The organism is Mycobacterium sp. UM_Kg1 (genome assembly GCF_000972925.1).
Classification (GTDB): domain Bacteria; phylum Actinomycetota; class Actinomycetes; order Mycobacteriales; family Mycobacteriaceae; genus Mycobacterium; species Mycobacterium hiberniae.
The window spans coordinates 1-57,671 of record NZ_JRMK01000001.1; the positions used below are offsets into that span (position 1 = coordinate 1).

51 protein-coding genes, 1 tRNA gene and 1 pseudogene (1 of these 53 running past the window's edge) are annotated in these 57,671 nt (G+C 70.4%); 31 read left to right on the forward strand and 22 right to left on the reverse strand.

Features of this window, described 5'->3' with window-relative positions; all coding sequences use genetic code 11:
* A partial coding sequence (gene bagA / locus LI92_RS00005) for an ATPase BagA (RefSeq protein WP_192829944.1) occupies positions 1 to 765 on the reverse strand: 765 nt, incomplete at its 3' end.
* Between the two features lie 47 nt (positions 766 to 812).
* Here bagA and sp36 point away from each other — a divergent pair.
* The 3 genes from sp36 to LI92_RS00020 are packed head-to-tail and all read left to right on the forward strand — an operon-like array spanning position 813 to position 2,218.
* Positions 813 to 974 carry a Sp36 family protein gene (gene sp36 / locus LI92_RS00010; protein WP_105295166.1) on the forward strand — a complete coding sequence of 54 codons (162 nt, stop codon included), beginning with the start codon at positions 813 to 815 and terminating at the stop codon, positions 972 to 974.
* Positions 971 to 1,435 (forward strand): RidA family protein, encoded by a 465-nt coding sequence (locus tag LI92_RS00015; protein ID WP_046314758.1) that lies wholly within the window; start codon positions 971 to 973, stop codon positions 1,433 to 1,435. The genes sp36 and LI92_RS00015 overlap by 4 nt, the downstream gene beginning before the upstream one ends.
* A gap of 6 nt (positions 1,436 to 1,441) precedes the next feature.
* The gene (locus LI92_RS00020; protein WP_046314761.1) at positions 1,442 to 2,218 is read left to right on the forward strand and encodes an MBL fold metallo-hydrolase; all 777 of its coding nucleotides are present in this window, start codon (positions 1,442 to 1,444) and stop codon (positions 2,216 to 2,218) included.
* A gap of 83 nt (positions 2,219 to 2,301) precedes the next feature.
* On the opposite strand, the gene crp is transcribed toward LI92_RS00020, so the two are convergent.
* Together crp and LI92_RS23620 are read right to left on the reverse strand one after the other, a co-directional pair.
* Positions 2,302 to 2,976, reverse strand: a complete 675-nt coding sequence (gene crp, locus LI92_RS00025) for a cAMP-activated global transcriptional regulator CRP (RefSeq protein ID WP_013830875.1) — start codon at positions 2,974 to 2,976, stop codon at positions 2,302 to 2,304.
* Positions 2,977 to 3,078: 102 nt separating this feature from the next.
* Entirely contained in the window at positions 3,079 to 3,219 is a 141-nt protein-coding gene (locus tag LI92_RS23620; RefSeq protein WP_192829945.1) for a hypothetical protein, read from the reverse strand.
* Positions 3,220 to 3,351: 132 nt separating this feature from the next.
* Here LI92_RS23620 and nth point away from each other — a divergent pair, with 132 nt between their 5' ends.
* From nth to marP, 4 genes are read left to right on the forward strand one after another with little or no spacing between them, the layout of a single operon-like run.
* Positions 3,352 to 4,032 (forward strand): endonuclease III, encoded by a 681-nt coding sequence (gene nth, locus LI92_RS00030; RefSeq protein WP_192829946.1) that lies wholly within the window; start codon positions 3,352 to 3,354, stop codon positions 4,030 to 4,032.
* Between the two features lie 15 nt (positions 4,033 to 4,047).
* On the forward strand, positions 4,048 to 4,668 hold the full coding sequence (locus LI92_RS00035; RefSeq protein WP_046314765.1) for a TlpA family protein disulfide reductase: 621 nt from the start codon (positions 4,048 to 4,050) through the stop codon (positions 4,666 to 4,668).
* 37 nt (positions 4,669 to 4,705) lie between these two features.
* Entirely contained in the window at positions 4,706 to 5,470 is a 765-nt protein-coding gene (locus LI92_RS00040) for an NUDIX hydrolase (protein ID WP_046314767.1), read from the forward strand.
* Positions 5,467 to 6,660, forward strand: a complete 1,194-nt coding sequence (marP, locus tag LI92_RS00045) for an acid resistance serine protease MarP (protein ID WP_046314769.1) — start codon at positions 5,467 to 5,469, stop codon at positions 6,658 to 6,660. Before LI92_RS00040 ends, marP begins: the two co-directional genes overlap by 4 nt.
* Positions 6,661 to 6,679: 19 nt before the next feature.
* On the opposite strand, the gene LI92_RS00050 is transcribed toward marP, so the two are convergent.
* Together LI92_RS00050 and LI92_RS00055 are read right to left on the reverse strand one after the other, a co-directional pair.
* Complete coding sequence (locus LI92_RS00050) at positions 6,680 to 7,639, reverse strand: alpha/beta fold hydrolase (protein WP_046314771.1); 960 nt, start codon at positions 7,637 to 7,639, stop codon at positions 6,680 to 6,682.
* Positions 7,639 to 8,199, reverse strand: a complete 561-nt coding sequence (locus LI92_RS00055; protein ID WP_046314773.1) for a phage holin family protein — start codon at positions 8,197 to 8,199, stop codon at positions 7,639 to 7,641. Before LI92_RS00055 ends, LI92_RS00050 begins: the two co-directional genes overlap by 1 nt.
* 212 nt (positions 8,200 to 8,411) lie before the next feature.
* Here LI92_RS00055 and LI92_RS00060 point away from each other — a divergent pair, with 212 nt between their 5' ends.
* Positions 8,412 to 9,128: a chymotrypsin family serine protease gene (locus tag LI92_RS00060; RefSeq protein ID WP_082109454.1), complete on the forward strand. Its 717-nt coding sequence runs from the start codon at positions 8,412 to 8,414 to the stop codon at positions 9,126 to 9,128.
* Between the two features lie 9 nt (positions 9,129 to 9,137).
* Here LI92_RS00060 and acs read toward each other — a convergent pair whose 3' ends face one another.
* Positions 9,138 to 11,102 (reverse strand): acetate--CoA ligase, encoded by a 1,965-nt coding sequence (gene acs / locus LI92_RS00065; protein ID WP_046314775.1) that lies wholly within the window; start codon positions 11,100 to 11,102, stop codon positions 9,138 to 9,140.
* 40 nt (positions 11,103 to 11,142) lie between these two features.
* Between acs and LI92_RS00070 the strand changes: the two genes are divergently transcribed.
* Positions 11,143 to 11,889 (forward strand): hypothetical protein, encoded by a 747-nt coding sequence (locus LI92_RS00070; RefSeq protein ID WP_046314777.1) that lies wholly within the window; start codon positions 11,143 to 11,145, stop codon positions 11,887 to 11,889.
* 428 nt (positions 11,890 to 12,317) lie between these two features.
* On the opposite strand, the gene LI92_RS00075 is transcribed toward LI92_RS00070, so the two are convergent.
* Entirely contained in the window at positions 12,318 to 13,184 is an 867-nt protein-coding gene (locus tag LI92_RS00075; protein ID WP_046314779.1) for an HAD-IB family hydrolase, read from the reverse strand.
* Positions 13,185 to 13,602: 418 nt separating this feature from the next.
* Between LI92_RS00075 and ssd the strand changes: the two genes are divergently transcribed.
* The 7 genes from ssd (at position 13,603) to LI92_RS22855 (ending at position 18,194) form a co-directional block, all read left to right on the forward strand.
* A complete protein-coding gene (gene ssd, locus LI92_RS00080; RefSeq protein ID WP_286134740.1) occupies positions 13,603 to 14,697 on the forward strand; it encodes a septum site-determining protein Ssd in 1,095 nt (364 codons plus the stop codon).
* On the forward strand, positions 14,682 to 15,857 hold the full coding sequence (locus tag LI92_RS00085; RefSeq protein WP_046314781.1) for a TadA family conjugal transfer-associated ATPase: 1,176 nt from the start codon (positions 14,682 to 14,684) through the stop codon (positions 15,855 to 15,857). The genes ssd and LI92_RS00085 overlap by 16 nt, the downstream gene beginning before the upstream one ends.
* Positions 15,854 to 16,660 (forward strand): type II secretion system F family protein, encoded by an 807-nt coding sequence (locus LI92_RS00090; protein ID WP_046314784.1) that lies wholly within the window; start codon positions 15,854 to 15,856, stop codon positions 16,658 to 16,660. Before LI92_RS00085 ends, LI92_RS00090 begins: the two co-directional genes overlap by 4 nt.
* A complete protein-coding gene (locus LI92_RS00095; RefSeq protein ID WP_046314786.1) occupies positions 16,657 to 17,244 on the forward strand; it encodes a type II secretion system F family protein in 588 nt (195 codons plus the stop codon). The genes LI92_RS00090 and LI92_RS00095 overlap by 4 nt, the downstream gene beginning before the upstream one ends.
* A 100-nt stretch (positions 17,245 to 17,344) precedes the next feature.
* Entirely contained in the window at positions 17,345 to 17,512 is a 168-nt protein-coding gene (locus LI92_RS00100) for a DUF4244 domain-containing protein (protein WP_046314884.1), read from the forward strand.
* A gap of 6 nt (positions 17,513 to 17,518) precedes the next feature.
* The gene (locus tag LI92_RS22850; protein ID WP_046314788.1) at positions 17,519 to 17,866 is read left to right on the forward strand and encodes a TadE family type IV pilus minor pilin; all 348 of its coding nucleotides are present in this window, start codon (positions 17,519 to 17,521) and stop codon (positions 17,864 to 17,866) included.
* 16 nt (positions 17,867 to 17,882) lie between these two features.
* The gene (locus tag LI92_RS22855) at positions 17,883 to 18,194 is read left to right on the forward strand and encodes an Rv3654c family TadE-like protein (protein ID WP_192829947.1); all 312 of its coding nucleotides are present in this window, start codon (positions 17,883 to 17,885) and stop codon (positions 18,192 to 18,194) included.
* Positions 18,195 to 18,230: 36 nt separating this feature from the next.
* Here the strand turns inward: LI92_RS22855 and LI92_RS00115 are convergent, their stop codons facing one another.
* Positions 18,231 to 19,289, reverse strand: coding sequence for a PAS domain-containing protein (locus LI92_RS00115; protein ID WP_046314790.1), 1,059 nt, complete (start codon positions 19,287 to 19,289; stop codon positions 18,231 to 18,233).
* Positions 19,290 to 19,578: 289 nt separating this feature from the next.
* Positions 19,579 to 21,939, reverse strand: a complete 2,361-nt coding sequence (locus tag LI92_RS00120; protein ID WP_046314792.1) for a DEAD/DEAH box helicase — start codon at positions 21,937 to 21,939, stop codon at positions 19,579 to 19,581.
* A 312-nt stretch (positions 21,940 to 22,251) separates the two neighbouring features.
* On the opposite strand from LI92_RS00120, the gene LI92_RS00125 reads away from it, so the two are divergent.
* From LI92_RS00125 to topA, 3 genes are all read left to right on the forward strand, one after another.
* Positions 22,252 to 22,455, forward strand: coding sequence for a cold-shock protein (locus LI92_RS00125; RefSeq protein ID WP_003925183.1), 204 nt, complete (start codon positions 22,252 to 22,254; stop codon positions 22,453 to 22,455).
* Between the two features lie 135 nt (positions 22,456 to 22,590).
* Positions 22,591 to 23,202, forward strand: coding sequence for a hypothetical protein (locus LI92_RS00130; RefSeq protein WP_046314795.1), 612 nt, complete (start codon positions 22,591 to 22,593; stop codon positions 23,200 to 23,202).
* A 112-nt stretch (positions 23,203 to 23,314) separates the two neighbouring features.
* Entirely contained in the window at positions 23,315 to 26,122 is a 2,808-nt protein-coding gene (topA, locus tag LI92_RS00135; protein ID WP_046314796.1) for a type I DNA topoisomerase, read from the forward strand.
* A gap of 1 nt (position 26,123) precedes the next feature.
* Here topA and LI92_RS00140 read toward each other — a convergent pair whose 3' ends face one another.
* A complete protein-coding gene (locus tag LI92_RS00140; RefSeq protein ID WP_152665280.1) occupies positions 26,124 to 27,800 on the reverse strand; it encodes an adenylate/guanylate cyclase domain-containing protein in 1,677 nt (558 codons plus the stop codon).
* Between the two features lie 28 nt (positions 27,801 to 27,828).
* On the opposite strand from LI92_RS00140, the gene LI92_RS00145 reads away from it, so the two are divergent.
* From LI92_RS00145 to LI92_RS00155, 3 genes and pseudogenes are all read left to right on the forward strand, one after another.
* Positions 27,829 to 29,055, forward strand: a complete 1,227-nt coding sequence (locus LI92_RS00145) for a DNA polymerase III subunit delta' (protein WP_046314887.1) — start codon at positions 27,829 to 27,831, stop codon at positions 29,053 to 29,055.
* A gap of 29 nt (positions 29,056 to 29,084) precedes the next feature.
* Positions 29,085 to 29,160, forward strand: a tRNA-Thr gene (locus LI92_RS00150).
* 125 nt (positions 29,161 to 29,285) lie between these two features.
* Positions 29,286 to 30,065 (forward strand): annotated as a pseudogene (locus LI92_RS00155) (class I SAM-dependent methyltransferase); the annotation flags it as partial.
* Here the strand turns inward: LI92_RS00155 and epsC are convergent.
* Genes epsC through LI92_RS00175 form a run of 4 tightly spaced genes read right to left on the reverse strand, consistent with a single transcriptional unit; the run spans position 30,062 to position 34,214 of the window.
* Complete coding sequence (gene epsC / locus LI92_RS00160; RefSeq protein ID WP_046314888.1) at positions 30,062 to 30,649, reverse strand: serine O-acetyltransferase EpsC; 588 nt, start codon at positions 30,647 to 30,649, stop codon at positions 30,062 to 30,064. The pseudogene LI92_RS00155 and the gene epsC sit on opposite strands and share 4 nt — an antisense overlap.
* 8 nt (positions 30,650 to 30,657) lie before the next feature.
* Positions 30,658 to 31,593 carry a cysteine synthase A gene (gene cysK, locus LI92_RS00165; protein ID WP_046314800.1) on the reverse strand — a complete coding sequence of 312 codons (936 nt, stop codon included), beginning with the start codon at positions 31,591 to 31,593 and terminating at the stop codon, positions 30,658 to 30,660.
* Positions 31,594 to 31,627: 34 nt separating this feature from the next.
* Positions 31,628 to 33,304: a family 2A encapsulin nanocompartment cargo protein cysteine desulfurase gene (locus tag LI92_RS00170; protein ID WP_046314802.1), complete on the reverse strand. Its 1,677-nt coding sequence runs from the start codon at positions 33,302 to 33,304 to the stop codon at positions 31,628 to 31,630.
* A complete protein-coding gene (locus tag LI92_RS00175) occupies positions 33,291 to 34,214 on the reverse strand; it encodes a family 2A encapsulin nanocompartment shell protein (RefSeq protein ID WP_046314804.1) in 924 nt (307 codons plus the stop codon). Before LI92_RS00175 ends, LI92_RS00170 begins: the two co-directional genes overlap by 14 nt.
* A 287-nt stretch (positions 34,215 to 34,501) precedes the next feature.
* Here LI92_RS00175 and LI92_RS00180 point away from each other — a divergent pair, with 287 nt between their 5' ends.
* Positions 34,502 to 35,782: a TQXA domain-containing protein gene (locus LI92_RS00180; RefSeq protein WP_046314806.1), complete on the forward strand. Its 1,281-nt coding sequence runs from the start codon at positions 34,502 to 34,504 to the stop codon at positions 35,780 to 35,782.
* A gap of 28 nt (positions 35,783 to 35,810) precedes the next feature.
* On the opposite strand, the gene LI92_RS00185 is transcribed toward LI92_RS00180, so the two are convergent.
* Genes LI92_RS00185 through LI92_RS00195 form a run of 3 tightly spaced genes read right to left on the reverse strand, consistent with a single transcriptional unit; the run spans position 35,811 to position 43,002 of the window.
* On the reverse strand, positions 35,811 to 37,160 hold the full coding sequence (locus LI92_RS00185) for a M1 family metallopeptidase (protein ID WP_046314889.1): 1,350 nt from the start codon (positions 37,158 to 37,160) through the stop codon (positions 35,811 to 35,813).
* Entirely contained in the window at positions 37,157 to 41,077 is a 3,921-nt protein-coding gene (locus LI92_RS00190) for a Pls/PosA family non-ribosomal peptide synthetase (protein WP_502691376.1), read from the reverse strand. The genes LI92_RS00185 and LI92_RS00190 overlap by 4 nt, the downstream gene beginning before the upstream one ends.
* 56 nt (positions 41,078 to 41,133) lie before the next feature.
* A complete protein-coding gene (locus LI92_RS00195; RefSeq protein ID WP_286134745.1) occupies positions 41,134 to 43,002 on the reverse strand; it encodes a hypothetical protein in 1,869 nt (622 codons plus the stop codon).
* 32 nt (positions 43,003 to 43,034) lie between these two features.
* Here LI92_RS00195 and LI92_RS00200 point away from each other — a divergent pair, with 32 nt between their 5' ends.
* Positions 43,035 to 43,973, forward strand: a complete 939-nt coding sequence (locus tag LI92_RS00200) for an NAD-dependent epimerase/dehydratase family protein (protein WP_046314810.1) — start codon at positions 43,035 to 43,037, stop codon at positions 43,971 to 43,973.
* Positions 43,974 to 44,144: 171 nt separating this feature from the next.
* Complete coding sequence (locus tag LI92_RS00205; RefSeq protein ID WP_082109458.1) at positions 44,145 to 48,533, forward strand: cation-translocating P-type ATPase; 4,389 nt, start codon at positions 44,145 to 44,147, stop codon at positions 48,531 to 48,533.
* A gap of 10 nt (positions 48,534 to 48,543) precedes the next feature.
* Here LI92_RS00205 and LI92_RS23625 read toward each other — a convergent pair whose 3' ends face one another.
* The 4 genes from LI92_RS23625 to LI92_RS00220 all read right to left on the reverse strand — a co-directional run bounded on the left by LI92_RS23625 (position 48,544) and on the right by LI92_RS00220 (position 51,150).
* Positions 48,544 to 48,717 carry an Rv1535 domain-containing protein gene (locus LI92_RS23625; RefSeq protein WP_192829948.1) on the reverse strand — a complete coding sequence of 58 codons (174 nt, stop codon included), beginning with the start codon at positions 48,715 to 48,717 and terminating at the stop codon, positions 48,544 to 48,546.
* 72 nt (positions 48,718 to 48,789) lie between these two features.
* Entirely contained in the window at positions 48,790 to 49,179 is a 390-nt protein-coding gene (locus tag LI92_RS00210; RefSeq protein ID WP_046314812.1) for a DUF2304 domain-containing protein, read from the reverse strand.
* Between the two features lie 15 nt (positions 49,180 to 49,194).
* Positions 49,195 to 49,905 (reverse strand): polyprenyl-phospho-N-acetylgalactosaminyl synthase PpgS, encoded by a 711-nt coding sequence (gene ppgS / locus LI92_RS00215; RefSeq protein WP_046314814.1) that lies wholly within the window; start codon positions 49,903 to 49,905, stop codon positions 49,195 to 49,197.
* Positions 49,906 to 49,920: 15 nt separating this feature from the next.
* Complete coding sequence (locus LI92_RS00220) at positions 49,921 to 51,150, reverse strand: hypothetical protein (protein WP_046314892.1); 1,230 nt, start codon at positions 51,148 to 51,150, stop codon at positions 49,921 to 49,923.
* Between the two features lie 125 nt (positions 51,151 to 51,275).
* Here LI92_RS00220 and LI92_RS00225 point away from each other — a divergent pair, with 125 nt between their 5' ends.
* Positions 51,276 to 52,268 (forward strand): TerC/Alx family metal homeostasis membrane protein, encoded by a 993-nt coding sequence (locus tag LI92_RS00225; RefSeq protein WP_152665283.1) that lies wholly within the window; start codon positions 51,276 to 51,278, stop codon positions 52,266 to 52,268.
* A 43-nt stretch (positions 52,269 to 52,311) separates the two neighbouring features.
* On the opposite strand, the gene LI92_RS00230 is transcribed toward LI92_RS00225, so the two are convergent.
* A complete protein-coding gene (locus LI92_RS00230) occupies positions 52,312 to 52,800 on the reverse strand; it encodes an inorganic diphosphatase (protein ID WP_046314819.1) in 489 nt (162 codons plus the stop codon).
* Between the two features lie 80 nt (positions 52,801 to 52,880).
* Here LI92_RS00230 and dacB point away from each other — a divergent pair, with 80 nt between their 5' ends.
* The 5 genes from dacB to LI92_RS00255 form a co-directional block, all read left to right on the forward strand.
* Positions 52,881 to 54,257 (forward strand): D-alanyl-D-alanine carboxypeptidase/D-alanyl-D-alanine endopeptidase, encoded by a 1,377-nt coding sequence (gene dacB, locus LI92_RS00235; protein WP_046314822.1) that lies wholly within the window; start codon positions 52,881 to 52,883, stop codon positions 54,255 to 54,257.
* Entirely contained in the window at positions 54,248 to 55,294 is a 1,047-nt protein-coding gene (locus tag LI92_RS00240; protein WP_046314824.1) for an Rv3626c family coenzyme F420 biosynthesis-associated protein, read from the forward strand. Before dacB ends, LI92_RS00240 begins: the two co-directional genes overlap by 10 nt.
* The gene (tilS, locus tag LI92_RS00245; RefSeq protein WP_046314827.1) at positions 55,273 to 56,235 is read left to right on the forward strand and encodes a tRNA lysidine(34) synthetase TilS; all 963 of its coding nucleotides are present in this window, start codon (positions 55,273 to 55,275) and stop codon (positions 56,233 to 56,235) included. The genes LI92_RS00240 and tilS overlap by 22 nt, the downstream gene beginning before the upstream one ends.
* Positions 56,236 to 56,358: 123 nt before the next feature.
* Positions 56,359 to 56,886: a hypoxanthine phosphoribosyltransferase gene (gene hpt / locus LI92_RS00250; RefSeq protein ID WP_286134751.1), complete on the forward strand. Its 528-nt coding sequence runs from the start codon at positions 56,359 to 56,361 to the stop codon at positions 56,884 to 56,886.
* Positions 56,887 to 57,060: 174 nt separating this feature from the next.
* Positions 57,061 to 57,671: the beginning of a circularly permuted type 2 ATP-grasp protein gene (locus LI92_RS00255; protein WP_052740657.1), read on the forward strand. 1,045 nt of this gene lie beyond the right edge of the window; only the first 611 of its 1,656 coding nucleotides appear in the window; it begins with the start codon at positions 57,061 to 57,063; its stop codon lies off the right edge, out of view.

A 57,671-nucleotide genomic window follows, 5' to 3' on the forward strand; every position in this document is an offset into this window, starting at 1 on the left:
TGCCTTGGCCAGGTCGGCGGGTTGCAGGTGCGCGGGGATATCGCGGTTGACGATCACGCTGCCGATCGGCAGGTCCAGTTGCCGTAGCTCCTCAATGGCCTCGAGGGTCTCCTGCATCGGCAGGGCTTCCAGCAGCGTCACCAGATGAATCGCGGTCTCGTCGGAGTGCAGCAGCTTCACCACGCCCTCGGCCTGCGAGTGCACGGGGCCGCCCTTGGCCAGTTGCGACACCGCCTTGGTGACGTCGAGGAACCGCGAGATCCGGCCGGTCGGCGGCGCGTCCACCACGATGGCGTCATAGACCGGCTTGTTGTTCTTGTCGACCTGGATCACGTGGTACTTGATCTTGCCGGTGAGGATCACGTCACGCAGCCCGGGCGCGATGGTGGTCGCGAACTCGACGGCACCGACGCGCCGCATCGCCCGCCCGGCCAAACCCAGGTTGTAGAACAGGTCGAGGTATTCCAGGAACGCGGCCTCGATGTCCATCGCCAGGGCATCGACGTGCCCGCCGCCCTCGGCGGTCGCGATTTTGACCGGCTCAATGGGTAGCGGTGGCACGTCGAAGAGCTGCGCAATGCCTTGGCGCTCTTCCACTTCCACCAGCAAGACCCGGCGCCCGCCAGCCGCCAGCGACAACGCCAGCGCGGCTGCCACCGTGGACTTGCCGGTACCGCCCTTACCGGTCACGAAATGCAGCCGGGCCTTCGTCAATCGCGAAGGCCAGCCGAGAAGCGGCTCGCTGCGGGATGTCGCTGTCACCACTGCATGCTAACCAAGTGCTCGGGTGCCCTAGCGATAAGCTCGCTGCCATGAGTCAACGCACGGTCTGGGAGTACGCCACGGTCCCCTTGATCACGCATGCCACCAAGCAGATCCTCGACCAGTGGGGAGAAGACGGCTGGGAGTTGGTCTCGGTGCTGCCGGGGCCTTCCGGTGAGCAGCTCATCGCCTTCCTGAAGCGCCCGCGATGAGCTGGCGAGCCCGGCTGGACGAACTCGGAATCGTCTTGCCCCAGGTGGTCGCGCCGCTGGCGGACTACGTTCCGGCGGTGCGAACCGGCGACCTGGTCTACACCTCCGGCCAGCTGCCGATGCAGGACGGCGCCTTGCGCACCGGCAAGGTGGGCGCCGCAGTCAGCCCGCAGGACGGGCGGGCGCTGGCCCGGATCTGTGCTCTGAACGCACTGGCCGCCGTGGATGCCCTGGTCGGGCTCGACGCGGTGGCTCGCGTGGTCAAGGTGGTGGGATTCGTCGCGTCGGCGCCGGGTTTCAACGGGCAGCCCGCCGTGGTCAACGGGGCTTCTGAATTGTTGGGTGAGGTGTTCGGCGACGCCGGCCAACACGCCCGCTCCGCGGTCGGGGTCTCCGAACTGCCGCTGGATGCGCCGGTGGAGGTCGAGCTGATCGTCGAGCTGAAGGCCGCGGCGGAGTAGCCGACGGTGTCGGCCAGTCATCCTGCCTACGGCCGGCTGCGGCCCGTCACCGAGACCGCGTCGGTGCTGCTGGCCGACAATCCCGGGCTGATGACCCTGGACGGCACCAATACCTGGGTACTACGGGGGCCGGGAAGTGACGAGCTGGTGCTCGTCGACCCGGGGCCCGACGACGACGAGCACATCGGCCGCCTTGCCGAGCTCGGCCGGATCGCCCTGGTCCTGATCAGCCACCGCCACTTCGACCACACCGATGGGATCGACAAGCTGGTCGAGGCCGTCGGCGCCCCGGTGTACTCGGCGGGCAGCGGATTTCAGCGGAGGCTGGGCGGCGGGCTGACCGACGGTCAGGTGATCGACGCGGCCGGGCTGCGCATCACCGTTTTCGCCACGCCCGGACACACCGCGGACTCGCTGTCGTTCGTACTCGACGACGCCGTGCTGACCGCCGACACCGTACTGGGCCGGGGCACCACCGTCATCGACTCCGAAGACGGCGACCTGACGCGCTACCTGGACTCGCTGCGGCGGCTGCGCGGCCTGGGCGGGCGTACGGTGCTGCCGGGTCACGGTCCGGAGCTGCCGAACATCGAAGCGGTTGCCGAAGGCTACCTGCGGCACCGCGAACAGCGGCTCGACCAGGTGCGCGCCGTGTTGGCCGCGCTGGGCGACGACGCCACCGCCCGCCAAGTCGTCGAACATGTCTACACCGACGTCGACGAGGAGCTCTGGAGCGCCGCCGAATGGTCGGTGCAAGCCCAGCTGGACTACCTGCGGGGCTGACGCTCGCGTCGAAACCGACGTTTTGCAGCAAAAATGCGAGTGGCCATCTGCAAAACGTCGGTCTCGACGCGAGTGAGTGAGGCTTAGCGCGCGCGCCGCGCCAGACGCTCGGAGTCCGAGATCAGCACGCTCTTGCCCTCGAGCCGAATCCAGCCGCGGTGAGCGAAGTCAGCCAGCGCCTTGTTCACCGTCTCGCGGGAGGCTCCGACCAGCTGAGCGATCTCTTCCTGGGTCAGGTCGTGGGTGACCCGCAGGGCCCCGCCTTCCTGGGTGCCGAACCGCTGCGCGAGCTGCAGCAGCTGCTTGGCCACCCGGCCGGGCACGTCGGTGAAGATCAGGTCCGCCAGGTTGTTGTTGGTGCGCCGCAACCGGCGGGCCAGCACCCGCAGCAGCTGCTCGGCGATCTCGGGGCGATCAGAGATCCACGACCGCAAGGCGTCGCGGTCCATCGACACGGCGCGCACCTCGGTGATGGTGGTCGCGCTGGAGGTCCGGGGACCGGGGTCGAAGATCGACAACTCACCGAACATGTCCGAGGGGCCCATGATGGTCAGGAGGTTCTCCCGGCCATCGGGGGAGCGCCGACCGATTTTCACTTTTCCGGAGACAATGATGTACAGCCGGTCGCCGGGTTCTCCCTCGGCGAACACGGTGTGTCCGCGCGGAAAGTCCACGGGCTGAAGCTGCTTGGTCAGCGCGGCTACGGCGCTGGGCTCAACTCCCTGGAAGATTCCGGCCCTGGCCAGGATCTCGTCCACGATGCCCCTTAGATGTTTTGATGAAGGTTTAACCCATAATCGTCGGCCGCTGACCGGCCAGCCACCTGAGTCTAGAGCCAGGCGTCAAGAGACGTTACAACGCTACACACGATCGGCATGGGAATTCGGGGGAAACTGCGGATTGGCATCGTCCGGCTGGCTTAACCCGGTTTCGATGCGTTCCAGTCCGACTGCCGACAGCATCAGCAGCGTCGGGATGGCGGTGATCAGCAACCAGGACACAAGTCGCCAGTAAACCTGGGCAAGGTCTCGTTGGGGTCACAAATTAGTACCCTGTCGGAGGTGACAGTGGACAAAACGCCCCGTGCGGCACGGACGGAGACCCGGACGGGACTCGTCCGGCGCGCTCGCCGCATGAATCGGACTCTGGCTCAGGCGTTTCCGGACGCTCACTGCGAGCTGGACTTCACCACACCCCTGGAACTTGCCGTCGCCACGGTGCTCTCGGCCCAGTGCACCGACGTCCGGGTGAACCTGACGACGCCGGCGGTGTTCGCCCGTTACCCCACGGCGCTGGACTACGCCCAGGCCGACCGCACCGAGCTCGAAGAGCTGATCAGACCCACCGGCTTCTACCGCAACAAGGCCGCGGCGCTGATCAAGCTGGGCCAGGCGCTGGTGGAACGCTACGACGGGGAACTGCCCCGCACCATGGCAGAACTGGTGCAGCTGCCCGGCGTCGGCCGCAAGACCGCCAACGTGATCCTGGGCAACGCGTTCGGCGTCCCGGGCATAACCGTCGACACGCACTTCGGTCGCCTGGTGCGGCGCTGGGCCTGGACCAGCGAAGAAGACCCGGTCAAGGTCGAGCACGCGGTCGGTGAGCTGATCGAGCGCAAGGAATGGACCCTGCTCAGCCATCGGGTGATCTTTCACGGCCGGCGGGTCTGCCACGCCCGCAAACCGGCCTGCGGGGTGTGCGTAGTGGCCAAGGACTGCCCGTCCTTCGGGATCGGGCCCACCTCCCCGATGGAGGCGGCCGCGCTGGTCAAGGGCCCCGAGACCGAGCACCTGCTGGCGCTGGCCGGGCTGTAGCGAGTCGCCGCACCGATGACCAGATCGACCCGATGGACCGTCGCGATAGTCGCCGTGCTGGTTGCGCTGCTGGCCGGGTTGGTCGCCGAGCTACGCCGCGAGCCGGCTGCGGTGGCGCCCGGCGGCGGGGCGGTGGCCGGTGCCGGGCAGGATGTCGATGCTCTGCGCCGGCGTGCCGACCTGCCGCCCTGCCAGGCGGGTCCCGGCGGCCCCGGCCCGAGTGCCCTGCGCGGTGTCGTCCTCGAGTGCGCCGCCGACGGGGCGCCGGTAGACGTTGCTGCGATGGTGGCCGACCGGCCGGTGGTGCTCAACCTCTGGGCGTACTGGTGCCGGCCGTGCCGCGACGAGTTGCGGGCCTTCGCCGAATACCAGCGCCGAGCCGGCGCGGGCGTGACGGTGGTGACGGTGCATCAAGACGACAACGAAGCCGCGGGCCTGGCGCTGCTGGCCGAACTGGGCGTACGGCTGCCCACCCTCCAAGACGGCCGGCGCCGACTTGCTGCGGCGTTGCAGGTCCCCAACGTGATGCCCGCGACCGTGGTTCTCGCCGCGGACGGTAGCGTTGCCCGCATCCTGCCGCAGCCCTTCGCCACCGCCGAGGAGATCGCCGCCGCCGTCGGGAACAGCGGCCGCTGATGTGGGACGGTCAGGTTCCGGCACAGAGGGAGGCGCGGTGAGCGCTGGCGAATCCCGGGCGTGGGCCCCGTCGCGTGCCCCGTCTTGGCTGCGGCCGCTGGTCGACAATGTGGACAAGGTGCCCACGGCGTATCTGCGGCGGGTGCCGGCCGACGTTCGGGCCATGATCGCCGCGGCCGACGCCAAGGCACGCGTCACCGGCGCGCGGCGAGACGCCGCGGTCCTGGTGCTGTTCTCCGGGCCGCCTGGCGGCCCGCCGGAGGCGATATCGGAATCGGCTGACCTGCTGGTCACGGTGCGGGCCTCGGCGCTGCGCCATCACGCGGGGCAGGCCGCCTTCCCGGGCGGAGCGGTCGATCCCGGCGACGACGGGCCGGTTGCCACCGCGCTGCGGGAGGCCAACGAGGAGACCGGGATCGACCCGGCCCGGATCCATCCGCTGGTGGCATTGGAGAAGATTTTCATCGCGCCGTCGGGATTCCAGGTGGTGCCGGTGCTGGCGTACTCCGAGGATCCCGGGCCGGTAACCGTGGTGGACCCGGGCGAGACCGCAATCGTGGCGCGCGTTCCAGTCCGGGCATTCATCAACCCCGAGAACCGGTTGATGGTTTACCGTGATGCGCGCAGCCGGCGTTGGGCCATGCCGGCGTTCCGGCTCAACCAGATGCTGGTCTGGGGATTCACCGCCCAGGTGATCTCGGCGATGCTGGACGTGGCCGGCTGGGCGCAGCCCTGGGACACCACTGAGGTGCTGGGGCTCGACGAGGCCATGGCGCAGGTTGGAGGAGAAGGCGGAATATGACGTCGTCGCAGTGGCTGGACATCGCCGTGCTGGCGATCGCCTTCGTTGCCGCAGTGTCGGGCTGGCGTTCGGGTGCGCTGGGCTCCCTGCTGTCCTTCGTCGGCGTCGCGCTGGGTGCTATGGCCGGGGTGCTGCTGGCGCCGCACCTGATCGAGAGCGTTTCCGGCCCCCGCCTGAAGCTGTTCGCCGCGCTGTTCCTGATCCTGGCCATGGTCGTCGTCGGTGAGGTCGCGGGGGTGGTCCTGGGCCGAGCGGTGCGGGGAGCGATCCGCAGTCCCGGCGTCCGGACCACGGATTCGGTCGTCGGGGTGGTCTTGCAGCTGGGGGTGGTGCTGATCGCGGCCTGGCTGCTGGCCACCCCGCTGACGGCGTCGGATCAGCCGGCCCTGGCCGCCGCCGTCAACGACTCACGGGTGCTGCGTCAGGTCGACGACATCGCGCCGCAATGGCTCAAGAACGTCCCGCGGCGGCTGTCGGCCGTGCTCGACGATTCCGGGCTGCCCGCCGTACTGGAGCCCTTCAGCCGTACGCCGATCGCGGCGGTGGATGCGCCGGACCCGGCGCTGGCCGCCAGCCCGGTGGTGGAATCCACTGCGCCGAGCGTGCTGAGAATCCGGGGCGTCGCGCCGGACTGCCAGAAGGTTCTGGAGGGCACCGGATTCGTGATCGCGCCCACCCGGGTGATGACGAACGCGCACGTGGTAGCCGGGTCGGACAGTGTCACCGTGGAGAGCGGATCCAAATCGTATGAGGCCACGGTGATCTCCTTCGACCCCAGGGAAGACATCTCCATCCTGGCCGTGCCCGATCTGCCGTTGCCGCCGTTGACGTTCGCCTCCTCGCCTGCCGATGCCGACACCGACGCGCTGGTGCTGGGCTACCCCGGCGGCGGCGTCTTCGAGGCCACCCCGGCCCGAATTCGCGACGTCATCAACCTCGAGGGCCCCGACATCTACCGCAGCACGACGGTCCCCCGCCGGGTTTACACCATCAGAGGCACTGTGCTGCAAGGAAACTCCGGCGGCCCCATGATCGACATGGACGGCCGGGTGCTCGGCGTGGTGTTCGGCGCGGCAGTCGACGACCCGGACACCGGGTTCGTCATGACCGCTGAGGAGGTGGCGGGCCAGCTGGCCCGCATCGGTAACACTTCGCCGGTCTCCACTCAGACCTGTGTCGGGGGCGAGTAACCCAGGGCCGCAGCCCGTTTCACCCGGCTTCGCCCCGCAGGAACCGCGTCAGGTGCTCGTTGACCACTGCGGGCGACTCTTCGTGGGCGAAGTGTCCGGCGTCGGGCACCGACACGTACCGGCCGTGCGGGGCATATCGCCGGGTCTTCTCGACCGGATCGGTCAACACGTACGGGTCGTGCTCGCCGCGTAGATGCAGCAGCGGTATCCCCAAGGTGCGCAGGTCCAGCGCCTTCATGAACCGCCGGCCCTCGGCGCGCAGTTGGCTGCGCACCGCCCAGCGCTGGTACTCCAGCGCGCAGTGGGCCGCCGACGGGATGCGCACCGCAGTGCGCAGATGCCCGATCGTCTCGGTGAAATCGGCGCTTGCCTGCCATCTCGCCCCGGCCCGGCTGCGCACCAGCCGCTCGATCTCGGCTCCGTCACGCCGGGTCAGGGTGTGCTCCGGCCAGAACGGAACCTGGTAGCGCAGCAGCCACGGCAACAGTGCCCGGCCCTGACCGGCGTGGGTCAGCGCCGAGTTGCGCAGCGCCGCCGGGTGCGGCGAGCTGACCACCGCGATGTCGCGCACCAAGCGGGGGTGCAGCAGCGCGGTCGCCCAGCACACCAGGCCGCCGTCGGCGTGGCCCACCAGGGTCGCCGAGGAGTGTCCCAGGGCCCGGATCAGCCCGGCCGTGTCGCCGGCCAGCGTCCAGCCGTCGTAGCCGCGGGGCGGCTTGTCGCTGCCGCCGTAGCCGCGCAGGTCGACCGCGACGACGCGAAAGCCGCGCAGCCCGCGCAGTTGATGACGCCAGGTCCACCAGAAAGCCCCGAACCCGTGCAGCAGAATCACCAGCGGCCGTGCCGTCGGCGGGCCGTCGGCGGCGATGTCGCCGTCCGGAACCGCCTCGACGACATGGAAGCGAATGCCGTTGGCGTGGATGTCCCAGTGCCGCCACGGCCCGTCGATGCGGGTGGTCGACGGATCCGGTGGTGGCACTACCAGCCCGACGGATCGGTGGTCGGCTTGCCGTCGGTGACGGCCGTCGCCGACGCGCCGTGCAGGCGGTCCGGGTCGGGGCGCAGCGCCTCGCGTGCCTCGCGCACCGTCTCGATGGTCTTGCGCGGTCCGCGGATGCGGCGAACCCGCAGGTAGCCGATCAGGGCAAGGGCCACCGTGAACACCAGCATCAGCCCGAACACGATCAGGTAGGCAGCCCAGGACTGCAGCCACAGGTTGAGCAGCTCGGCGACGAAGAAGAAGAAAAAGAAGGTGGAGTAGAACAGCACGACCAGGGCCGCGATGAAGAACACGCTGCCGGTCAGGCCCTTCTTGACGTCGCGGGTGATCTCGGCGCGGGCGAGTTCGACCTCCGCGCGCACCAGCGTCGAAATCTGCGCGGTGGCGTCCTTGACCAGATCGCCCAGCGACGGGTCGGCCGGCAGCGCGTGCGGGTCGGCAAGCGGGATGGTCGCCAAGCCGGTGGGTACGCCGTTGCGGTCCGTCCTGGCGGATCTGTTCGAGGCGCGTGATGCATTCCTGCGATCGGCCTTGCTCACTGGCTGTCCTCCCGTTCGCCGTCGTCGCGGCTTAATGTTGCCATGCGCTGGCCGGCCCCACGAGTGACCCCGGTAAAGCCGCGGCCGATGTAGACAGCTCGGCGGAGGTGGGTGGGGACGGGTCGCGGCGCGCCCAGACCCGCGGTGAGCCGCCGGCGCGGCTAGGCTGTTTATTTACCACTGAGGGGGAGTTAACCGACGGGAGAACCGCAGTGCAGATCGCACACCGCTGGTCGCTGCGCGCCGTGATGGCGCTGCTGGCAGGAGTGACTGGTGTCGCCCTGGCCACGGTCGCCGTACCGGCGGTCCGAGTGGCCGCCGACGACAAGGTGGTGCTCGGCGGGGGCGCGGGCCTGGTGGTCGACGAGGACACGCTGTGCACGCTGACCTCGATCGGTCACGACCGGACCGGCGCCCTGATCGGTTTCACCTCCGCGCACTGCGGCGGCCCGGGCGCCCGGGTGGCGGCTGAGGGCGCCGAGCGCAGCGGCACGATCGGTCACATGGTGGCCGGTAACGACGCCCTGGACTACGCGGTGATCGAGTTCGACCCGGACAAGGTGACCCCGGTGCCCAACTTCGGTGGCTTTGTGATCGGCGGCATCGGACCGGACCCGCTGTTCGGCCAGATCGCGTGCAAGCAGGGCCGCACCACGGGCAACTCCTGTGGTGTCACCTGGGGGCCCGGCCAGGATCCCGGCACCATCGTGATGCAGGTCTGCGGGCGCCCCGGCGACTCCGGCGGGCCGGTCGTGGTGAACAACATGCTGGTCGGCATGATCCACGGGGCGTTCAGCGACGCGTTGCCCACCTGCGTGATCAAGTACATCCCGTTGCACACGCCTGCGGTCGTGGTGTCGATCAACGCCGTACTGGGCGACATCACCGAAAATGGCCGCCCGGGCGCCGGATTCGTGCCGATCGGCTAGGCGCCCGGCCTAGTCGGCCGCCCGGATTGCGTCGAACACGCTGGGGTCCACCAGGGTTGAGGTGTCGCCGAGTTCGCGGCCATCGGCGATATCGCGCAGCAGGCGCCGCATGATCTTGCCGCTGCGGGTCTTGGGCAACTCCGGGACGATGTGGACGTTGCGCGGTTTGGCGATCGGCGAGATCTCCACAGTGACGCGCTCGCGCAGCTCGTCGACGATCACCCCGCCGACGTGGCTGTGGGAGGCCGCCAGTACCACGAACGCGCAGATCCGCTGGCCGGTCTGCTCGTCGATGGCGCCGACCACGGCGGCCTCGGCCACCGCCTCGTGACTGACAAGTGCCGACTCCACCTCGGCGGTGGAGATGCGGTGCCCGGACACATTCATCACGTCGTCGATGCGGCCCAGCACCCAGATGTCGCCGTCGGCGTCGTAGCGGGCGCCGTCGCCGGCGAAGTACCAGCCCTGCTCGGCGAAGCGCGACCAGTAGGTGTCGATGAAGCGCTGCCGGTCGCCCCAGATGCCCCGGGTCATCGCCGGCCAGGGCTGGTCGATCACCAGGTATCCCGACACCGGCTCGCCGGATGCCTGATCCGGCGCCAACTGGTCACCGTGATCGTCGACGATGCGCGCGGAGATCCCCGGCAGCGGCGTCATCGCCGCACCCGGTTTGGCCGCGGAAACCCCGGGCAGCGGGGAGATCATCGCCGCACCGGTCTCGGTCTGCCACCAGGTGTCGACCACCGGAACCGCGTCCTTGCCGATCACCCGCCGGTACCAGCGCCACGCCTCCGGGTTGATCGGCTCACCCACCGAGCCCAGCAACCGCAGACTGGACAGGTTGTGGGTGTCGGGGACCTCGCGGCCCCACTTCATGAAGGTGCGGATCAATGTCGGCGCGGTGTAATAGATTGTGACGCCGTATTTTTCGATGATCTGGAAGTGTCGGTGGTGGTCTGGGAAGTCCGGGGTGCCTTCGTAGATCACCTCGGTGGCGCCGTTGGCCAGCGGTCCGTACACGGCGTAGGTGTGTCCGGTGACCCAGCCGACGTCGGCGGTGCACCAGAAGACGTCGGACGCGGCCTTGAGGTCGAACACGTAGTGGTGGGTGTAGGCGGCCTGGGTCAGGTAACCGCCGCTGGTGTGCACGATGCCCTTCGGTTTGCCCGTGGTCCCCGACGTGTACAGCAGAAACAGCGGCTGCTCGGCGTCGAAGGCCTCGGGCGTGTGCTGCGCGGCGGCCGGCTCCACCACCTCGTGCCACCACAGGTCGCGGTCGGGGTTCCAGGACACCTCGCCGCCGGTGCGCCGCACCACCAGCACGCGTTCGACGCTGGGAGCCTCAGCCACCGCCTCGTCGACGGCGGGCTTGAGCGGTGCCGGCTGGCCACGGCGGAACTGGCCGTCGGAGGTGATCACCACCTTGGCCTGGGCGTCATCGATGCGCGACCGCAGCGCGTGCGCGGAGAACCCGGCGAACACCACGGTGTGCAGGACGCCCAACCGGGCGCACGCCAGCATCGCGACCACCGCTTCGGGGATCATCGGCAGATAGATCGCCACCCGGTCACCGGCGACCAGGCCCAGGCCGGTCAGCGCGTTGGCCGCCCGACAGACGTCGGCCAGCAGGTCGGCATAGGTGATGGTGCGGGCGTCCCCGTCGGGCTCGCCCTCCCAATGGATCGCCACCCGCTCGCCGTGGCCGGCTTCCACGTGGCGATCCACGCAGTTGTAGGCGACGTTGAGCCTGCCGTCGCCGAACCAGCGGGCGAACGGGGCATCGGAGTAGTCAAGCACCTCGGTGAACGGTTCTGCCCAGCTCAACCGGTGGGCCTGCGCGGCCCAGAAGCCGAGCCGGTCGTCGTCGGCGGCGCGATACAACTCAGGACCCGCGTTGGCCTGGGCGGCGAACTCGGCCGAGGGCGGGTACGACGACGCGGATGGGGCGGGGGCGGTGTCTGAGTTACTGCTCACCGTCAGGAGCCTAATCACCTCGACGGTAGTGTCACAGCATGTGACCACCCCGCGGGATCCCCTGGCGCCGTTGCTCGACCTTCCGGGCGTTGCCGCGGCAGCCGAGCAGGTCCGCGACGAGCTGGCCCGGGTGCATCGGCACAAGACCAACATGCGCGGCTGGCCGGTCAGCGCCGCTGAGGCATCGCTGCGGGCGGCGCGGGCGTCGTCGGTTCTCGACGGTGGGCCCGCGGCCGTGGACGCCGACGCGACTTCCGACCCCGTGTTCGCCGGCGCGCTGCGGGTGGCCCAAGCGTTAGAAGGCGGGGAGACCGCACTGGTCGAGGTGTGGCGACGTGCTCCGCTGCAGGCGTTGGCCCGGCTGCACGTGTTAGCCGCCGCGGACTTGGTCGACGAGGAGCGGCTAGGTCGGCCGGAGGGCGGTGCGGCCGTGGGGCGCCGGCTGGAGATGCTGGCCGACCTTGCTACCGGGGGCACCTCGGTGGCCGCCCCGGTTTTCGCCGCGGTGGTGCACGGCGAACTGCTGACGCTGGCGCCGTTCGGCAGCGCGGACGGGGTGGTGGCCCGGGGCGCGGCCCGCCTGGTCACGATCGCCAGCGGCCTGGACCGCCATGGACTGGGCGTTCCGGAAGTGGCCTGGATGCGCAAGGCCCGCGACTACCGGCGCGCGGCGGAGGGTTTCGCGACCGGTTCGCGCGAGGGTGTCACCGGGTGGCTGCTGCTGTGTTGCGGCGCGATGCGCACCGGTGCGCTCGATGCGCTGGAGATTGCTGAGGCGGGGCGGTAAGCGCCGGCTCCAGCTCCTCTGGGGGCGAACAAAGCGGGCGGCGCTCCGAAGGATTCGGCTCGCCGCCCGCTAGCACGGTACACGGTTACCAGGCGTCCAACATGGGCTGCGTGGGTGGCCTCGGCGCTCCTACGGCGTTCTTCGGCTGTAGCCCCACCCAAAGGGCTGACATCACCGATCACGTACCGGAATTACGCAGGCCCGCAACACTTCTGCCATCTTCGCGGCTATGGCTACGCGTGGGTACCGCTTTCCGCACTCCGGAAGTACGGTTCGGGAGATCGATCCTTCTCTTCCGAGTCGACCCTGGCCTTGCCGGCTTCCGTGGTTCCTTTGTACTACGTGGCGCACGCCACAGCAAGGGGTAATAGAAGCGGCCGGCTCCTGTGTCATCTGATCGTGACCAGGGTTGTTTGCTGGACGCTCGGTCAGGGTGCCAGCCGACGCAACAGGGAATAGGTCAGCGCGCCGGCGGCCAGCGCGCTGATACCGACCGCGGCGGTGGTGGCCAGTGCCGCGCCTGACGGTGCGGGGATGCGGTCCCGCAGCGACACCGGCCGAGAGAAGGTCAGCACCGGCCAGCCGTTGGCGAGCGCCTCTTTGCGCAGGGCACGGTCGGGGTTCACCGCCGAGGGGTGGCCGACCACCTGCAGCATCGGCAGGTCGGTGATCGAGTCCGAGTAGGCGTAGCAGTGCTCGAGCGGATAGCCCTCGCGCGCGGCCAGTTCGCGGATGGCCTGAACCTTGCCTTCGCCGTAGCAGTAGAACGCGATCTCGCCGGTGTACTTGCCGTCGGCCACGACCATCCGCGTGGCCATGGCATGGGTGGCGCCGAGCGCCCGGGCGATGGGCGCCACGATCTCCTCGCCGGAGGCCGAGACCACCACGACGTCGCGGCCGCAGAGTTTGTGGTCGGCGATCAGCTCCGCCGCCTCCGCGAAGATCAGCGGGGTGACGATGTCGTGCATAGTCTCGTTGACGATCGCCTTGACCTGTTCGACGTCCCAGCCGGTGCACATATTGGTCAGGTGGGCGCGCATCCGCTCCATCTGATCGTGGTCGGCGCCGGAAAGCAGCATCAGGAATTGCGCATAGCTCGACTTGAGAACCGTCCGACGGTTGATCAGTCCCTGAGCCATGAAGGGTTTGCTGAAGGCCAGGGCGCTGGACTTCGCGATCACCGTCTGGTCGAGGTCCAGGAAGGCCGCTGTGCGGGTTGGTCCGGCCGCCGAGGGGTCCGGGGAGGCCGGCGCCGGCGTGGCTGGTGACTGCGGCTGGGGGGTGGAGGCGGTCACCGGCTCAGCATAGGTCCGCAGGCTCGGCCGGACCGGCGCTACGGCAGAAACAGCACCTCACACGTAGTCCGACATAATGAAAATGCTTTCAAAGTGATACTTGCGCCCGACCGCCCTGTCATGTGTATAGTGGACATCACTCGGCTTATGTCGAGGGTGTATCGGCCCGACCCCCCGGGGTTGATACGCGACGACCTCCGCCTCCTCCCCCCCTGGCGGGGGTCGTCTTTTTTGTCCGGCAATGTGTTCGCCGGGACCCCCTCATCGCCGACTGGAACGTGTTACAGATCCGGCTTGTCGTGCCATTTGTCCGGTTTTTCCGGCAACGCTGAACCGAAGTTGTTCACAGGCGAATAATTCATCCACATGCGCCTGGGGTGGGGTGGCGCCGCGGGGACCCCGGCGTGACGGTGAAGCGGTGAGTTCATCCGCCGGCCTGCTGTCCCTGGTCGCCCAGGCCACCCTGCGAGACGAGGTGGACCGGGTGGCCGCGGCGGTCGGTACGCACGTCCGCCATCTCGGCGCGACCCTGCCGAGTCGCAGCACCTGGTCGGCTGCCGCGGCGGTCGTACTCGACGAGGACGCTGCCGGCCGCTGCGGCCGGGCCCGGCTGCCGCGCCGGTCCGGCGTCATCGTGCTCACGGCCGCCCAGCCGAGCGCGGCGTCCTGGCGAACCGGCGTCGCCGTCGGCGCGCAATGGGTCCTGGCGTTGCCCGCCGAGGGCAACGAGTTGGTGGCTGCGCTGGCCGAGGCCGGTGAGTCGGCCGGTGACGGGCACGGCCGCGGTGCCGTCGTCGCGGTGATCGGAGCATGCGGGGGAGCAGGAGCGTCGCTGCTGGCCACGGCGTTGGCGCAGCGCGCCGGCGACGCGCTGTTGATCGATTTGGACGCCTGGGGTGCCGGCCTCGACCTGCTGGCGGGTACCGAGAACGCCGCCGGCCTGCGCTGGAGCGACTTGGCTCAGCACAGCGGACGACTGACCTGGTCGGCGCTGCGGGCGGCGCTACCCCGCAGGCACGGAGTCAGTGTGCTGTCCGGCCTGCGGCGCGGCCACCGCGCCGCGCAAGGGCCGGACGCCCAAGCCGGTGTCCTCGACGCCGTCATCGACGCGGGCCGTCGCGGCGGAGTCACCGTCATCTGCGATCTGCCCCGGGCGCTGGCCGAACCCACCGAGACCGCCCTGAACCTCGCCGACCTCGTCGCCGTGGTCAGCCCGTGCGACGTGCGGGCGTGCGCGGCCGGCGCGGCGATCGCACCCCGGCTGCGGGCACTGAACCCCAACGTCGGCGTGGTGGTACGCGGCCCGGCGCCCGGCGGCCTCCGGGCCGACGACGTGGCCCAGATCTTCGGACTGCCTCTGTTGGCCGCGATGCGGGCCGAGCCACGCCTTGCCGAGCGGCTCGAGCACGCCGGTCTGCGGTTGCAGCGCCGTTCCGCGCTGGCGGTGGCCGCCGGCCGGGTTCTGCAAGCGCTGCCGCAGCGCAAGGACGTGGTGGCGTGCCGGACTCGCTGATAGACCGGGTCCGCGAACGGCTGGCAGCCGAGGCCGGAGAACCCTCGGCGTTGCGTCCCCAGGCCGTTGCCGCTGCCCTGCGGGCCGAGTCCGGCGGCGTGCTCGGCGACACCGAGATGCTGGCCAGCCTGCGGATCTTGCAGACCGAGCTGACCGGAGCCGGGATGCTCGAACCGCTGCTGTGTGCAGCGGGAACCACCGACGTGCTGGTCACCGCACCCGATGCCGTGTGGGTCGACGACGGCGCGGGCTTGCGGCGCACCGAGATCCGTTTCCCCGACGAAGCGGCGGTGCGCCGGCTGGCTCAACGCCTGGCGGTAGCTGCCGGGCGCCGGCTCGACGACGCCCAGCCGTGGGTCGACGGGCAGCTGCGCGGCATCGGAACCGGCGAGTTCGCCGTGCGCCTGCACGCGATCCTGCCGCCCCTCGCCGCCGGTGGCACGTGCCTTTCCCTGCGGGTACTGCGGCCGGCCACCCAGAACCTCGCCGCGTTGATCGCCGCGGGGGCCATCGCGCCGGCCGCGGCGGCCCTGCTCGCCGACATCATCGACGGCCGCTTGGCGTTCCTGATCTCCGGCGGCACCGGTGCCGGGAAGACCACGATGCTGGCCGCCCTGCTCGGGGCGGTAGACAAGCGCGAGCGGCTGGTCTGCGTCGAGGACGCACCCGAACTGCTGCCCCGGCATCCGCATCTGGTCAGGCTGGTGGCGCGCGCGCCGAACGTCGAAGGCATCGGCGAGGTGGGGCTGCGCGAACTGGTCCGGCAGGCGCTGCGGATGCGGCCGGACCGGTTGGTGGTCGGCGAGGTTCGCGGCGCTGAAGTGGTCGATCTGCTCGCCGCCTTGAACACCGGCCACGAAGGCGGTGCGGGAACAGTGCACGCCAACCGTCCCAGCGACGTGCCCGCCCGGCTGGAAGCGCTCGCCGCCCTGGGCGGCCTGGACCGGTCGGGCCTGCACAGCCAGTTGGCGGCAGCCGTCCAGGTGGTGGTGCACGTCGCGCGCGGCGGCGACGGCCAGCGGCGCCTCACCGACATCGCAATGCTGCGCCGCAGTTCAGCGGGCCTGGTGCAGGCCGAACCGGTGTGGCAGGCCGACTGCGGGCTGACCGGCCACGCCGCCGAATTTCGGGCCCTGCTGCGCGATCGGCGCGCCGAATGACCGGCCCGGCGACCGCCGCATTTGCGCTGGCCGCGGCGGCGCTGCTCGGTGCCTCGCCGCGCCGCCGACTCGCGGCGACCGGCCGCCCGGGCAGCCGGTTCGCCGCGACGGTCGGCCGCTGGAGTGTGCTCGGGGTGGCCACCGGTGCCGGGGTGGCGGCCACGCTGGTCCTGCCGCCCTGCGCGTGGCTGGCCGGAGCCGTGTTCGGAATCACCGCCGCCGTGCGCCGGCGCCGCCGCCTGCGGCGCCGCCGGGTCAGCGCGGAATCACGCGCCCTGGAAACAGCGCTCGATGCCCTGGTCGGTGAGCTGCGCGTGGGGGCGCATCCGGTGCGGGCCTTTGCCGTCGGCGCTGCGGAAGCCGGCCACCGTGTGGTGGCCGCCGGTCTGGGCGGCGTCGCGGCCCGGGCCCGGTTGGGCGCCGACGTCGCGACCGGCCTGCGCGATGCCGCCGCAGCCTCGGCGCTGCCCGCACAGTGGGAACGGCTCGCCGCGTATTGGCAACTCGGCGAACAGCACGGCCTGGCGATCGCGGCCCTGATGCAAGCCGCGCAACGCGACATCACCGCCCGGCACAGGTTCTCGGCGCGGGCCGAAGCCGGTATGGCCGGGGCCCGCGCCTCGGCGGCACTCTTGGCCGGCCTGCCGGTGCTCGGAGTGGCGCTGGGCCAGCTGATCGGGGCCCGACCGATCGGATTTCTGCTCGGCGCCGGCGGCGGCGGCATGCTCACGCTGATCGGGATGAGCCTGGTGTGCGCCGGGTTGTTGTGGTCTGACCGGATCACCGCAGGCGCCGGCACATGACCACGGCAGCGCTCCTGCTGGCAGCGGCAGTGCTCGCCGCCGCCGGCCCGCAGATGGCCCGGTCGCGTGTCGCGCCCCGACCGGGCAGCGGCCGGCCGGCCCCGAGGGGCCCGGGGATCGACGCGCTGGCCCTCGCCGCGGACATGGATGTGTTCGCCCTGTGCCTGACCGCGGGCATGTCGGTGTCCGGCGCGGCGGCAGCCACCGCTGCGCACGCGCCGCCGCCGTTGGCGCAGGCGTTGCGCCGCGGCGCGGATCTGCTGGCGTTGGGCGCCGAGCCGCGCATTGCCTGGTCGGCGCCAGGCGGTCCGGCCGGCGCGGCAATCGACCCGGTCACCGCGGCGGTGCTGCGCCTTGCCCGCCGGTCGGGGTCCTCGGGTACCGCCCTGGCCGCCGGGCTCGGCCAACTCGCCGAGCAGTGCCGAGCCGAGGCCTCCGACAGGGCCACCGCCGCCGCGGAGCGAGCCGCGGTGCTGATTGCCGGGCCACTGGGGCTGTGCTTCCTGCCCGCGTTCGTGTGCCTGGGCATCGTGCCGGTGGTGGCCGGCCTGGCCGGCGACGTACTGCAATCGGGCCTGCTGTGATCGCCACCGCGACAGACCTGAAGAGGAAACCGATGAAGGAGGATCTGTGGGAACACCGATAGTGCAGGCACGCAACAGGTTCCGCATCATCGCGCTGAGGATGGCGCTAGTGGCGTCCGACGAATCCGGGATGTCCACGGTGGAGTACGCGATCGGGACGATCGCCGCCGCGGCGTTCGGCGCGATCCTTTACGCCGTGGTGACCGGCGATTCGATCGTGTCGGCATTGAGCCGTGTCATCGGGCGTGCGCTGAACACCAAGGTCTGAAGGGCCGTGATCGGCCGTGCGCGCCTTGGGCGGGACACCGGCGCCAGCACTGTCGAGGCGGCGTTCGCGCTGGCGGCCCTGGTTTCGGCGCTGGTGCTGTGCCTGGCCGGGATCAGCGCGGTGTCGGCCCAGGTGCGGTGCATCGACGCGGCGCGGGAAGCCGCCCGGCTGGCGGCCCGCGGAGACGCCCCGGCGGCCGCAGCGGTGGCGCGGCAGATCGCTCCGGCCGGCGCGACGATCCGGCTGCGCACCGAGGGCGACGTGGTGTTCGCGGTGGTCACCGTGCGGCCGGTTCTGTTGCCGGGCTTGGCGATCAACGCCGAGGCGATCTCGGTGGCCGAGCCGGTGGGGTGAGGCCGGCGGGGCTACCGTGGCCGCCGCCGGCATGGTCGCGGTACTGCTCAGCCTCACCGGCGGCGGCGTCCTGCTCGGCTCGGCGGTGATCGCCCGGCATCGGGCGCAGGCAATCGCCGACCTGGCCGCGCTGACCGGTGCGGCATCGGCTCCCGGCGGTCCGGTGACCGCCTGTGCGCAGGCCGGCGCGCTGGCCCGTCGGATGCACGCCGCCGAGATCAGCTGCACCACGGACGGACTCGATGTGGTGGTCGTCATCGCGATACCGGTTCCCGGGTGGCGCCTGGGGGCCGCCCGGGCAGCGGCCCGCGCGGGGCCGCCCGGCTGAGGGGCAGCGGCGGTCGCCGGTGCGCGGGCGCGACCGCTAGGGCGCGTCGAGCGCGTAACGCGTCCCGGAGCTTTCCGCATCGGCGTGCCCCGCCTCGGCGAGCTCGGCGGCGGTGGGCAGGCGCAGTGCGAGCAGCCCGGCAACCGTGTCCTCATCGAGTTCCACCCGGTTGACGGTGACGTGCACCGGCGCCCAGCCTCCGTCCGCCTGGCGCAGTCGCAGTACTCCACTCACCGGTGCCTGCGACCGGGACAGCGTGCTTTCCATGCGGGCGATCTGCGCGTGGTCATCGGGATGAACCCGCGGCACGCCGGCGGGGCTGCGCCAGTCGTAGAACGGGCACGGGTCGTCCAGCCACTTCAGCAACCGCCGGTTGGACAGATCGACCATGGCCCGGTGCACGCCCGGCTGGGCCAGGGCGCGCAGAATCTGTTGAGCCAGGAAGTCCGGGCGCTGTACCGAGCCGTCGAACTGGGCCCGCCAGTTCATTCCGCGTGTCACCAGATGCTCACGCCCGCCGACGGTTTCGCGTGCGGTGCGAACCACGAACCCCACCCGGATCAAGTCGCCGCGATAATCGGTGACATCCCAACTGCTACAGATGCTCTGGCCGGGTTCAGCGCGGATCGCCAACGCCAGTACCTTGTTCTCGTTGGGGCTGAACTCGCGGGTGGGCAGTTCCTCGACGAAGGCCCGATCCTGGGTGGCTTCCACGTCCGGGTCCTTGCCGCTGTTGGCCAGGGACTCGCGGGTGTCGGTGGCCACCCCCAGAGTCAGGTCCCATTTCAAGGGGCCGGGAATGGGCCGTTCAGACGGTTCGGCGTCCGCCGGCCCGGCCCACACGTGGATGCCGTGTACCCGGCCGTCGGACATCACCACGGGTTCGGTGCGGATGACCCGATCGCGTCGCGGTGTGATGCTGGCCAGACTCTGCCCGCTGCGCGCCGATTCCGCGATCGCGGTCTGGATTGCCGTCAGGTGAGGGCTGCGCCGAAGGAACTGGGTGAGCGGGACCAGGTTCTTGAGCTGACGACCCTGCGCAACGACTGCTGGTTCACTACCGAGCGTCTCCACCAGCAGCCAATCGCGCGTCATGATCGAAAATAGTACGACTATCGTGGCTTTACCTGCGCTGTTAGCGGACTATTTTCCCACGTCTGCGTAAATGCCGCACCGTCCGCCGGTCATCCGAGTTGCACAGCTTCCGGTGTAGGCGGTAACTTACGAGCGCATCCGGTATCTGCCGGACTGGGAGCGGATCGCTTTTCTCGACCGTTCGTCTTACTGTCCCGCTTGTTCATGCGTGGTGACGCCTGCGCGGCGCCGCTGTCGGGCTCAGGGCTCGGGGGAGTCGGCCGTTCGGGGGGTCGGCCGACTCCCGGAGTCACCCGGTGGGACCGTCAAGCGCGCCCAGTACCAGGCGCAGCACACGTACCGCGCCGTCCTTGTCCAAGGGATCGTTTCCGTTGCCGCACTTGGGTGATTGCACGCACGAGGGACAACCATGCGGGCATTCGCAGGATTCAATGGCCTCCGCGGTGGCGGTCAGCCAGGTCGCCGCAGCGCGGAATCCCCGCTCGGCGAAACCCGCCCCGCCCGGATGGCCGTCGTAGACGAAGACGCTGGGCAGGCTGCCCAGCGAGTCGGGCCCCAGGGCGGTGGACAATCCGCCGATGTCGCCGCGGTCGCAGCTGGCCACCAGGGGCAGCAGGCCGATGGCCGCATGTTCGGCGGCGTGCAACGCCCCGGGGATGGCGTTCTCGGCGACTCCGCAGTCGGCCAGCGCCTCGGGGGTGATGGTGTAGACCACCGCCGTGGTCGGCAGCGTCGCCGGGGGCACGTCCAGGTCGATGAAGTCCAGGACCTCTCCGGTCGGTAGCCGCCGGAGATATCCGACGATCTGCCTGGTCACCGTCACCGGCAGCAGGCCGAGGCTGACCGGCCCGAACCAGGCGCGTTCACCCTCGCCGGTCACGGCGATGTCGGTGATCTCGCGAGCGAAGGTGGTGTAACCCGGGTCCTCGGCGTGCACGAATGCGATCTGCCGCTCGGTGTCGAGTGAATCGACCAGATAACTCTCGCCCTGATGCAAATACACCGCGCCGGTGTGCACCGTGGCGGGCGCCTGCCCGGCGTCGACGCCACCCAGCAGCCGGCCGGTGTCGGCCTCCACGATCGCGACCTGACCACCGGCCGACCCGCGGATCTCCACCGCGGCATGCGGCTCGAGGCCGGGGGTGGGGAAGTAGCGGTCGGATCGCCGCCGCAACAGCCCGTCGGCCACCAGGGCGTCGGCCACCTGCTCTGCCCCCAGCCGGGCCACTTCGCCGGCCGTCAGCGGCAGCTCGGCGGCAGCGCACAGCAGCTGCGGCCCCAGCACATACGGGTTGGCCGGATCGATCACCACCTGCTCGATGGGCCGGCCCAGCAGCGCCTCGGGATGGTGCACCAGATAGGTGTCCAGGGGATCGTCGCGGGCGACCAGCACGATCAGTGCCGTCTGGCCCCGCCGGCCCGATCGGCCGGCCTGCTGCCAGAACGACGTCACGGTGCCCGGAAATCCGGCGATCACCACCGCGTCCAACCCGGCGATGTCCACGCCGAGCTCCAAGGCGTTGGTGGTGGCCAGGCCGTACAGCTGACCGTCGGCCAAGGCGCGCTCCAGGGCGCGGCGATCCTCGGCCAGATACCCCGCGCGGTACGAGGCGACCTTGCCGGCCAGGGCCGGGGCAGTCGACTCCAAGCGGGTGCGCGCCGCGAGTGCGGTCAGTTCCGCGCCCCGCCGCGACCGCACGAAGGTCAGGGTGCGGGCCCCCTCGGCGATCAGGTCGGCCATCACGCGGGCCGCCTCGCTACCGGCGGCGCGGCGCACCGGCGCGCCGTTCTCACCGGTCAGGTCGGTGCGCAGGGCCGGCTCCCACAGCGCCACCGTCCGGGCCCCGTGCGGTGAACCGTCCTCGGTGACCTCGGCGACGGGTTGCCCGATCAGCGCGGACGCGCTGGCGCCCGGAGACGCCGTGGTGGCACTGGCGAAGATCACCGTCGGGCCCGCGGGCAGCGTGGCCCCCGGCGGGGCGTACCGCTCACATAGGCGCAGCAGCCGTCGCAGCACCATCGCCACGTGCGATCCGAAGATCCCCCGGTAGTAGTGGCATTCGTCGACGATCACGAACCGCAGCCCGCGCAGGAACGCTGCCCAGCGAGTGTGGTTGCGCAGCAGCGACAGATGAATCATGTCCGGATTGGAGAACACCCAGCGGGACCGCTCGCGGGCGAACCGGCGGGTCTCGGCGGCGCTGTCGCCGTCGTAGGCCACCGGTGCCACGGCGCCGCCCGCAGCGCACAGGCGCGGAATCGCCGCGGTCAGCGCGTTCGCCGTGCGCAGCTGATCGTGGCCCAGCGCCTTGGTCGGCGACAGGTAGAGCGCCCGGGCGCGGGGATCGGCCGCCAAGGCCTGCAGTACCGGCAGCTGATAGGCCAGGGACTTACCCGACGCGGTGCCGGTGCTGATCACCACGTGACGTCCGGCGTGTGCCAGATCGGCGGCCGCCGACTGGTGCGACCACAGGGCCTCGATCCCGCGCTCGGTGAAGGCGGCGACCACGTCGGGATCGGCCCAGTCCGGCCAGCCGCACGCACGGCCTGACGATGCCGGCAGATTGGCGACGTGACGCAGCGGTTCTTCTCCCGCCTCGACCCCGGCGAGCGCGGCGGCCAGCAATTCGCCGCCGAAATTCGCCGTCATATGTCACTGCCTCCATTGCCCGCTGCCATTGCCCGCCGCCGTATTGTTCACCCTTCGGCCGAGATTTCGGCACCGCAGTCTGTCCTCAGGGCGATGAACGTGGTTGACTGATGGACGGTCGTAGCTTCTGTGTTCGTGTTAAGCCTTCGCAGGATCTGTGGTTGCGGCCGCAGTGCCCGCGGGGGACGTCGGTGGCAGCACCGACCGACCGCCGGGGTAGGGCGGTCGGAACAGGCCCGGGGCAGCGAAAATCGGTGCCCCGAACAACGGTGTGCACTGCACCGGGCAAGAAGAGTAAGGAAAGATCGACAAATGCCACAGGGAACTGTGAAGTGGTTCAACGCAGAGAAGGGCTTCGGCTTCATCGCGCCCGAGGACGGGTCGGCGGACGTGTTTGTCCACTACACGGAAATCCAAGGGTCCGGCTTTCGCACCCTCGAGGAAAACCAGCGGGTGGAGTTCGAGGTCGGACAGAGCCCTAAGGGCCCCCAGGCCACGGGCGTCCGCTCCATCTAAGCCACTGGATTCGACGACACCCCCCGTGCAGCTCCCGCGAACGGAGCACTGCCGGGGGGTTTCGTTTCGGGCGGGTCAGGCCGTAAGGCCCGACCCGGAGGCCGCCGGACGCTGGACCGGCTTACTGTCGGTGACGTGAGCCAGCTTTCCTTCTTCTCGGCCGAGTCGGTGCCGCCCAGCGTCACCGACCTCACCGGGGTGCTGGCTGGTCCGGGGCAGATCGTCGTGTCGGGGGCCGGCGCGAGGATCTCGGTTGTGGTCGAAGCTCAATGGCGAGCGGCGGCCCTGGCCGAGTTGATCGAGGAGGCCGGTCTACGGCCCGAAGTCACCCGCACCGACGAAGACACCCCGCTGGTGCGGACCGCGGTCGACCCGAGGTTGCGTGCTTTGGCTTCGGCGTGGACCCGCGGGGCGGTCAAGACCGTTCCGCCGCAATGGCTGCCGGGTCCGCGTGAATTGCGGGCGTGGGCGCTGGCGGCGGGAACCGCGGAAGGCGACCGGTACCTGCTCGGGCTCGACCCGCACGCGCCGGACACCTTCGCGCCGTTGGCCTCGGCCCTGATGCGGGCTGGGATCGCGCCCACGCTGATCGGCAGCCGTGGGGGCCGCCCGGCGTTGCGGATCACCGGCCGGCGCCGGTTGCTGCGACTGGTCGAAAACGTCGGGGAATCGCCCCCAGACCCCGACGCGTTGAGTCAGTGGCCGCGTGTCGGAGCCGCGATCCCGGGCCACGCGGACGGGTTTTGAGAGAATGCACTGCGCAGCGCCAGTTTGCATCGGCACGGGAGTGAGTGCGAGATTGTCAGTTGTCCACCGGCGGCGTGACGTGGGTGCGGACAGAAGTGGAGTGTAAGCGCAGTTGGCTGACCCCGGCCGCAACGGCGGCACAAGTTCACCCGTGCGGCGGCTCGTCATTGTCGAGTCGCCCACCAAGGCACGGAAAATTGCGGGCTACCTGGGCAGTAACTACGTAGTCGAGTCCTCGCGGGGTCACATTCGGGACCTGCCGCGCAATGCCGCCGATGTGCCGGCGAAGTACAAGACCGAACCCTGGGCGCGCCTGGGTGTCAACGTCGACGCCGACTTCGAGCCGCTCTACATCGTGAGCCCCGATAAGAAGGGCACCGTCACCGAGCTCAAGGGCCTGCTCAAGGACGTCGACGAGCTCTATCTGGCCACCGATGGTGACCGGGAGGGCGAAGCGATCGCCTGGCACCTGCTGGAGACGCTCAAGCCGCGCATCCCGGTCAAACGGATGGTGTTCCACGAGATCACCGAGCCGGCGATCCGCAACGCCGCGGAGAACCCGCGCGACCTGGACATCGACCTGGTGGACGCCCAGGAGACCCGGCGCGTGCTGGACCGGCTGTACGGCTACGAGGTCAGCCCCGTGCTGTGGAAGAAGGTCGCGCCGAAGCTGTCGGCCGGCCGGGTGCAGTCGGTGGCCACCCGCATCATCGTGCAGCGCGAACGCGAGCGGATGGCGTTCCGCAGCGCCTCCTACTGGGACGTCGTGGCCCAACTGGACGCCAGTGTCTCCGACCCCACTGCCTCGCCGCCCACCTTCACCGCCCGACTGGTCGCCGTGGACGACCTGCGGGTGGCCAGCGGCCGTGATTTCGACTCGCTGGGTGCGCTGCGCAAGCCCGCCGAGGTGCGGGTGCTCGACGAAGCCGCGGCCACCGCACTGGCGGCCGGGCTGGCCGGTGCGTCCCTGTCGGTGACGTCGGTGGAGGAAAAGCCCTACACCCGGCGGCCCTACGCACCCTTCATGACCTCGACGTTGCAGCAGGAAGCCGGCCGCAAACTGCGGTTCTCCGCCGAACGGACGATGAGCATCGCCCAGCGGCTCTACGAGAACGGCTACATCACCTATATGCGTACCGACTCGACCACGCTGTCGCAGTCGGCAATCGACGCCGCGCGTACCCAGGCCCGCCAGCTCTACGGCGAGGAGTACGTCTCGCCGTCGCCGCGGCAGTACACCCGCAAGGTCAAGAACGCCCAGGAAGCCCACGAGGCGATCCGGCCGGCCGGCGAGACGTTCGCCACCCCCGACGCGGTGCGCAACGAACTGGGCAGCGACGAGTTCCGGCTCTACGAGCTGATCTGGCAGCGCACCGTCGCCTCGCAGATGGCCGACGCCCGCGGCACGACGCTGAGCCTGCGGATCGGCGGCCAATCGCGCGACAAGCAGGTGACGTTCGCCGCCAGCGGCCGGACCATCACCTTCCCGGGCTTCCTCAAGGCCTACGTGGAGACCGTCGACGAGTTGGCCGGCGGTGAAGCCGACGACGCGGAGCGGCGGCTGCCGCAGTTGACCCAGGGGCAGCGGGGGGACGCCGCCGAGGCCACCCCGGACGGCCACGCCACCAACCCGCCGGCGCGCTACACCGAGGCGTCGCTGGTCAAGTCGCTCGAGGAGTTGGGCATCGGTCGGCCGTCGACCTACTCCTCGATCATCAAGACCATCCAAGACCGCGGCTACGTCTACAAGAAGGGCAGCGCGCTGGTCCCGACCTGGGTGGCGTTCGCCGTCATCGGGCTGCTCGAACAGCATTTCGGCCGGCTTGTCGACTACGACTTCACCGCGGCGATGGAAGACGAACTCGACGGCATCGCCGCGGGGCGTCAGCGCCGAACCGACTGGCTGCACAACTTCTACTTCGGTGGCGACTACGGGGTCGAGGACTCCATCGCCCGGGCCGGCGGACTCAAGAAGCTGGTCGGGGTGAACCTGGAGGGCATCGACGCCCGTGAGATCAACTCGATCCGGCTGTTCGACGACGCGCAGGGCAGGCCGATCTATGTGCGGGTGGGCAAGAACGGCCCCTACCTGGAGCGCATGGTCACCGGCGACGACGGCGAACCGACCCCGCAGCGGGCCAACCTGGACGACTCCCTGCCGCCCGACGAGCTGACCCTGGCGCTGGCCGAAGAACGCTTCGCCACCCCGCAAGAGGGCCGATCGCTGGGCATCGACCCCGACAGCGGTCACGAGATCGTCGCCAAGGACGGCCGCTACGGCCCCTACGTCACCGAGGTTCTGCCGCCGCCACCGGACGACGAGTCCGGCGCCACGGCGAAAAAGGGCAAGAAGCCGACCGGTCCGAAGCCGCGCACCGGCTCGCTGCTGCGCAGCATGAGTCTGGACACCGTGACGCTCGAGGATGCGCTGAAGCTGCTCTCGTTGCCGCGGGTGGTGGGCGTCGATCCCGAGTCCGGCGACGAGATCACCGCACAGAACGGTCGCTATGGGCCGTACCTCAAGCGCGGCACCGATTCCCGGTCGCTGGCGAGCGAGGAGCAGATCTTCGACATCTCCCTGGAGGAGGCGCTGAAGATCTACGCCGAGCCCAAGCGCCGGGGGCGCCAGTCCGCGGCGGCTCCGCCGCTGCGCGAGCTGGGTGCCGACCCCGCGAGCGGCAAGCCGATGGTGATCAAGGACGGCCGGTTCGGTCCGTACGTGACCGACGGCGAGACCAACGCCAGCCTGCGCAAGGGCGATGAGGTGGCTTCGATCACCGATGAGCGTGCCGCCGAGCTTCTTGCCGATCGGCGGGCGCGGGGGCCGGTCAAGAAGGCTGCGAAGAAGGCCGTCCGCAAGGCGCCTGCGAAAAAGGCGCCCGCGAAGAAGGCAACCGCCAAGAAGGCCGCCAAGCGCTGATTCAGTCGGCGGCTGCCGAGGCCTCGGCGTCTTCGGCCGGGATGGTTTCCAGCGTTGCCAGGTTCAACGGCCGGGCCAGCTGCGTCGGTCCGGTGCGTCCGCGCAGTTCGACGATCTCGCCGACCTCCCAGCACAACGCCTCGGCGTCCACCGCGCCGCTGACCGCGACCGCCGACGCCAGCACGTGGCCGTCGTCCAGCTTCGCCAGTTCGGTCAGCCGGGCGGCCTCGTTGACCGGGTCGCCGATCACGGTGTACTCGAAACGGGCCCGGGCGCCGATGTGCCCGGCGATCGCCCGCCCGGCCGACACCCCGATGCCGAACTCCTCGGAACCGAGCACCGGCAGCAGGCCGTCGTGCAGCTCGCGGGCCGCCGCCAGGGCGGCACTGGAGGCGTCCGGGTGCTCGATGGGCGCGCCGAAGATGGCCAGTGCGGCGTCACCCTGGAACTTGTTGACGAAACCGCCATGGCGCCCCACCGCTTCGACCACCACCCGGAAGAACTCGTTGAGCAGGTTGACGACCTCGCTGGGCGGCCGGGTGGCGGCCAGCTGCGTGGAACCCACCAGGTCGATGAACAGCACCGCCACGTCGCGTTCCTGCCCGCCCAACTCGGTGCCGCGTTCCAGGGCACGCCGGGCCACATCCTCGCCCACATAGCGTCCGAACAGGTCGCGCAGCCGCTGCCGCTCGGCGAGGTCGCGCACCATGTCGTTGAAGCCGGCCTGCAGCAGGCCCAGCTCACTGGCGTCATAGATCTGCATGTGCGCGTTGTAGTTGCCGCGCTGCACCTCGCCCAGCGCCCACCGTAACTGTCGCAGCGGGTCGGCGATCGACATGGACACCAGGACGGTGCCGGCCAGCCCGATGACCAGGGCGGCCAGTGCCATCAGCAGGATCGGGGTGAACAACTTGTCTGGTGAGGCGTTGAGCAGGGATGCCTTGCCGGCCAACACCGACAGCACGATCGCCAGCACCGGCACGCCCGTGGACAGCAGCCAGGTCAGCAGCTGGCGGAGGATGACACCGGGTGCGCGCAGGTTCTCCGGGGTGCCGTCGCGCAGGGCGGCGACCGCCACCGGCCGCAGCACCCGCTCGGACTGCAGGTAGCCGATGATCGCGGTGGCCGCTGCCCCCAGGGCCGTGGCGGTGACCACCACGGGCACGACGTGGTGCACCACCTGCCAGCTGATGGCGACGAACACCACCCCGCCCACCGCCCAGTAGCCGATGCTGATCAGGGACCGGTAGAACGGCATCCGCAGCGCCCGGGATCGCGCCAGTTCGGTGTCTGCGGGATCGGAGTCGCCGTGGGTGTCCAGATCGGCCAGCAGCGCCTCCCGGCGCTGCCAGCGGAACACCGGCATCAGCAACGCGGTGCTGAGCGAAAAGCCGAGTCCGAACAGGATCAACAGCACGACGCCGAAGAGCACCAGATTCAGCCGCGGCAGGTCCTGCAGGTTGATCCGGTCCTCGTCGGGCAGGCCGAACCGCAGGAAGCCGAACACGAACAGTGCGCCGATGATGTCGGCCTGCAGCATGCTCAGCGTGAAAACGGGCCAGGGTGTGCGCACAACCCAGCGGACGAATCGCTCGATCCGCCCGACCAGGGTCGTGGTGCTCACCAGCACACCGTATCCGGCGAGACGAGGAATGACCGAGGCTGATGGCGTTGGCATGTCCGGTGGAGGCACTACTGTGACCGTGATGTCCGGAGTTTTCACCCGCTTGGTGGGTCAGCAGACGGTGGAGGCCGAACTGCTGTCAGCCGTGCGGGCCTCCCGGCAGCCCGGGGCACCCGGGGCGATGTCCGCGGGCGGTATGTCGCACGCGTGGCTGATCACCGGCCCGCCCGGCTCGGGCCGGTCCATCGCGGCGGTGTGTTTCGCCGCGGCGCTGCAATGCACCGCCGAGGAGGAGCAGGGCGGCCCCGGTTGCGGCCGCTGCCGGGCCTGCACCACGACGATGGCCGGCACCCACGCCGACGTCCGGCGTGTCGTGCCGGAGGGGCTGTCCATCGGTGTCGACGAGATGCGGGCCATCGTGCAGGCCGCCTCGCGGCGGCCCGGGACCGGGCGCTGGCAGATCGTGGTGATCGAGGACGCCGACCGGCTCACCGAGGGCGCGGCCAACGCCCTGCTCAAGGTGGTCGAGGAGCCGCCGCCTTCGACGGTGTTCCTGTTGTGCGCGCCCTCGGTGGATCCGGAGGACATCGCGATCACGCTGCGGTCCCGGTGCCGTCATGTCGCGTTGGTGACCCCACCGCTGGCGGCCGTCGCCCAGGTGCTGATGGAGGTCGACGGCCTGGACTCGGCGACCGCGGAGTGGGCCGCGGCGGTCAGCGGTGGCCATGTGGGGCGGGCTCGGCGGCTGGCGACCGATTCCGAGGCCCGGCAGCGCCGGCAGCGGGCGCTTTCGCTGGCCCGGGACGCCGCGACCCCGTCGCGGGCCTTCGCCGCGGTCGATGACCTGGTGGCCGCGGCCGAATCCGAGGCCCGGGACCTGACCGCGGAGCGCTCGGAGGCCGAGACCGAGGAGCTGCGCACCGCATTGGGGGCCGGTGGCACCGGCAAGGGCACCGCCGGAACCCTGCGCGGCACCGCCGGACTGATCAAGGACCTGGAGCGCCGGCAGAATTCCCGCCACAAGCGGGCTTCGCGGGATGCGCTGGACCGCGCGCTGATCGACCTGGCCACCTACTTCCGCGACGCCCTGCTGGTCGCCATGGCCCCGGCCGGCGTGGCCCGGCCCAGCCACCCGGACATGACCGACGCCGCGGCCGCGATCGCGGCACACGCGCCGCCGGACCGGTTGTTGCGCTGCATCGAGGCGGTGCTCGAATGCCGCGAGGCGCTGGCGGCCAACGTCAAGCCCCGCTTCGCCGTCGGCGCCATGGTGGCCACCGTCGGACAGGCGCTGCGAAACGACCTGTAGACTGACCCGGCCCGGTTTAGGCGGGGCGCGCCACCTTAGCTCAGTCGGTAGAGCAATTCACTCGTAATGAATAGGTCAGGAGTTCGATTCTCCTAGGTGGCTCCACAATGGCAGGTCCGGTGGCGGCGCTAGGCTCAGTCGCGCGCACACACCCAGGCGGGACCAGCCGGCGTTGCACGTGCGCGCGACGCCGCGGAAGGTGAGCAATTCCGTTGTCCGCCAACCCCGCAGTGTCCGCACTGTTTCGCTACATCGAGACACTGCATGGCGACCGCCCCTGGGGCAGCATGCTCGACTCCGGTGCCGGCGTGAAGTCCCTGCAATGGATCCAGACGCTGCCGACCGAAAGCTGGACCGCGATCACCGCCGCTGCCGGGATGGCCGACGCCAGCCGCGCCGCACTCGGGGACAGCGTTCGGCCGCAGGATCGGATACTGGTGGGCAACTGGATCGATGGCGGCCTGCTCGCCGGCGAGACGTTCGACACGGTGCTGGCCGACTACCTCGTCGGCGCCGTCGAGGGCTTCGCGCCCTACTGGCAGGACCATGTCTTCCAGCGGCTGCGGCCCCTCGTCGCCGACGGCGGCCGGCTCTACGTCACCGGCCTGGAGCCCTACGTGCAGTACCCGCCGAACACCGAAAGCGGCCGGATCATCTGGGAGATCGGTCGCGTTCGCGACGCGTGCCTGCTGCTGGCCGGTGAACGGCCCTACCGGGAGTTTCCGCTGGAGTGGGTGCTGCGGCAGCTGGCTCTGGCGGGCTTGCGCACGGTGCAGTTCCGCCGGTTTCCCATCCGTTACGGCCCTCGGCACGTCCACGGCCAGCTCGACATGTGCCGCCGGCGGGCCGAGCGCTTCGGCTCGCCGGAGCTGGCCGCCTCGATGCTGCGCTACGTCGACGATCTGCAGCAGCGAGCGCTGGCTCTGCACGAGCGCGAGGGCGGCCTGCGGCACGGTCGCGACTATGTGATCGCCGCCGAGCCCATACCCGGCGCAGGTGTCGGGTCTTAGATGTACATCGCCGGGTCGATGTAGCTGGTCGGGTCGACCAGCGGCTCCCGCTGCTTCTCGGTGCGGTGCCGCACCGAGGCCGGAATGCCCGTGGCGATGCAGTCCGCCGGTACGTCCTGGGTGACCACCGCATTGGCCCCGATGGCGCTGCCGTCCCCGATGGTGATCGGGCCGAGGACCTTGGCCCCGGCGCCCACGGTGACGCCGTTGCCGATGGTCGGGTGGCGCTTGCCGTGGCTCAGTGAGCGCCCGCCGAGGGTCACCCCGTGGTAGACCATGACGTCATCGCCGATCTGGGTCGTCTCGCCGATCACCACGCCCATGCCATGGTCGATGAAGAAGCGCCGGCCGATGGTCGCGCCCGGGTGGATCTCGATGCCGGTGGCGAACCGGGTGGCCTGGGCCAGCAGGCGGGCCGCTCCGCGCAGCGCCGGCCTGGCCCACAGCCGATGTGCCACCCGATGTGACCAGATCGCGTGCAGGCCGGAATAGACCAGGGCGTTCTCGACGTCCCCGCGCGCGGCCGGGTCATGGTCTCGCGCGTTGCGCAGGTCCTCGCGCAATGTCTTCCACACGCCTGTCATGGGCGTGATCATTCCCTGATGTGCTCGAACAGCGCCGTCGAGATGTAGCGTTCGCCGAAGTCGGGGATCACCACCACGATCAGCTTCCCTGCGTTCTCGGGGCGTTTGGCCAGCTCCAGGGCGGCCCAGACGTTGGCGCCTGCCGAGATGCCGCCGAGAATGCCTTCCTGGGTGCCCAGGGCGCGAGCCACCCGGATGGCGTCGTCGAACTGCGCGTCGATGATCTCGTCGTAGGCATTGCGGTCCAGCACCTCGGGGATGAAGTTGGGTCCCAGGCCCTGGATCTTGTGCGGACCGGGCTGGGCGCCGTGCAGGATCGCCGAGTCCTTGGGCTCCACCCCGACGATCTGGACTTCCGGCTTGCGCGACTTGAGGATGTGCGAGACGCCGGTCAGCGTGCCGCCGGTACCGATGCCGGCGACGAAGATGTCCACCGCGCCGTCGGTGTCCTTCCACACCTCTTCTGCGGTGGTGTGCTCGTGGATGGCCGGGTTGGCCGGGTTGGCGAACTGATTCGCGGACAAGGCGTTGTGGGTGTCGGCGACGATCTGCTTGGCCTTGGCCACCGCGCCGGCCATGCCCTCGGAGCCGGGCGTCAGGACGATCTCGGCGCCGTAGGCGCGCAGCATCACCCGACGCTCGGTGGACATGGTGTCCGGCATGGTCAGGATCACCTTGTAGCCGCGCGCGGCGCCGACCATCGCCAACGCGATGCCGGTGTTGCCGCTGGTGGCCTCCACGATGGTGCCGCCGGGGCGCAGCTGGCCGGATCTCTCCGCGGCGTCGATGATCGCGACGCCGATCCGGTCCTTGACGCTGTTGGCGGGGTTGTAGAACTCGAGTTTGGCCGCCACCTGGGCGCCGAGGCCCTCGGTCAGCCGGTTGAGCCGCACCAGCGGGGTACGACCGACCAACTCGGTGACGTTGTCGTAGATCCTGCCCATCAATTGCCCTTTCTCACCAAAACCACCATCGGAGCTATGCGCTCCCCTCGGCGATGCGCCGGACGGCCCTGATGAACACGTCGATCTCTTCGAAGGTGTTGTAGAACGCGAACGACGGACGCACGGTGGCCTCCAGCCCGTACCGGCGCAGGATGGGTTGCGCGCAGTGGTGTCCGGCACGCACCGCGATGCCCTCGGCGTTGAGGGCCTTGCCGACGTCGGCCGGGTCGTGGCCGGCCAACACGAACGACAACACGCTGGCCTTCTCGTCGGCGGTCCCGACGATCCGCACGCCCGGTATAGCGGCCAACCGCGGCGTGGCGTACTCCAGCAGCGCGTGTTCGTAGGCGGCGATACGTTCGACCCCCACCCGCTCCACATAGCACAGCGCAGCGCCGAGGCCGACGGCGTCGGCGATATTGCCGGTGCCCGCCTCGAATTTGTTGGGCGGTTGCTGGTACAGCGAACGCTCAACGGTGACGTCGGCGATCATGTTGCCTCCACCCTGCCATGGCGGCGTCTCTGCCAGGGCATCTTCGGTCCCGTACAGCACACCGATCCCGGTGGGGCCGAAGATCTTGTGCCCGGAAAACGCGAAGAAATCCGCTCCCAACGACTGTACGTCGATCGGGATGTGGGGGATCGACTGTGCTCCGTCGATCAGCACCCGGGCGCCGTAGCGGTGCCCGAGTTCGACGATCTCGTGTACCGGGGTGACGGTCCCCAACGCGTTGGAGACGTGCGTGGCGGCAACCAGTTTGGTCCGCGGCCCCAGCAGATCCTCGAACTCGCCCAACAGCAGGTTCCCTGCGTCGTCCACCGGGGCCACCCGCAGAATCGCGCCGGTCTGCTTCGAGATCATCTGCCACGGAACGATATTCGCGTGATGCTCCAGGTGCGTGATGACGATCTCGTCGCCGGGGCGCAGATGCTTTCCGCCCCATGCGTAAGCGACCAGGTTGATCGCTTCGGTGGTGCCCCGCACGAACACGATGTCTTCGCTGCGCGGCGCACCCACAAACCGCCGGACGGTGTCGCGGGCGTCCTCGTAGGCATCGGTGGCGCGGGCCGCGAGTTCGTGCGCGGCCCGGTGGATGTTGGAGTTCTCGTGGGCGTAGAAGTGCGCCAGCCGGTCGATCACGGCCTGCGGCTTCTGCGTGGTGGCGGCGTTGTCGAACCAGATCAGCGGTTTGCCGTTGACCCGCTCGCGCAGAATCGGAAAGTCGGCCCGCACCGCGTTGACGTCGAACACCTCATGGGTGTCCGGCGTCACCGGAACCGGCTGGGTGGCCGGCGCCGGGCGCGACAAGAAGTAGTAGTTCGCCTCGTCGCCGCCGGTTGCCGGCGCCGGAGCCTCGGGCAGCTCCAGGTGGGGAACCGCCGAACCGCCGGCCGGCCAGCCCGGGGCCGATCCGCGCGGAGCGGCCGGGACGGCCGGGCCGGCGGCCGGATAGCCGGCCAGGACCCCCGGCACGGTCGGCACGATGCCGGACGGGACCGCGAACGCCGCGAGGTCGCCCACGCCGGCCGGCAGCAGTCCGCTCGGATCGACCGCCCCGCCGCGCGGTGCCACCGCGGTGGTCTGCGGGGGTGAGTCCGGACCGGGTTGAGGGCCGAGGGTGTAGAGCTGATTGGCCAGGATCTCCAGCTCGGCCGCGCTGATCGGCGGGTTTCCCCCGGCAGCTACCGGCCCGGGGTCACTCGTACTCATGGAAACGGTCCACCGAGACGTCGTCGAGCACAGCGAGCGCATCGTCGGTGAGCACGGCCAGCGAGTTGTACAGCGTGACCAGATAGGACGCGATCGCCGACCGGTTGATCCCGGTGAACCGGACCGACAGACCCGGGGCCTGCTCGCCGACCAGGCCGGGCTGGAACAACCCGACGACGCCCTGGCGCTCCTCGCCGGTTCGCACCAGCAGGATCTTGGTCTTGGAGTCTTCCACCGGAACCTTGTCGCTGGGCACGATCGGGATGCCGCGCCAGGTGATGAACTGCGCGCCGAACAGGTTCACCACCACCGGGGGGACGCCGCGGCGGGTGGCCTCGCGGCCGAAGGCGGCCACGCCCAGCGGGTGGGTCAGGAAGAACCCGGGCGTCTTCCACACCTTGGTGATCAGCGCGTCCAGGTCGTCGGGAGTGGGCGGCCCGGTGATGGTCGAGATGGTCTGCTCCGGGGTCACCTGGGCCAGCAGGCCGTACTCCGGGTTGTTGACCAGTTCGAACTCCTGGCGTTCCTTGATGGTCTCGATGGTGAGGCGCAGCTGCTGCGCGACCTGGTCGTGCGGGCTGGAGTACAGGTCGGAGACCCGGGTGTGCACATCGAGAATCGTGGAGATGGACCGCAGTGTGTATTCGCGCGGGCTGGTCTCGTAGTCCACGAACGTCTGCGGCAGCGGTTCTGCAGAGCCCGCCCCCTGCTCGGCGTGAATGGCCACCTGGCCGGGGTTGACCACTCGGTTGACCCGGTAGATGCCGGCCTCGACGGGAACCCAGTTCAGCAGGTGCAGCAGCCAGCGCGGCGTGATGGTCGCCAGCTGCGGGACGGTCTTCGTCGCATTGGCAAGCTGCCGTGCGGCGAGGTCGCCCAACGCCTGAGATTCGTTCTGAGCGGACGTCATTGCTTCCTCCTGATGAGTAACGGCGCCAATCATGGACCATCGGTCGGGTTTGCCCACCAGTTGCGCTCATGGCGAATTGAAATCATGGCAACTCGCGCCGCTGCGGTACATGTCGTAGGGTATGCGTATGTCGCACATCACGCAGCCGCAGCCGCACGTTTCGTGCCGCCTTGCCGCGTGTTGTTGTCGTTGATTCTCTGACGCCCTGATTCCTCAGCGTCGCAGCCCGTCCCCGGTTTCCGGTCAGGTGCTGCCGTGCGCGCATCAGACCAGAAAGTCGATTCGGCATGACCGTTTCTGCCTCCGTTCTTCCACTGCCCGATACCCAGCCCGCGGTGACCGTCCGCCGCAGGGTCCATCCGCGACCGGCGGTCGATATCGACCGGATGACCCGCTACCACGGCGGCACCTATTCGCACACCGTGGACCGCATCGTGTTCACCGACGGCACGAGCGCGCGCACCGATCTGATTCGGCTCAACCCCGGTATCGCGGCGTATTCGCTGGACTTCCACGGCATTGCGCCGACCCGCCCCTCTGCCTACCGGATCGACACCTGGTCGGCGGTTCCCCACCTGGGGGCCGCCGAACGGGATGTCCGCGAGGTTCAGGTCGACTGGATCCTGCGCAATTCCGTACCGCGGCTGAACACCGTCGAGGTGAGTCGGCGGTTGCGGGAGGCCGGGTATCTGGGCCGCGGGAACATCGCCGAGCACGAGGCGATAGCGGCCACCCAGGCGGCGATCTGGCGGCTGACCAACGGTTTAGAGCTGGACACCCGTGCCCGCACCGAGCCGGTGCGGGTGCTGCGCCGGCCCGACGGGGTGACGGTCGAGTTCGACGAGGCCCTCGAATTGGGCGGGTACACCGTCGAACTGCTCGCCGCGCAGCCGGTGGAGGTGACACTGCACAAATCCGACGACGGCCAGACCTGGCGCGAGGTGCTGTCGTCGCGGCTGACCGCCCGAACCCCTGGGATCCAGCGCAAGGCGCTCGGCGTCGGGGCCACCGCCGGCGGACATCGGTACTACCGCCTGGCGGTGACCGGATCGGGGGCAGCCACCATCGGCGACGTCGGCTTCTGGCCCGACGGCACCGGCACCTACCGCAATCCCGACCGGATCGTGGCCCTCTACCGCTATCTGGTGGCGGGGGCGGCCCGGGCGCGTACCACCGCACCCGGATTGGACGTCTCGGCGGCCACCGTGGCCGACGGGGTGGTGGGGCCGCTGCGCCTTGCCGTCGCGGACTCCGCCGCAGTCAGTGCCGAGGGCGCCGTTGTCCTGGACGCCGACGGTGCCGAGCTGGCCGATCCGGTACCGCCCGGCGGCGTCTTCTTCCTGCGGGCACGGCCTGGCGCGGCTTCGGCGCGGGTCCGCGTCACGGTGCCCGGCACCGAGGACGGCTACGGCGGCCGGGTTCTCACCGGCATCGCCGGCGACGAGCGGTCGCAGAACTACACCCCGGTGGCGCTGGCGGTCCCGGCTGCACTGGTGGTCGACTTCCAGGTGTCCTGGGCGCCGCGGCAGACCGGCGCCCCGCGGGCCCGGCGCTACCCGCGCCGATAGGGCGGGCAAGACAGGGCTCGCCCGGATGTCAGCGGGGTGCCGTCAACCCGGGAACGGCAGCGGAATACAGCCAGGCCTGCCAGAACGACTGCAGTGGTTGTGGGCTGTATCCGGCGGCCAGCGCGGTGAAATCCTCAGTGCCGGCGTTGCTGTGGCGGTAGCGCGCGGTCCAGTCGCGCAGTAGGGCGAAGAAGGCGTCGTCGCCCAGTCGGCCGCGCAGCACGTGCAGGGTGAGCGCGCCGCGTTTGTACACCCGGTCGTCGAACATCTCGACCGGTCCGGGATCGGCCAACAGCAGATCCTGCGGCAGGCCGGTCAACTGTCGGTGGTAGCGCCGGGCCAGTTGGTCGGCGCTCGGCCCACCGGAGTGCTCTGACCACAGCCACTCGGCGTAGCAGGCGAATCCTTCGTGCAGCCAGATATCGCTCCAGCGCCGCACGGTGACGCTGTTTCCGAACCACTGGTGGGCCAGCTCGTGGGCGATCAGCCGCGTCGACGAGCCGCGGCCGTTGCAGTGGTTGGCGCCGAAGATCGAAATCCCTTGGGCCTCCAGGGGGATCTCCAGGTCGTCGTCGGTCACCAGCACCGTGTAGCCGGCCGCCAGCGGGTAGGGCCCGAACAGTTGCACAAACAGCTGCATCATCTGCGCCTGGCGTGCGAAATCCCGCTCGAACTCGGTCTGCAGGCGGGCGGGCAGCACCGCCCGAATGGCTACGGCCGACCCGGGTACCGGTCGGGTCACGTACCGGCCGATCTGCAAGGTGACCAGATAGGGGGGCGTGGGCTCCGGCTGGTCGTAGGTCCAGGTGGTGCGGGTGGCGCGGACCCGCCGCGAGATCAGTTCGCCGTTGGCGAGCGCGTAATAGGAGCTGTCGGTGCTGATCTGGATCCGGTAGCTGGCCTTGGCGCAGGGATGGTCATCGCAGGGAAACCATGTCGGTGCGCCATTGGGCTGACCCGAGACCAGGACGCCGTCGGAGAGCTCCTCGAAACCTACTTCCCCCCAAACGGTTTCGCTGGGACGCGGCGATCCGGAATACCGGACCGAGATCACCAGGGCGGCACCGGCGGGCACCGTGGCGGCCAGGGTGATGCGCAGCTTGGCCGCCGAGGTGGCGAACCGGGCCGGCGGCCTGCCGTTGATCCACACCTTGGCCACCGACAGCGTGTCGGCGAGGTCGAGGGTGATTTCGCGCAGCGCGGCCAGCGCGACCGCGGTGATGGCCGCGGTGCCCGCCAGCCGGTTACTGCTGACCTTGTACTCCAAGTCCAGTTCGTAGCGCGATACCCGGTAGCCACTGTTTCCGCTGCCGGGCAGGTAGGGATCGCCCACCGCGGCCGGGGCCGGTGTCGCGGAAATCTTGGCCGGTTTGCTCACGCCGCCGGCTCCTGCCTCGCCGATGCCGCAGAGCCGGGCTTCTTGCCCGGCAGCGGCCACGGCGCGATCGGATTGCCCTGCCAGCGGGTGGCGGGGGGCACCTGGTCGCCGCGCATCACCAACGAGGCCGGCCCCACGGTGGCCCCGGCGCCCAGTCGGGCCGCGGGCAATGCCACGCAGTTGGGTCCCAAGGTGGCGCCCGCCTCCAGCGTGACGGTGTCCATCTGCATGATGCGATCGTGGAACAGGTGGGTCTGCACCACACAACCCCGGTTCACCGTTGCGCCGGCGTCAAGGGTGACCAGGTCGGCTTCGGGCAGCCAGTACGTTTCGCACCACACGCCCCGGCCGATGGTGGCTCCCAGAGCGCGCAACCACAGGTTCATCACCGGGGTGCCGGTGGCGGCCCGGGCGAACCACGGGGCGGCGACCGTCTCCACGAACGCGTCGGAGACCTCGTTGCGCCACACGAACGACGACCACAGGGGACGCTGGCAAGCCCGGATCCGGCCCACGATGAGCCATTTCGCCAGCACTGCGCCCGCCCCGGCCGCGGCGCCCGCGGCCAGCAGCGCCACGCCGCTGCCCAGTGCGGTCCAGCCGTAGCCGAATTGTGTTGCTCCCCATTGCAGCACGCCCAGTACGGCGACACCGATCGCGAATGTGACGATGACAGGGATCAACCGGAAGGTCTCGACCGCCGCGCGCATCACCCACAGTCTGCGCGGTGGGCGGAAGGTCCGTTCGACATCGAGGTCGGCGGCCTTGCGGCGCAACCGCACCGGTGGGCTGCCCAGCCACGACGAGCCGGTCTTGGCCTTGTGCGGCGCAGTCGAGAGCACCGCCACCAGGGCATTGTCGGGTACCCGCCGACCCGGCTGGGTGATCCCGGAATTCCCCAGGAACGCGCGCTTGCCGATTGTTGCCGGTGCGACATGAATCCAGCCGCCGCCCAGCTCATAGGAGGCGACCATGGTGTCGTCGGCGAGGAAAGCGCCGTCGGCGATCGTGGTGTACTTCGGGATCAGCAATGCGGTGGAGATCTCGGTTCCCCGACCGACTTTCGCGCCCAGCAGTCGCAGCCACCACGGTGTTATCAGGCCCGCATAGAGCGGAAAGAGGTAGTCGCGCGCGGCGTCCATCAGGCGTTCGGTGGCCCACAGCTGCCAGCCGACCCGGCTGCGCACCGGGTGGTAGCCGCTGTGCAGACCGATCGACAACAGCCGTACGCCGATCACGGTCAGGGCGGCGTAGCTCAACATCGCGGCCAGTGCGGCCGGCGGGGTCGCGAGCAGCGCCGGCCGAACGGCATCGGCCAGACTGGCGCAGTCCCGCACGGCACGGCCCACCACCGCCAGTCCGGTGCCCAGCGCCAGGAGCGGCAAAGCGCCGAGCAGCAGCGAGGTCAGTCCGTACACTGCCACCCACAGCGGGCGCGGCGGCGGCCGGTGATCCGGCCAAGGGTGGTGCGCCTTGCCGGATTTCATAGCCGGCGAGCCGGTCCAGTACTGGCCTTTCTTCACCTCGCCGATCACTCCGGACCCCGGTGCCACGTCGGCGTCCTTGCCCACGGAAGCGCCCGGCAGCAGCGTGGTGCGGGCGCCGATGCTGGCGTCATTGCCGACCGTGATCCGGCCGACGTGGAACCGGTCGCCGTCGATCCAATGCCCGCTCAGGTCCACCTCCGGCTCGATGGAACAGCGGTTGCCCAGCGTCAACATCCCGGTCACCGGCGGGGTCGAGTGCAGATCCACACCCTCGCCGATCTTGTTGCCCAACGCCCGGGCGTAGTAGACCAGCCACGGTGCGCCGGAAAGGTTCTCGGCGCCGCTGGCGGTGGCGAGCCGCTCGGCGATCCAGACCCGCAGATGCTCCGGTCCGCCGCGCCGGTAGGTCCCCGGCTCCAGGCGGGCCAGCAACAGGCGCGCCCCCAGCGCGGCGATACCCATCCGGCCCAACGGGGTGACGAACAGCACGAAGGCGGCCACCACCCACCACCAGTCGAGCCGCACCAGCCAGGGCAACGGGTGCACCGCCGCCACGGTGGTGTTGATCAGCGCCAGCCAGGTCACCCATTGCAGGCCGGACAGCGTTGCCAGCGGCACCGACAGCAGCACTTGCGCGGCCTGGGTCAACGGCGGGGTAGGGGTCACCGCGCGCGACGCCGGAGCGGCCTGCGGCCCGCGGTCGCCGCGGCCCAGGTCATCGAGGAGCCCCGCAAGCGAACCCAGCCGGGGACGGTCGTAGAGCTGGGCGACGGTGGTCTGCGGGTAGCGCTGCCGCACCGCGGCCACCAGCTGTGCGGCTTGCAGCGATCCACCGCCCAGGGCGAAGAAATCGGCCTGTTCGTCATCGACCGGGGCGCCCAGCACGTCGCGCCACAATCCGGCCAGCCAGCCCAGGGTGCTGTCCGGATCGTCGGCACCGGTCATGCCCGGCCCGGCGGACTCCGGCCCGACGGGCCAGGGCAGTGCGTCGCGGTCCACCTTGCCCGAGGTGCGGGTGGGCAGCTCGTCGACCAGGACCAGCCGGGGGACCAGCGCGGCGGGCAGCCGACGGGTCAGCTCGGCGCGCGCTGCCCCCAGGTCGAAGTCCGGGTCGGTGCTGACCAGGTAACCGACCAGCAGCGGGGTGCCGGTGGCGCTGGTCCGCACGGCCGCGGCGCCGCCGCTGACACCGGGCAGCGTCACCAGTGCGCTGTCCACCTCGCCCAATTCGATGCGCCGCCCGCCGATCTTGACCTGATCATCGGCCCGGCCGCAGAAGGTGAGCCCCGCGGCGTCCAGTCGCACCAGGTCCCCGCTGCGGTAGGCCCGCGACCAGCCCAGGGTGGGCAGCGGCGCAAACTTCTCGGCATCCCGGTCGGGATCCAGGTAGCGGCCCAGCCCCACCCCGCCGATCACCAGTTCGCCGGTCTCCCCGTCGCCCACCGGTGCTCCGTCGGCGCCCAGCACCGCCAGGTCCCAGCCCACCAGCGGCAGCCCGATCCGAACCGGACCGCTGCCGTCGAGCTGCGCGGCACAGGCGACCACGGTGGTCTCGGTGGGGCCGTAGGTGTTCCACACCTCGCGGCCGTCCACCGCCAGCCGGGCCGCCAGCTCCGGCGGGCAGGCCTCGCCGCCGAAGATCAGCAACCGGACCGCTTCCAGGGCCTCGGCCGGCCACAGTGCGGCCAGGGTGGGCACGGTGGACACCACCGTCACGTCCCGGGCAACCAGCCAGGGGCCCAGATCCATGCCGCTGCGCACCAGCGACCGCGGCGCCGGCACCAGGCAGGCGCCGTAGCGCCATGCCAGCCACATCTCCTCGCAGGACGCGTCGAACGCGACCGACAGACCGGCCAGCACCCGGTCGCCCGGCCCGATCGGGTTGTCCTGCAAGAACAGCTGCGCTTCGGCGTCGACGAAGGCCGCGGCGTTGCGGTGCGTGATCGCCACGCCCTTCGGCGTGCCGGTGGACCCCGAGGTGAAGATGATCCAGGCATCGTCGCCGGGCTGCGGCGCCGTGACCCGCCAGCCGCGCGACGCCCCGGGCCCACGTGTCAGCCCCGCCTCGGTGAGCACCGCCGCCACCTGAGCCTCGCCGAACACCAGCTCGGCGCGCTCGGGGGGATCGTCGGCATCCACCGGAACGTAGGCCGCACCGGTGGCCAGCGTGGCCAGAATCGCCACGTAGAGCGCGTAATTGCCCGACGGCATCCGGATGCCGATCCGGTCACCGCGGCCCAGGCCGCGGGCGGCGAGCCAGGCGACGCTGTCCTGGACGTCCTCGATCAGCTCGCCGTACGTCAACACCACCTTGCCGTCATCGATGGCGGGCGCATCGGGGTAGCGGGTAGCGGTCTCCCACAGAATGTCGATCAGGGTGCGGGGAGGCGGCGCAGCGGAACCGCGCAGAAACTGTGCGGGAACTTGCAGTGCGGGCACGCCTGTAGAACGTACCGAGCGTGGTGGCGGCGTGCAGCGTGACATCGTCACCTCGGCGCGACGTAGCCGACCGGGCCGACGGCGATACACACCGACAGCGCCGCGGTGTCGGCGCTCACCCTGAGCCCGTCTCCGGCGCCGGGGAGCCGGACGAAGGCACGGTTGAGACCCGGTCGCACCCGGACCCGGACCTGCGGTCCCTCGGACAACGACATCGTCATGGCGCCGTCGACATTGGCCAGGTAGTTGATCTCGGCCGTCCAGTCCGCGGGCAACAGCGGGCCGTCGAGCGGCAAGGTCACCGGCCGGTCCGGCTGCACCAGGTATCCGCAATGCGGCACCGGCCCGGGCACCAGGGCACGGACCCAGGTCACCTGGGCGTCGGTCAGTGACCCCGAACCGGTCAGCGTCCGCAACTGTGTTGTCGTCGAGGCGAATTCCGGCCGGTCGTGCAACAGGGCGAACATGTGGCTGGCCAGGTTCTCCGGGTAGACGACCCGCCCCAGCACCAACGGGTCCACCTCCTGGTCGAGCAGCGGCGCGTCCGAGGCGGCCCGGGCGGCGGCCAGAGCCTGCCGGGCGTTCTGCAGATAGGCACGGGCCGGGTCGTCGCGCCAGCAGGCCAGGAAGGTCGCCGTCGAATACAGGCTGCTGGCGGTGAACGCCGCCGCCAGGGCCGTCACCGCCACGGTGCGCGCGCGGGAGGGGGCCAGCCACCGCGCGGATTCCCGGTTGGGGGCGCACAGCCCGACGGCGCCCAGGATCGCCAGCACCACCACGAAGTCGGCCAGATAGCGCAGGGTCTGGGCCAGTTCCAGCGCGGTGAACGCCGACGACCGCATCAGATAGATCGGCACCTGGCAGGCCGCCAGGTAGCCGGCCGCGGCCAGCCACACCGGACCCAGGCGCCTTCTGCCCGCCAGCGACACCGCGACAAGTCCGGCCAGCACCAGCCAGCCCAGTGCCATCGCCGCCGGTCCCGGCAGGGCCCAGGGCGAGGCCGGCGCCCAGCGGGCCCACGTCCACGGGCCCCCGGCCAGGCTCGGGATCACGCCGTGGGTGAACGACCGCCACAGCAGCTCGCCGGTCATCTCGAGGTCGAAACTCCAGCGCCTCTGATTGACCACCGACACATAGATCCCGATCCACGCCGCGGTCACCGCGAGCGCGGCCGTCCACAACCGGGCGCCGGCGCGCCACGCCCCGGTGATCGCGCCGGTCAGCGGCGCTCCGCGGACGTAGCCCAGCAGTGCCGTCACGGTGAACGCGACGAACGGGACGACCGCGGCCTTCTCGAAGAACAGCAGGCTGCCCAGGTAGACCACGATCGCGCTGTGCAGGTAGCGCTGATTTCCGGTGCGCGTCAACGCAATCGCGTCCGCACACACCCAAGACAGCGCCGCGCACAACGGCAGCGAGTTCAACGCCGCCGCCCACCAGGCGAAGGCCGGCAGGCCCAGCGGAGACCACAGCGCAAAGGTCAGCGGCACCAGCAACACCGGCCGCCAGCCGAGAATCACCCACAGCACACGCAACAGCGCGCAGGAGAACAGCAACTGCAGCAGCACCAGGCTGACCGCCGGGGCGGCCCACTGCAGCGGCCACAGTCGCGACAGGGCGCCGGCCACCAGGTACGCGCCCGGCATCACATGACCGTCGTGGTCGTCGAACAGGTAGGCCGGCGACCACAGCGGGTGGGTGCCGGCCCGGCCGATCAGGATCAGGTCGTCCCAATAGAAATAGCCCCCGAAAGCGACCACCGCCCGGATCGCCAGTTGGGCAGCGATCAACGCCACGGCCGCCCAGAAGACCCACGGCAGGGCTCGTGGCCACGCGCGCAGGTGCCGGCCCGTGCCACCCGCATCGCCGGGTGCTGCTCGCCGGGCCGGCACTGCTGTGTCGTCGCCGGCGGTCATCTGTCTTTCTTACCTGTCGGTATGGTGGGCGCGTGCGAGCACTGGTAACCGGGGCAGCCGGGTTCATCGGATCGACGTTGGTCGACCGCCTGCGGGCGGACGGGCACGACGTGACCGGGCTGGACAATTTCGCCACCGGTCGAGCCACCAACATCGAGCACCTGGCCGACGACCCCGGCTTCTGCTTCGTCGAGGCCGACATCGTCAACGCGGACCTCGATGCGGTCCTGGCGCAACACCGGCCCGAGGTGATCTTTCACCTGGCCGCCCAGATCGACGTGCGCCACTCGGTGGCCGACCCGGTCTTCGACGGCACGGTCAACGTCCTCGGCACCATCCGGCTCGCTGAGGCGGCCCGGTCTGCGGGGGTGCGCAAGATCGTGCACACCTCCTCCGGCGGGTCGATCTACGGCACCCCGCCGAGCTACCCGACCAGTGAAGACGTCCCGACCGACCCGGCTTCGCCGTACGCCGCCGGCAAGATGGCCGGGGAGATCTACCTCAACACCTTCGGCCACCTCTACGGGCTGCAGTGTTCCCACATCGCCCCGGCCAACGTCTACGGGCCCCGCCAGGACCCGCACGGCGAGGCGGGTGTGGTGGCGATCTTCGCTCAGGCCCTGCTGAACGGAACGCCGACCAAGGTGTTCGGGGACGGCTCCAACACCCGTGACTACGTGTTCGTCGACGACGTGGTGGACGCCTTCGTGCGGGCCTCGGGCGAGGCCGGCGACCGCCAGCGCTTCAACGTCGGCACCGGTGTGGAAACCTCGGACCGCCAACTGCATTCAGCGGTGGCAGCCGCGGTGGGCGCACCGGATGACCCGGAGTTCCACCCGGCCCGGCTGGGTGACCTGCGACGCTCCTGCCTGGACATCGATCGGGCGCGGCGGGTGCTCGGTTGGCAACCGCAGGTGGCGCTGGCCGACGGAGTGGCCCGCACGGTGGCCTATTTCCGGTCCGCGCCCTGACTTTCGCTGCGGCGATCGGGTCCGCCGGTGTGGCATACTGGCCGGTCGGAGGGGAGTATTCCCCAAATCGCAGTGTCGTCATCACGTCACCCGTCATCGGGTGACCGGGGCTGTGGGCCGGTCTGCCGGCGGAAGAGACCTCCAGCGCCGCCGTAACGCTGGAGGAAGTCGATGGACGTTTTCGCACTGGGCCGTTTCGGCATCGGCGCGGTCGGCGCGGTGGCATCTGCCAGCCTGGACCTCGCGGCAATTCCCCTGCGTGAAGGCGCCAAGCGGCTGTCCGGCGAGCACAGCGATCTGACCCCCAGCCGGCGCAGTTGGCGTGGCGCGGGCCGCGCCTGGATCGAGGTCCGGGGGCTCGACGACCCGGAGACCGGCAGCGAGGTCGGATCCGCGGTGCTCGAGGCGCTGCGGGCCCGGCCCGAGGTCAACTCGGTACGGCTGAACCGTCCGCTGTCGCGGGTGATCGTCGAGATCGGCGATGAGGCATCGCTGGGCGAGCTGTGTGCCGCCGTGGCGGCCGTCGAACGAGACCTGGAACTGTCTGCCACCGAAACCGCGGCACTGCCGGGTGACGGTCTGCTGCTGGCGGCCAAGGGCGCCACCTTCGGCGTCAACGCGGTGGGCCTGGCGATCGCCACCGCGGGCACGCTGCTGCGCTGGCCCGCCGCGCCCAAGATCTTCGACGCAGCCGCGTCGGTGGCCCGGTACCAGCCGCTGGCCCGGGAGACGCTGGAGAGCTGGATCGGTCCCGGGCGCGCCGACACGGTGCTCTCACTGGTCTCGCTGGGATCGCACGTCATCACCATGTCCCCGGCGATCCTGGCGGTCGACCTGTTGGTGGAGGGCCTCAAAGCCTCCGAAACCCGGGCCGCGGCGCTGGCCTGGAGTCGCTACGAACCGCAACTGGCGCGCTACTGCGATGTCCCCGAGGTGTATGCCACGGCACGCCCGGTCCTGCCTCCCGACGGTGCGGCAGAGCGCCACCTGAGGCGCACCGCGGTGGCGCAGGCGGCCGCGGCGGCCGTAGTGGCCGCTTTGACCCGCAACCTGGACATGACGTCGAGCGCGATACTGGCCACCTCGCCCAAGGCGGTGCGCACCAGCTGCGAATCGTTCGCCGCGACGTTGGGGCAGGGACTGGCCGACGGGCACAGGGTGCTGCCGCTGCGGCCGGACAGCCTGCGCCGCCTCGACAAGATCGACACCCTGGTCATCGATCCGCGGGCGCTGACCGGCGAGCAACGCCGCGTGGTGCAGATCCGGGGGGCCAGCGAACACGAACTGCCGAAGGCCTGGGAGAACGCGCAGAGCCTGCTCGACAAGGCGGGGCTGCGTCCGGGCTGGCACCGGGTGCCCCGGATGAGCGCCCGGGGGACGGTCCGCAAACAGCCGGTGGAGGCGCTGATCCTGCCCGCCCACCATGCGCTGGCCTCCGCGGTGGTTCTGCAGGGACGTGCCGCCGGGGTGGAGCTGGTCACGGTGGACACCGAAATCCTCGGCGAACTGCGTCCCGGCTTCGACGACATCCGTCCGGTGTACGGCGGCGGCACCGCCGACCTGGACGCCGCGCTGGCGGAGGCCGTCACCGAGCTGCAGCAGGCCGGCCGCACCGTGGCGGTGCTGTCGACCGAGGCGGCGCAGGCGCTGGCGTCGGCGGATCTGGCGCTGGGGGTCATGCCGACGAGCGAAGAGGACACCCTGCCACCGCCGTTCTATGCCGACCTGCTGCTGGCCGATCTGGCCGGCGCGTGGCAGGTGCTTCATGCGCTTCCGGCGGCCCGGGACGCCGTCGAGCGCGGTGTCGCGATCTCTATCGGGGCCTCGACCATCGCCGGACTGCTGCTTGTCCGGGGGGTTCGGGCGACCATTCCGGGTGTGGGGGCAGGCCAGAGCCGCGGCCCGGGTCCGGTCACCATCGGTGCCGGAGCCGGGATGCTGTCGGGATACCTGCTGGCCCGCCGGGTGCTGCGCGCGCACGCGCCGAAGCCGGCTCCGGCCTACGAGTGGCACGCCATGTCGGTCGAGCAGGTGCGCGAATTGCTGGGGACGCCGCAGGGCAGCGAATCGCACGCGTCGCTGACCGAACGCGTCCCGGCCGAGGTGGAAGAGCCCGGCATGTTCTGGCCCTACGTCCACGCGGTGCGCGCCGAGCTGTCCGACCCGATGACCCCGATCCTGGCGTTGTGTTCGGTGGCCACAGCCATGCTGGGCTCGCCGATCGATGCCGTGATGGTGGGAACGGTGCTCACCGGCAATGCCATGCTGGCCGCCTACCAGCGGCTGCGGGCCGAAAGCAGGCTGAACGACCTGCTGGCGCGCCAAGCCCCGCCGGCCCGGGTCGTGCTGTTGGATGCCGACGGGACCCCGACCTATCACGAGATCGCCGCCGAGCAGCTGCTGCCCGGGGATCTGATCGAGGTTCGCAGCAACGAGGTGGTTCCCGCCGACGCCCGGGTCATCGAGGTGTCCGACGTCGAGGTCGACGAGTCGTCGTTGACCGGTGAATCGCTGTCGGTCGGCAAACAGCTGGACCCGACTCCCGGCGCCGAACTGGCTGAGCGCAGCTGCATGCTCTATGCGGGCACCACGGTGATCGCCGGGAAGGCCATGGCGATGGTGACCGCGGTGGGGGCCGACACCCAGAGCCGCCGGGCCTCGGAATTGGCCGCCGGGGACCTGCCCGAAGTCGGGCTGCAGCACCACCTGTCCCAGCTGGTACACCGGACCTTCCCCTACAGCGCCGCCGGCGGGGTGGCCGTCGGCGCGCTCGGGCTGCTGCGCCAGGGCGGCCTGCGGCAGGCACTCGGCAACGCCATCGCTGTCGCGATCGCCGCCGTCCCGGAGGGCATGCCGCTGATGGCCACCCTGGCCCAGCACGCGTCGTCGCAGCGGTTGAGCAGATCCGGTGCGCTGGTGAGGATCCCGCGTTCGGTCGAGGCGCTTGGCCGGGTGGACGTGGTGTGCTTCGACAAGACCGGAACGCTCAGCGAGAACCGCTTGCGGGTCACCACGGTGCGCCCGCTGACCGGCTACACCGACGACGACGTCCTCGGCACGGCTGCGCAGGCGGCGCCGGCGCCCGACGGGGCGGCGCACGCGCACGCCACCGACCAGGCGATCGTCGAGGGCGCGGCGGCCGCGCCCGGTGCCCGGCCCTGGACCGAACCCGACGCGCACCTGCCGTTCCGTTCCGGCCGGGCCTTCTCGGCGTCGGTCGTCGGGTCGGAGCTGCTGGTCAAGGGCGCACCGGAGGTGGTGCTGGGAGCCTGCAAGAACGCCGGAGCTCAGGTGGAGAAGCAGGTGGCCGCCATGGCCGCTCAGGGGCTGCGGGTGATCGCGGTCGCCCACGCCAAACTGACTGCCGCGCAGGTGCGTTCGGTCGCCGATGACCGCGAGGGAGCCGACCGGATCACCGAGCTCAGTTCTTCTGGGCTGACGCTCATCGGGTTCCTCGGCCTGGCCGACACTCCGCGCGCGGACGCCCCGAAGCTGCTCGCCGATCTGGCCGCCCGCGGCGTCGACATCCGGATGATCACCGGCGACCATCCGATCACCGCCACCGCGATCGCCGCCGAGATGGGTGTGAGCGTGGACGCCGAGCAGGTCATCACCGGCTCGGAATGGAACGCGCTGAACCGCAAGGAACAAGAACGCGTGGTGTGCGAGCGGGTGATCTTCGCCCGGATGTCGCCGGAGAACAAGGTGCAGATCGTCCAGACGCTGGAGCGCGCCGGTCGGGTTTCGGCGATGGTGGGCGACGGCGCCAACGACGCCGCCGCGATTCGGGCTGCCACGGTGGGGCTCGGTGTCGTCGCGCACGGCAGCGACTCGGCGCACGCCACCGCCGACGTCGTGCTGACCGACGGCAAGATCGGTGCGCTGGTCGACGCCATCGACGAGGGCCGGCGGCTGTGGCGCGGCGTGCAACTGGCCATCTCCGGCCTGCTCGGCGGCAACGTCGGGGAGGTGCTGTTCTCGGTCATCGGCACCGCGGTCACCGGGAACTCGCCGCTGAACACCCGGCAGCTGCTGCTGATGAACACGCTGACCGACGCCCTGCCGGCCACCGCCGTGGCGGTGAGCACCCCGGCCGGTCCGATCGGCGGCGCGGTGCGCGGACTCGACGAAGGAAGCCTGTGGCGGGCGGTCGCGTTCCGCGGCGGGGTCACCGCCGCGGCGGGCACCGCCGCGTGGGCGATGGCGAACTTCTCCGGACTGCCGGGCAGCCCGCAGCGGGCCGCGACGGTGGCGCTGATCTCGCTGGTGACCACCGAACTCGGTCAGACGGTGGTCGACTCGCGGGCGCCGATGGTGCTGGCGACCGCGGCGGGCTCCTTCGTGCTGTTCGCGGCGATGGTCTCCACGCCCGGGGTCAGTCAGCTGTTGGGCTGCACACCGGTCGGTCCGGTCGGTTGGGCGCAGGGTGTCGGCACCGCGGCGGCTGCCACTGCCGCGGTGGCTGTGGCGAGCCGGCTGTCGGCCGAGCAGACTCCCCCCGAGCCGGTGACGCAGACCCCCGCGGTGGAGCAGCCCCGGCGGCTGGAACTGGTGCGCTGAGCGCTGCACCTCAACCGGCCGGCCGCAGCGATGTCTCCTCGGCCGGTGGGCTGGTCCGGGCGGCCGCAACGACCTCGAGCAGGCCCGCCCGCCACAACGCGGCGTAGAGGTGTCGGGTCGGCTTGGTCAGCAGCAACGCCGTCACTTCCGCCAGGGGTTCTGCCAGGACTGCTTTGGCCCGCATACCTGCCACGGTGCGGGTAGGAATCGGACGGGCGGCAAACCTGTCGTGACCCCCAAGACAACTGTTGCCGAATTACTGTGTTTTGCGCGGCGGCTGCTTCGCCTCGCCGGTAAGCCCCGCTGGGCTGGACTCGGGCGGCTGGGCCGCGGTGAGCGCGATCAACCGTGCCAGCCGGGCATAGCGCAGTTCCATGTCGCGGAACCGCATATAGGTGCTCAGGGTGGTGAACGCGAACGCGATGACCAGCACATAGAGCATCAGGTCGGTGCCGCGGCGCACCCCCAGCCAGTTGGCCACCACCGTGGTGTCATCGGGGCGCAGCACCGCATAGATGCCGGCCACCACGAACATCAGGTAGCCCACTTTCACCCACGCCCTCGACTGCGCCGACCTGCGCGACAACAGCAGGTAGATCAACAGCCCCAAGACCGCCGCGATCAGCAGCACCTTGATCCAGTTCATCGGTGAATATCCCCCTCATCGCGACATCCTCCTGCGCAGCAGACCGTCGAACAAGATGTTGACGCCGTTGAGCAGTGGTTGTCCCTTCGACTTCGAATAGTCGGTGTAGAGCACCTCGACCGGTTCTTCCCCCACCCGCCAGCGGTTCTCGGCGATCAGGGCGATGAACTCCCCGGCGTGGCTCATCCCGGTCATGGTGAGGTCGAGTCGGTCGGCGACCCGGCGGTTGAACACCCGCAGCCCGTTGTGGGCGTCGGAGAGTCCCAGCCGGCGGATTCGCGGACTGAGGACCACCGCGGCGCGCAGCACCAGCCGTTTGAGCGGCGGCACCGTCGCGGCGGCAGCGGGAGCGGAAAACCGGGTGCCGATCACGATGTCCAGGCCGGCGGTGTCGAGACGGTCGACCAGGCGCACCAGGTCGCCCACCCGGTGCTGGCCGTCCGCGTCGAACGTGGCGAAAAGCCGGGCGCCCGGTTGGGCGCGGGCGAACTCGACGCCGGTCTGGATGGCGGCGCCCTGGCCGAGGTTGATCGGATGGCGCACCACGTAGGCGCCCGCGGCCCGGGCGGCCTCGGCGGTGTTGTCGGTGCTTCCGTCGTCCACACAGACCACGTAGTCGAACACCGCACGAATCCCGGCGATCACGTCACCGACGACGGTCGCCTCGTTGAACGCCGGAACGATGATCCAGACATCGGGGTAGCGGTTGTCTATATCGGAGAAAATACACGCTCACCGGGGTCAGGAATCGGTGCGCAACGCGGCCAGGTGTACCGCGATTCCCACCACGGGACCGCACAACAGGGCCACCACCGCCCGGGTGGGCAGATCCAGCGGGAGCAACAGGAGCAGGGCCGAGGCCACGGTCGCCCCCACCCAGCCCAGCGCGTATGCGCGGTGCAGGGCCGCGGCGACCGTTGCCGCGCCGGTCAGCGTCAGCAGCGCTATCGCCGTGGCGGCCACGGTCAGTTCGGCCAGCAGCCACCCCCCGGCGTGGTATTCCGGGCCGAAGACCGTCCGCAGCAGCCACGGACCGAGCAGGCCCGCCGCCACCGCTCCGGCCGCGCCCAGCGCGGCCACCGCTGCCGCCGGCGTGCGCAGCGCCCGCAGGCGGCGGCCGCGCTGATCCACGAAGTGCGCGATGAGATTGCCCTGCATGGCGGTCAACGGCACCAGCAGCGGTGCCCGGGTCACCGTGACAGCCAGGATCACCACACCGCCCGCGGCGCCCAATTCACCGTAGGTGGCCTGCAGCAACACCGGGAATCCCATGACCAGGACGGCGCTCGCCCCGGCCGCGGTGATCGAGTGCGCCGCGCCACGCAGGAACCCCGCGGTGCTCACCGGGGTCAGCAGCCGGGCTGCCGAGCGTGCCGTGGGTGAGGCCGCCAGCAGCAGCAGCCAGGCCAGCGCACCGGCCACAGTCGCCCACAGAAACCCGACCAGACCCCAGCCGATCAGGAAGGTCGCGGTGGCCACGGCCACCCGGATGCCCGCATCGGTGACCATCAGTGCGCCGTACGGCGTCCACCGGTCGGACCCGGCCAGGGTGCCGAGCAACGTGGCGTGCACCGCGAAGTTGGCCAGGCCGAAACTGAGCAGGCCCACCGACAGCCAGCGCGCCTCGACGAACACGTGCCCGCTCCACAGCGGCGAACTGGCGGCCACCAGCGCCGCGGCCACCAGCCCGCTGAGCCCGGCTACCCGCAACGGATGGGTGTGCGGCGTGGCGGCGCGGTCGGCCGGGATCTCCCGGGCGAACCGGATTTCGCGGGTGGTCTCCTGCAGCAAACCGTTGGCCGCGCCGTTGACCAGTCCGAACGCGCCCCAGAACACGCCGAACACCGAGAATCCGGCGGGGTCCAGGTCCCGGGCGGCCAGGTACAGCACCGCGTAGCCGCACAGGGCGCTGAGTAGGGTCGCGGTGCCGACCCGGGCCATACTGGCCCGGCCGACGGGGCCGGTGGTCATGCCACGGGGAAACCCGGCGGATCCGGTACCCCCGACATCGGTCACCACGGCGAAAATACTAAGCGGGGGGCGCGGTACGGTCGGGCGGCCCACTGAACCCACCACTGATGATCGGAGGCGCGTCGTTGGACCCGTCGCTGCTGGAATGGCTGCTGACATTCGTGGGTCTGGGGGCGGTGCTCGGGTTCGACCTGCTCATCATCGGCCGGCGGGTGCGCGAGCCTTCGATCCGGGAGATCGCCGGGTGGCTGACGTTTTACCTGAGCCTCGCAGTGGCGTTCGGCGTGTGGGTCTGGTACTACCACGGCCCGAAGTACGGCATGCAGTTCTTCGCCGGCTGGCTGACCGAGTACAGCCTGTCGGTGGACAACCTGTTCGTGTTCGTCATCATCATGAACAGCTTCAACGTCCCCAGGAAGTTCCGGCAGGAAGCGCTGTTCGTCGGCATCGTCACGGCGCTGTCGCTGCGGGCGGTGTTCATCGCTCTGGGTGGGGTCGCCGTGCAGCGGCTGTCCTGGACGTTCTACGTCTTCGGCGCATTCATGGCCTACACCGCCATCAAACTGCTGCGCCACGACGATCCCACCGGTGACGGCGAGCGCGAGGGGGGCAACAACGCCGTGGTGCGCTTTGCCCGCACCCACCTCAACGCCACCGACGGATGGGGTTCGGGGGTGCGGTTCTTCGTCCGGGACAAAGCCGGGGCGTGGGCCATCACCCCGATGTTTCTGGTCGCGCTGGCCTTGGGCACCACCGATCTGGTGTTCGCGATGGATTCCATCCCGGCCATCTACGGGCTGACGCGCCAGCCCTACCTGGTGTTCACCGCCAACGTATTCGCCCTGATGGGATTGCGGCAGCTGTTCTTCATCCTCGGTCACCTGCTGGGTCGGCTGGTGTATCTGTCCCAGGGACTGGCGGTCATCCTGGGATTCATCGGGGTCCGGATGGTGCTGCACGCGCTGCGCACCAACGATGTGTGGTTCATCCACTCCGGGCGGCCCTTCAACGTCCCGGAGATTCCCACCCCGGTCAGCCTGGGCGTCGTGGTGGGCGTGCTGGCGCTGACGACGGCGGCCAGCCTGTACCGGACCCGTGGGTCCGCCACAGCGGTCTAAGCCGCCGGCGTCTGCGCCGCCGGCGATCGAGCGGCCGTGTCGCTCAGTGACCGGAGGACTTGAACCGCTCGATCGACCGGGTGATCTCGGCCTCGGCTTCGGCCCGGCCCACCCAGTCGGCGGCCTTGACGTACTTGCCGGGCTCCAGGTCCTTGTAGTGCACGAAGAAGTGCTTGATGGCGTCCAGTTCGTGCGCCGGCACGTCGCCGATGTCGGTGATGTGGTCCCAGCGGTGGTCGCCGGCCGGCACGCAGAGCACCTTGTCGTCGCCGCCGGCCTCGTCGGTCATCCGGAACATGCCGACCGGCCGTGCCTCGACCAGCACACCGGGGAACACCGACTGCGGCAGCAGCAGCATCGCGTCCAGCGGGTCGCCGTCCTCGCCGAGGGTGTCCTCGATGAACCCGTAGTCGGTGGGGTAGCCCATCGGCGTGTACAGGTACCGGTCGAGACGGACCCGCCCGGTGGCGTGGTCGACCTCGTACTTGTTGCGCTGGCCCTTGGGGATTTCGATGGTCACGTCGAATTGCACCGGGTCAGTGTAGAGCGGGTCGCATTGCCGCCCGGAGACCGCCCGTCGGGCACAATTGCGCCTGAGAAGGCAGGAGAGACATGCAACCCACTCGGTGGCGACACTCCACCACGCATCTGGGTATTGCGGCCGCGGTCCTGGCGCTGGCCGCCGCGGTGGTGGTCGTGGCGGCGGTCGTGCTTCCGGACGAGTCCGGTGCCGGTGCGCGAGTGGTCGCGCCGACGCCTACGGCGACCGCTGATCCCGGGGTGGTTCCGGTCTCCGAGGACGCCCCGGTGCCGGCCGGCAGCGGCCTGGCTGCAGCCCTGGCCGGGCCGTTGGCCGACCCCAACCTGGGCCGGCTCACCGGCCGGATCACCGATGCGTTGACCGGCAAAGCCCTGTGGACGCAGCAGGAAGACCTTCCGGTGCTGCCGGCGTCGACCAACAAGGTGCTGACCGCGGCCGCCGCCCTGCTGGCGCTGGACCGCGACGCCCGGGTCACCACCCGGGTGACGACCGGCGCTGCGCCCGGGGTTGTGGTGCTGGTCGGCGGCGGCGATCCGACGCTGTCGACGGCCGAGGCCGGTGCGGACACCTGGTATCGCGAAGCCGCCCGCATCGACGATCTGGCCGAACAGGTCCGCAACAGCGGGGTCGAGGTCACCGAGGTTCAGGTCGACGTGTCGGCGTTCACCGGGCCCACCATGGCGGCCGGCTGGGATCCCGCGGACATCGAAGGCGGCGACATCGCCCCCATCGAGGCGGTGATGGTCGACGGCGGCCGCGTCCAGCCCACCACCGTCGAGTCCCGCCGGTCGCTGACACCGGCGCTGGACGCCGGCCGGGCGCTGGCCGCCGCCCTGGGCGTCGACCCCGACCGGGTGAGCATCGCCTCGGCGCCGGTGACCGGCCGGGAGCTGGGCGCGGTGCGATCGGCGCCGCTGGTGGTCCGCCTCGGCGAGATGATGAACGCCTCGGACAATGTGATGGCCGAATGCATTGGGCGGGAGGTGGCCGCGGCGATGGGCCGCCCCCGATCCTTCGCCGGTGCGGTCGACGCGGTGACCAACCGGCTGGCCACTGCCCACATCGCGGTCAGCGGGGCGAGGCTGGCCGATTCCAGCGGACTCTCGGTCGATGACCGGTTGTCGGCCCGGATCCTCGACGCGGTGATTCAGGCGGCGGCCGGGCCGGACCTGCCGGAGTTGCGGCCGCTGCTGGACATGCTGCCGGTCGCCGGCGGGAGCGGCACGCTGTCCGAGCGGTTCCTCAATCCGCAGACCGGGCGTGGTGCGGCCGGCTGGCTGCGCGCCAAGACCGGCTCGCTGAGCCGCACCAACGCGCTCGCCGGCATCGTCACCGACCGCGACCAGCGCGTGCTGACGTTCGCCTTCATCTCCAACGACGCCGGCCCCACCGGGCGGACGGCGATCGACGCGCTGGCAGCGGTGCTGCGAACCTGCGGATGCCGATGAGCGGATCAGAGGTCGGGAGTGCGGTGGACTGGCAGTTCGCCGCGACGGTCGGGGGCCGGCTGGCACGCCCGGCGCCGCCGATGACCGAGTACACGCGCCGCCAGGTCGTCGAGGAGCTCTCCGCCAGCGCCCGCGCGGCAGAACCCCTGGTGCGCGAGGTCACCGGCCTGGGTTCCGCGGCGGCGAGTGCCGCCGTTCCCGAGGCCAGGGTCGTCGACCGGCGGCAGTGGATCACCGCCGCGGCGGAATCGATGAAGGTGATGATGGGCGGCACCGACCGGCCCGCCGGCTTCCTCACCAGCCGGCTGACCGGGGCGCAGACCGGTGCGGTCCTGGCGTTCGTGTCCGCGAGCATCCTCGGCCAGTACGACCCGTTCTGCCCCGGCGGCGGCGAGCTGCTGCTGGTGTATCCCAACGTGGTCGCCGTCGAGCGCCAGCTTCGGGTTACGCCATCGGACTTCCGGCTGTGGGTGTGCCTGCACGAGGTCACGCACCGCGTGCAGTTCACGGTCAACCCATGGCTGGCCGACTACATGTCCGATGCGCTGGCGGTGCTGACCGGCCAGACCAGCCCGGACCTCACCCAGGTGGTGGGCCGGCTGGTCGGCTACCTGCGGGGCCACCACGGTGAATCCCGGGAGACGGGCCCGTCGGGGATCCTGGGCCTGGTGCGGGCGGTGCAGTCCGAACCGCAGCGCACCGCGCTGGACCAGCTGCTGATGCTGGGCACACTGCTCGAAGGCCATGCCGACCACGTGATGGACGCGGTCGGGCCGGCAGTACCGACGGTGACGACGATCCGCCGTCGTTTCGAGGAACGCCGGCAGCGCAGCCAACCGCCGTTGCAACGACTGGTGCGCGCGTTGCTGGGCCTGGACGCCAAGCTCAGCCAGTACACCCGGGGCAAGGCATTCGTCGACGCCGTGGTCGGCCGGGTCGGCATGGCACGGTTCAACGCGGTGTGGACGGGTCCACAGACACTTCCCCTGCCCGCCGAGATCGAAGAGCCGCAAGCGTGGATCGACCGGGTGCTGTAGCCCGCCTGCGCGGCGCGCTGGGGGCGTTCGCCGAGCAGTATCTGACGCCGGGCGGCCGCTGGTCGGTGGCCCTGTCCGGTGGGCCGGACTCGCTGGCGCTGACCGCCGTGGCCGCCCGGATGCGGCCCACCACCGCGCTGATCGTCGACCATGGTCTGCAGCCCGGATCGGCGCAGGTCGCCGCCACCGCGCGCCGCCAGGCCCTGGAACTGGGCTGCGTCGATGCGCAGGTCATCGCGGTGACGGTGGGAACTCAGGGCGGCCCCGAGGCTGCGGCGCGCACCGCGCGCTACGCCGCGCTGGCCGACTCCGGCGGCTGCGACCCCGTCCTGCTGGGGCACACCCTCGACGATCAGGCCGAGACGGTTCTTCTCGGACTCGGCCGCGGTTCGGGCGCACGGTCGATGGCCGGCATGCGGCCGCATGACCGGCCCTGGTGCCGGCCGCTGCTGGGAGTGCGGCGCTCCCTGACCGCCCAGGCCTGCGCCGAACTGGGGCTGACACCGTGGCTGGACCCGCACAACAGCGACCCCCGCTTCACGCGGGTGCGGCTGCGTGCCGAGGTCCTGCCGCTGCTGGAGGACGTGCTGGGCGGCGGGGTGCCCGAGGCCCTGGCCCGCACCGCCAGAGCCCTGCGGGAGAACACCGACCTGATCGACGGCCTGGCCGAGCAGGCCCTGACCGGCGCCGGATCCGGCGCCGGCCTGGCTGTCGCGGAGCTGGACGTGCTGGCGGGGCCGGTGCGGCGCGCCGTCATCCGGCGCTGGCTGCTCGCCGGGGGCGGGCGCGGTCTGACCGACCTGCAGATTCGCGCGGTGGACCGGCTGATCACCGCATGGCGGGGGCAGGGCGGCGTGGCGGTCGGGTCGGACCGGCCCGGCCAGCGGCTGTTCGCGGTACGCGGTGACGGCCTGCTGCAATTGCGTTACGAACCGGTCTGATCCCGGGGCGCGAATTGGCCGCCGCAGTTGGTTGTCGAACTCCCGCCATGGCACGCTGTTCGGGTGGCTGCGATCTCGCCTGGGCAGGGACCCGAGTTGTATCCCGGTGACATCAAATCGGTGATGCTGACCGAGGAGCAGATCCGGGCCCGCACCGCCGAACTCGGCGCCCAGATCGCCGCCGACTACGCCGAGGGCGGTGAGAGCGGCGACCTGCTGCTGATCACCGTGCTCAAGGGTGCGGTGCTGTTCGTCACCGACCTGGCCCGGGCGATCCCGCTGCCCACCCAGTTCGAGTTCATGGCGGTCAGCTCGTACGGCTCGTCGACCTCGTCGTCGGGAGTGGTGCGCATCCTCAAAGACCTCGACCGCGACATCAGCGGCCGCGACGTGTTGATCGTCGAGGATGTGGTGGACTCCGGACTGACGTTGTCGTGGCTGCTGCGCAACCTGGCGGCTCGCCGGCCCCGGTCGCTGCGGGTCTGCACCCTGCTGCGCAAACCCGACGCGCTGGGTGCCGGCGTCGACATCGCCTACGTGGGTTTCGACATCCCCAACGACTTCGTGGTCGGCTACGGCCTGGACTATGCCGAGCGCTACCGCGACCTGCCCTACATCGGGATGCTGGACCCGCGGGTCTACCAGGGCTGAGCAGCCGATTCCCATCGGCGCGAACGGATCGCCGCCGCAGACGCAAACACGCAGGGGAAGCCCTGACCGGCCCGCCGAAGGCCGTGTCGATAGGATCACCCAACACGCCAACGATGCCGCGTTCAGAGCTCCGGGCTGACCCGGTAGCGGATCTGTGACAGATCGGTAGGTGCGATGGCTGTGTCGACATCAACGCGAAGTGCCCGGACCCGCAACGGTAAGTCGATCTTCTCGGGCTATCAGCGGACCGATGGCAGCTATCGTGACAGCTTCGACGAGATGTTCGACAACAACGGCAATCCCCGGACCGCCTATCGGGGCATCTTCAACGCGTTGGCGCCCGCCGACAACGAGGAGCTGCAGGCCCGCGTCGATGCGCTGGGTCGCGCATTCATCGAGCAGGGTGTCACCTTCTCGCTGTCCGGACAAGAACGGCCCTTCCCGCTTGACCTTGTGCCACGGGTGATCTCGGCGGCCGAGTGGACCAAACTGGAGCGCGGGATAGCGCAGCGGGTGCGCGCCCTGGAGCGGTTCCTGGACGACATCTATGACGATCAGGAGATCCTGCGTGATGGGGTGGTCCCCAAGAGTCTGGTCACCTCGTGCGCCCACTTCCACCGTCAGGCCGCCGGCATCAAGCCGCCGAACGGCGTGCGAATCCACGTCGCGGGAATCGACCTGGTGCGTGATGATCAGGGCGAATTCCGGGTTCTCGAGGACAATCTGCGGTCTCCGTCCGGGGTGTCCTATGTGATGGAGAACCGTCGCACCATGGCCCGGGTCTT

Bases quoted from the DNA above. Each gene is read 5' to 3' on its own strand.
- LI92_RS00210 (WP_046314812.1), bottom strand. From the start codon at position 49,179: ATGAACTGGATCAAGGTGCTGCTGATCGCGGCGGTCTTGGGGCTGTTG.
- nth (WP_192829946.1), top strand. From the start codon at position 3,352: ATGAATCGGACTCTGGCTCAGGCGTTTCCGGACGCTCACTGCGAGCTG.
- LI92_RS00220 (WP_046314892.1), bottom strand. From the start codon at position 51,150: ATGACCACCGGCCCCGTCGGCCGGGCCAGTATGGCCCGGGTCGGCACC.
- epsC (WP_046314888.1), bottom strand. From the start codon at position 30,649: ATGACAGGCGTGTGGAAGACATTGCGCGAGGACCTGCGCAACGCGCGA.
- cysK (WP_046314800.1), bottom strand. From the start codon at position 31,593: ATGGGCAGGATCTACGACAACGTCACCGAGTTGGTCGGTCGTACCCCG.
- LI92_RS00125 (WP_003925183.1), top strand. From the start codon at position 22,252: ATGCCACAGGGAACTGTGAAGTGGTTCAACGCAGAGAAGGGCTTCGGC.
- LI92_RS00180 (WP_046314806.1), top strand. From the start codon at position 34,502: ATGACCGTTTCTGCCTCCGTTCTTCCACTGCCCGATACCCAGCCCGCG.
- LI92_RS00170 (WP_046314802.1), bottom strand. From the start codon at position 33,304: ATGAGTACGAGTGACCCCGGGCCGGTAGCTGCCGGGGGAAACCCGCCG.
- LI92_RS00115 (WP_046314790.1), bottom strand. From the start codon at position 19,289: ATGACGCGCGATTGGCTGCTGGTGGAGACGCTCGGTAGTGAACCAGCA.
- LI92_RS00120 (WP_046314792.1), bottom strand. From the start codon at position 21,939: ATGACGGCGAATTTCGGCGGCGAATTGCTGGCCGCCGCGCTCGCCGGG.
- LI92_RS00100 (WP_046314884.1), top strand. From the start codon at position 17,345: ATGGCGCTAGTGGCGTCCGACGAATCCGGGATGTCCACGGTGGAGTAC.
- hpt (WP_286134751.1), top strand. From the start codon at position 56,359: ATGCTGACCGAGGAGCAGATCCGGGCCCGCACCGCCGAACTCGGCGCC.
- LI92_RS00090 (WP_046314784.1), top strand. From the start codon at position 15,854: ATGACCGGCCCGGCGACCGCCGCATTTGCGCTGGCCGCGGCGGCGCTG.
- marP (WP_046314769.1), top strand. From the start codon at position 5,467: ATGACGTCGTCGCAGTGGCTGGACATCGCCGTGCTGGCGATCGCCTTC.
- LI92_RS00140 (WP_152665280.1), bottom strand. From the start codon at position 27,800: ATGCCAACGCCATCAGCCTCGGTCATTCCTCGTCTCGCCGGATACGGT.
- LI92_RS00095 (WP_046314786.1), top strand. From the start codon at position 16,657: ATGACCACGGCAGCGCTCCTGCTGGCAGCGGCAGTGCTCGCCGCCGCC.
- LI92_RS23625 (WP_192829948.1), bottom strand. From the start codon at position 48,717: ATGCGGGCCAAAGCAGTCCTGGCAGAACCCCTGGCGGAAGTGACGGCG.
- LI92_RS00240 (WP_046314824.1), top strand. From the start codon at position 54,248: ATGCCGATGAGCGGATCAGAGGTCGGGAGTGCGGTGGACTGGCAGTTC.
- LI92_RS00145 (WP_046314887.1), top strand. From the start codon at position 27,829: ATGTCCGGAGTTTTCACCCGCTTGGTGGGTCAGCAGACGGTGGAGGCC.
- LI92_RS00205 (WP_082109458.1), top strand. From the start codon at position 44,145: ATGGACGTTTTCGCACTGGGCCGTTTCGGCATCGGCGCGGTCGGCGCG.
- sp36 (WP_105295166.1), top strand. From the start codon at position 813: ATGAGTCAACGCACGGTCTGGGAGTACGCCACGGTCCCCTTGATCACG.
- LI92_RS00015 (WP_046314758.1), top strand. From the start codon at position 971: ATGAGCTGGCGAGCCCGGCTGGACGAACTCGGAATCGTCTTGCCCCAG.
- dacB (WP_046314822.1), top strand. From the start codon at position 52,881: ATGCAACCCACTCGGTGGCGACACTCCACCACGCATCTGGGTATTGCG.
- LI92_RS00035 (WP_046314765.1), top strand. From the start codon at position 4,048: ATGACCAGATCGACCCGATGGACCGTCGCGATAGTCGCCGTGCTGGTT.
- LI92_RS00195 (WP_286134745.1), bottom strand. From the start codon at position 43,002: ATGACCGCCGGCGACGACACAGCAGTGCCGGCCCGGCGAGCAGCACCC.
- LI92_RS00175 (WP_046314804.1), bottom strand. From the start codon at position 34,214: ATGACGTCCGCTCAGAACGAATCTCAGGCGTTGGGCGACCTCGCCGCA.